At 43.5% G+C, this 57,671-nt stretch carries 47 protein-coding genes (2 of these 47 cut by a window edge); 8 read left to right on the top strand and 39 right to left on the bottom strand.

The features are described from left to right. The 3 genes from D5281_RS06870 to D5281_RS06860 all read right to left on the bottom strand — a co-directional run. Window positions 1-1,166: the 5' portion of a glycoside hydrolase family 2 protein gene (locus D5281_RS06870; protein WP_160559429.1), read on the bottom strand. The gene continues 628 nt to the left of window position 1, outside the view; 1,166 of the gene's 1,794 nt are visible here — the first part of the coding sequence; it begins with the start codon at window positions 1,164-1,166; its stop codon lies off the left edge, out of view. 170 nt (window positions 1,167-1,336) lie between these two features. Beyond that, window positions 1,337-2,629, bottom strand: coding sequence for an O-acetylhomoserine aminocarboxypropyltransferase/cysteine synthase family protein (locus tag D5281_RS06865; RefSeq protein ID WP_160559428.1), 1,293 nt, complete (start codon window positions 2,627-2,629; stop codon window positions 1,337-1,339). A gap of 61 nt (window positions 2,630-2,690) precedes the next feature. Next, window positions 2,691-5,081, bottom strand: coding sequence for a Tex family protein (locus D5281_RS06860; RefSeq protein WP_160559427.1), 2,391 nt, complete (start codon window positions 5,079-5,081; stop codon window positions 2,691-2,693). A 180-nt stretch (window positions 5,082-5,261) separates the two neighbouring features. On the opposite strand from D5281_RS06860, the gene D5281_RS06855 reads away from it, so the two are divergent. The 4 genes from D5281_RS06855 to D5281_RS06840 all read left to right on the top strand — a co-directional run bounded on the left by D5281_RS06855 (window position 5,262) and on the right by D5281_RS06840 (window position 8,400). Then, a complete protein-coding gene (locus D5281_RS06855; RefSeq protein ID WP_160559426.1) occupies window positions 5,262-5,720 on the top strand; it encodes a hypothetical protein in 459 nt (152 codons plus the stop codon). 342 nt (window positions 5,721-6,062) lie between these two features. Beyond that, the gene (locus D5281_RS06850) at window positions 6,063-6,575 is read left to right on the top strand and encodes a hypothetical protein (RefSeq protein WP_330584870.1); all 513 of its coding nucleotides are present in this window, start codon (window positions 6,063-6,065) and stop codon (window positions 6,573-6,575) included. 66 nt (window positions 6,576-6,641) lie between these two features. Further along, window positions 6,642-7,403: a DUF975 family protein gene (locus tag D5281_RS06845; RefSeq protein ID WP_160559425.1), complete on the top strand. Its 762-nt coding sequence runs from the start codon at window positions 6,642-6,644 to the stop codon at window positions 7,401-7,403. A gap of 787 nt (window positions 7,404-8,190) precedes the next feature. Beyond that, window positions 8,191-8,400 (top strand): hypothetical protein, encoded by a 210-nt coding sequence (locus tag D5281_RS06840; RefSeq protein WP_160559424.1) that lies wholly within the window; start codon window positions 8,191-8,193, stop codon window positions 8,398-8,400. A gap of 305 nt (window positions 8,401-8,705) precedes the next feature. Here the strand turns inward: D5281_RS06840 and prfB are convergent. From prfB to D5281_RS06815, 5 genes are all read right to left on the bottom strand, one after another. Next, window positions 8,706-9,825, bottom strand: a protein-coding gene (gene prfB, locus D5281_RS06835; RefSeq protein ID WP_334296609.1) for a peptide chain release factor 2 whose coding sequence is annotated in 2 segments (ribosomal slippage) — window positions 8,706-9,749 and window positions 9,751-9,825 — 1,119 coding nt in all. Because the reading frame shifts where the segments join, the coding sequence is not laid out codon by codon here. 338 nt (window positions 9,826-10,163) lie between these two features. Then, on the bottom strand, window positions 10,164-12,728 hold the full coding sequence (gene secA, locus D5281_RS06830; protein WP_160559423.1) for a preprotein translocase subunit SecA: 2,565 nt from the start codon (window positions 12,726-12,728) through the stop codon (window positions 10,164-10,166). 411 nt (window positions 12,729-13,139) lie between these two features. Further along, a complete protein-coding gene (locus D5281_RS06825; RefSeq protein WP_160559422.1) occupies window positions 13,140-14,141 on the bottom strand; it encodes a dihydroxyacetone kinase subunit DhaK in 1,002 nt (333 codons plus the stop codon). A gap of 168 nt (window positions 14,142-14,309) precedes the next feature. After that, window positions 14,310-15,425 (bottom strand): dihydroxyacetone kinase subunit DhaL, encoded by a 1,116-nt coding sequence (gene dhaL, locus D5281_RS06820; protein WP_160559421.1) that lies wholly within the window; start codon window positions 15,423-15,425, stop codon window positions 14,310-14,312. Between the two features lie 97 nt (window positions 15,426-15,522). Continuing rightward, on the bottom strand, window positions 15,523-16,449 hold the full coding sequence (locus D5281_RS06815) for a sugar-binding transcriptional regulator (RefSeq protein WP_160559420.1): 927 nt from the start codon (window positions 16,447-16,449) through the stop codon (window positions 15,523-15,525). A gap of 271 nt (window positions 16,450-16,720) precedes the next feature. Here D5281_RS06815 and D5281_RS06810 point away from each other — a divergent pair, with 271 nt between their 5' ends. Continuing rightward, window positions 16,721-16,879, top strand: coding sequence for a hypothetical protein (locus D5281_RS06810; protein WP_160559419.1), 159 nt, complete (start codon window positions 16,721-16,723; stop codon window positions 16,877-16,879). A 271-nt stretch (window positions 16,880-17,150) separates the two neighbouring features. Here D5281_RS06810 and D5281_RS06805 read toward each other — a convergent pair whose 3' ends face one another. After that, window positions 17,151-18,104 carry a helix-turn-helix transcriptional regulator gene (locus tag D5281_RS06805; RefSeq protein WP_160559418.1) on the bottom strand — a complete coding sequence of 318 codons (954 nt, stop codon included), beginning with the start codon at window positions 18,102-18,104 and terminating at the stop codon, window positions 17,151-17,153. Window positions 18,105-18,379: 275 nt separating this feature from the next. Between D5281_RS06805 and D5281_RS06800 the strand changes: the two genes are divergently transcribed. Continuing rightward, complete coding sequence (locus D5281_RS06800) at window positions 18,380-18,679, top strand: YciI family protein (RefSeq protein WP_160559417.1); 300 nt, start codon at window positions 18,380-18,382, stop codon at window positions 18,677-18,679. Window positions 18,680-18,907: 228 nt separating this feature from the next. On the opposite strand, the gene D5281_RS06790 is transcribed toward D5281_RS06800, so the two are convergent. The 4 genes from D5281_RS06790 to D5281_RS06775 all read right to left on the bottom strand — a co-directional run bounded on the left by D5281_RS06790 (window position 18,908) and on the right by D5281_RS06775 (window position 24,660). Continuing rightward, window positions 18,908-19,438, bottom strand: a complete 531-nt coding sequence (locus D5281_RS06790; protein ID WP_160559415.1) for a dihydrofolate reductase family protein — start codon at window positions 19,436-19,438, stop codon at window positions 18,908-18,910. 419 nt (window positions 19,439-19,857) lie between these two features. Continuing rightward, on the bottom strand, window positions 19,858-21,240 hold the full coding sequence (locus D5281_RS06785) for a TrpB-like pyridoxal phosphate-dependent enzyme (protein ID WP_160559414.1): 1,383 nt from the start codon (window positions 21,238-21,240) through the stop codon (window positions 19,858-19,860). 51 nt (window positions 21,241-21,291) lie between these two features. After that, window positions 21,292-23,601, bottom strand: a complete 2,310-nt coding sequence (locus D5281_RS06780) for a glycogen/starch/alpha-glucan phosphorylase (protein ID WP_160559413.1) — start codon at window positions 23,599-23,601, stop codon at window positions 21,292-21,294. A gap of 69 nt (window positions 23,602-23,670) precedes the next feature. Continuing rightward, window positions 23,671-24,660, bottom strand: coding sequence for a LacI family DNA-binding transcriptional regulator (locus D5281_RS06775; protein ID WP_160559412.1), 990 nt, complete (start codon window positions 24,658-24,660; stop codon window positions 23,671-23,673). A 313-nt stretch (window positions 24,661-24,973) separates the two neighbouring features. Between D5281_RS06775 and yicI the strand changes: the two genes are divergently transcribed. After that, complete coding sequence (gene yicI, locus D5281_RS06770; RefSeq protein ID WP_160559411.1) at window positions 24,974-27,232, top strand: alpha-xylosidase; 2,259 nt, start codon at window positions 24,974-24,976, stop codon at window positions 27,230-27,232. Between the two features lie 143 nt (window positions 27,233-27,375). Here yicI and D5281_RS06765 read toward each other — a convergent pair whose 3' ends face one another. The 15 genes from D5281_RS06765 to D5281_RS06695 form a co-directional block, all read right to left on the bottom strand. Beyond that, window positions 27,376-28,134: an RloB family protein gene (locus D5281_RS06765; RefSeq protein WP_160559410.1), complete on the bottom strand. Its 759-nt coding sequence runs from the start codon at window positions 28,132-28,134 to the stop codon at window positions 27,376-27,378. Beyond that, window positions 28,106-29,353 carry an AAA family ATPase gene (locus D5281_RS06760; protein ID WP_160559409.1) on the bottom strand — a complete coding sequence of 416 codons (1,248 nt, stop codon included), beginning with the start codon at window positions 29,351-29,353 and terminating at the stop codon, window positions 28,106-28,108. The genes D5281_RS06765 and D5281_RS06760 overlap by 29 nt, the downstream gene beginning before the upstream one ends. Window positions 29,354-29,743: 390 nt before the next feature. Beyond that, window positions 29,744-29,884: a hypothetical protein gene (locus D5281_RS06755; protein WP_160559408.1), complete on the bottom strand. Its 141-nt coding sequence runs from the start codon at window positions 29,882-29,884 to the stop codon at window positions 29,744-29,746. Between the two features lie 152 nt (window positions 29,885-30,036). Next, window positions 30,037-32,082 carry a beta-galactosidase gene (locus tag D5281_RS06750; RefSeq protein ID WP_160559407.1) on the bottom strand — a complete coding sequence of 682 codons (2,046 nt, stop codon included), beginning with the start codon at window positions 32,080-32,082 and terminating at the stop codon, window positions 30,037-30,039. Window positions 32,083-32,151: 69 nt separating this feature from the next. Next, entirely contained in the window at window positions 32,152-33,036 is an 885-nt protein-coding gene (locus tag D5281_RS06745) for a carbohydrate ABC transporter permease (protein WP_160559406.1), read from the bottom strand. 1 nt (window position 33,037) lies between these two features. Beyond that, window positions 33,038-33,979, bottom strand: a complete 942-nt coding sequence (locus D5281_RS06740; RefSeq protein ID WP_160559405.1) for a carbohydrate ABC transporter permease — start codon at window positions 33,977-33,979, stop codon at window positions 33,038-33,040. A gap of 335 nt (window positions 33,980-34,314) precedes the next feature. Continuing rightward, complete coding sequence (locus D5281_RS06735; protein ID WP_160559404.1) at window positions 34,315-35,754, bottom strand: extracellular solute-binding protein; 1,440 nt, start codon at window positions 35,752-35,754, stop codon at window positions 34,315-34,317. Between the two features lie 71 nt (window positions 35,755-35,825). Next, a complete protein-coding gene (locus D5281_RS06730) occupies window positions 35,826-36,890 on the bottom strand; it encodes a LacI family DNA-binding transcriptional regulator (RefSeq protein WP_160559403.1) in 1,065 nt (354 codons plus the stop codon). Window positions 36,891-37,089: 199 nt separating this feature from the next. After that, window positions 37,090-37,404, bottom strand: a complete 315-nt coding sequence (locus tag D5281_RS06725) for a hypothetical protein (protein ID WP_160559402.1) — start codon at window positions 37,402-37,404, stop codon at window positions 37,090-37,092. Between the two features lie 71 nt (window positions 37,405-37,475). Then, window positions 37,476-37,874: a hypothetical protein gene (locus tag D5281_RS06720; RefSeq protein WP_160559401.1), complete on the bottom strand. Its 399-nt coding sequence runs from the start codon at window positions 37,872-37,874 to the stop codon at window positions 37,476-37,478. Between the two features lie 126 nt (window positions 37,875-38,000). Next, entirely contained in the window at window positions 38,001-38,684 is a 684-nt protein-coding gene (locus D5281_RS06715; protein ID WP_277935222.1) for a GH39 family glycosyl hydrolase, read from the bottom strand. A 6-nt stretch (window positions 38,685-38,690) separates the two neighbouring features. Beyond that, window positions 38,691-38,927: a cupin domain-containing protein gene (locus D5281_RS06710; RefSeq protein WP_160559399.1), complete on the bottom strand. Its 237-nt coding sequence runs from the start codon at window positions 38,925-38,927 to the stop codon at window positions 38,691-38,693. An 83-nt stretch (window positions 38,928-39,010) separates the two neighbouring features. Then, window positions 39,011-39,931: a diguanylate cyclase gene (locus D5281_RS06705; protein WP_160559398.1), complete on the bottom strand. Its 921-nt coding sequence runs from the start codon at window positions 39,929-39,931 to the stop codon at window positions 39,011-39,013. Window positions 39,932-40,076: 145 nt separating this feature from the next. Further along, window positions 40,077-42,257, bottom strand: coding sequence for a hypothetical protein (locus tag D5281_RS06700; protein WP_160559397.1), 2,181 nt, complete (start codon window positions 42,255-42,257; stop codon window positions 40,077-40,079). Between the two features lie 249 nt (window positions 42,258-42,506). Continuing rightward, window positions 42,507-43,211: a hypothetical protein gene (locus D5281_RS06695; RefSeq protein ID WP_160559396.1), complete on the bottom strand. Its 705-nt coding sequence runs from the start codon at window positions 43,209-43,211 to the stop codon at window positions 42,507-42,509. 378 nt (window positions 43,212-43,589) lie between these two features. On the opposite strand from D5281_RS06695, the gene D5281_RS06690 reads away from it, so the two are divergent. Further along, on the top strand, window positions 43,590-44,411 hold the full coding sequence (locus tag D5281_RS06690; RefSeq protein WP_160559395.1) for a Nif3-like dinuclear metal center hexameric protein: 822 nt from the start codon (window positions 43,590-43,592) through the stop codon (window positions 44,409-44,411). A 137-nt stretch (window positions 44,412-44,548) separates the two neighbouring features. Here the strand turns inward: D5281_RS06690 and D5281_RS06685 are convergent, their stop codons facing one another. The 11 genes from D5281_RS06685 to D5281_RS06635 form a co-directional block, all read right to left on the bottom strand. Then, complete coding sequence (locus tag D5281_RS06685; RefSeq protein WP_160559394.1) at window positions 44,549-45,946, bottom strand: subtype B tannase; 1,398 nt, start codon at window positions 45,944-45,946, stop codon at window positions 44,549-44,551. Between the two features lie 79 nt (window positions 45,947-46,025). Further along, window positions 46,026-46,403, bottom strand: a complete 378-nt coding sequence (gene lpdD, locus D5281_RS06680) for a prenylated flavin chaperone LpdD (protein ID WP_160559393.1) — start codon at window positions 46,401-46,403, stop codon at window positions 46,026-46,028. After that, the gene (locus tag D5281_RS06675) at window positions 46,388-46,960 is read right to left on the bottom strand and encodes a UbiX family flavin prenyltransferase (protein WP_160559392.1); all 573 of its coding nucleotides are present in this window, start codon (window positions 46,958-46,960) and stop codon (window positions 46,388-46,390) included. The genes lpdD and D5281_RS06675 overlap by 16 nt, the downstream gene beginning before the upstream one ends. Window positions 46,961-47,085: 125 nt before the next feature. Further along, complete coding sequence (locus D5281_RS06670) at window positions 47,086-48,558, bottom strand: UbiD family decarboxylase (RefSeq protein ID WP_160559391.1); 1,473 nt, start codon at window positions 48,556-48,558, stop codon at window positions 47,086-47,088. A gap of 83 nt (window positions 48,559-48,641) precedes the next feature. After that, window positions 48,642-49,625, bottom strand: coding sequence for an ABC transporter permease (locus D5281_RS06665; RefSeq protein ID WP_160559390.1), 984 nt, complete (start codon window positions 49,623-49,625; stop codon window positions 48,642-48,644). 98 nt (window positions 49,626-49,723) lie between these two features. Then, window positions 49,724-51,208: a sugar ABC transporter ATP-binding protein gene (locus D5281_RS06660; RefSeq protein ID WP_160559389.1), complete on the bottom strand. Its 1,485-nt coding sequence runs from the start codon at window positions 51,206-51,208 to the stop codon at window positions 49,724-49,726. A 230-nt stretch (window positions 51,209-51,438) separates the two neighbouring features. Next, window positions 51,439-52,581 carry a sugar ABC transporter substrate-binding protein gene (locus tag D5281_RS06655; RefSeq protein WP_160559388.1) on the bottom strand — a complete coding sequence of 381 codons (1,143 nt, stop codon included), beginning with the start codon at window positions 52,579-52,581 and terminating at the stop codon, window positions 51,439-51,441. Window positions 52,582-52,662: 81 nt separating this feature from the next. Next, on the bottom strand, window positions 52,663-53,994 hold the full coding sequence (locus D5281_RS06650) for a hypothetical protein (protein WP_160559387.1): 1,332 nt from the start codon (window positions 53,992-53,994) through the stop codon (window positions 52,663-52,665). Window positions 53,995-54,016: 22 nt separating this feature from the next. Continuing rightward, window positions 54,017-54,958 (bottom strand): sensor histidine kinase, encoded by a 942-nt coding sequence (locus D5281_RS06645; RefSeq protein ID WP_160559386.1) that lies wholly within the window; start codon window positions 54,956-54,958, stop codon window positions 54,017-54,019. Between the two features lie 105 nt (window positions 54,959-55,063). Next, window positions 55,064-56,683 (bottom strand): response regulator transcription factor, encoded by a 1,620-nt coding sequence (locus D5281_RS06640; protein WP_160559385.1) that lies wholly within the window; start codon window positions 56,681-56,683, stop codon window positions 55,064-55,066. A gap of 75 nt (window positions 56,684-56,758) precedes the next feature. Then, window positions 56,759-57,671, bottom strand: partial view of a lysozyme inhibitor LprI family protein gene (locus tag D5281_RS06635; protein WP_160559384.1) — the 3' portion only. The gene runs 239 nt beyond the window's last position; the window shows 913 of its 1,152 coding nt (coding positions 240-1,152); its start codon lies off the right edge, out of view; it ends in the stop codon at window positions 56,759-56,761.

Genomic DNA, 57,671 nt, shown 5'->3' with positions numbered 1-57,671 from the left:
CATTCTCTGGTAAATTCAAAGACCGCATAATCGGAAAAATCATAAGCGGACGCCATTTCACTCCACACCAGCATACCCTTCACATCACACCAGTACAGGAATCGCTCATCCTCGGTTTTCTGGTGTTTTCTAAGGCCGTTATATCCCAGCTCATGAATTTTATCAATATCCTCTACCAGCGCCTCCTCGCTCGGCGGTGTCAGATGAGAATCTTTCCAATAGCCCTGGTCCAAAATCAATCTCTGATACAAAGGACTTCCATTCAAAAGAATGTTATTCCCATCAATACGTATTTCCCTCATGGCGAAATAGGATTTAATTTCATCCATCACCTCCATATCCCTTATCAGACGGAAGGAAATGTCATACAGGTTTGCCTCCTCAGGGCTCCACGTCTTTACAATCCATGCATAACTACCGTTCTTTTTCGCCACATCCACTTTCACACATGTATGTTCCGAAACAACCGCCGTGTAAACCTTATTGATAAATTCCCCATCAAAGGTGACGGTAGCCTCCACACCAAGGCATCCATCCCACATACTTTCCGGCGCATCCACCTGGTACTCCACTTCCAGGCACGACTCATTCATAACTGGTGTCATTTTAACGCTTTTGAGACTGACTTTTGGCACATATTCGCTCCATACGCTTTTCCAGATCCCGGTGGTCTGTACATACCAGCACTGGTAACTGTCCATCTGCCAACGCTGCTTTCCTCTGGGCTGCTGCATGTCAAAGGAATCCTCCACCTTCACAACAAGCTGGTTTTCTCCATCTTTCACCAGATCCGTGATATCGAAGGAAAATCTTGCATAGCCGCCTCTATGGCTGCCAGCCATCTGTCCGTTTACCCACAAGGTGGTCAAAAAATCACTTCCCTCAAAATGGATCACATAATTTTCTTTTTCTAGCCTGTCACCGTCTACCTGTATCTTTTTTCCATACCAGATATGGTCATGGCGGCTCTCGTCCTGAATGCCGCTCAGCTTAGTTTCATAAGTAAAGGGCACCTGTATTTTATGCTCTCCATCAAAGCCCTCATACCATTTTTCTTTTTCCCCTTTATTGGCATCATCAAACCGAAACTCCCATGTGCCATTTAAGTTTTCCCAGTTATTTCTCACAAACTGTGGGCGCGGATAATCTTTTACATAACATTTCATGTGTTATTTAACTCCTTTTTTTTGATGGCAACCAGCTTTTAACAACTCATTTGGAAAAATCCTCGAACCCAAAAAAATTTGACTCTGCACACATCCGCTTGACTTGTTACTTGTAAAATTCAAATACATCGCAGCCCCTTAGCTCATTGCCGTGGGGATAAACCACATTTTTAAATGGCCGCAAGCGCCTGTGTCAAGTCCGCAATCAAATCTTCCTTATCCTCAAGTCCACAGGAAATACGAATCAGTCCTGCCGGAACGCCTGCGGCAAGGAGCTGCTCCTCTGTCATCTGCCGATGGGTGGAGGTTGCCGGATTTAAGCAGCATGTCCTTGCGTCCGCCACATGGGTTTCAATTGCAGCCAGTTTTAAATGTTTCATAAAGGTTTCCGCCGCGCTGCGTCCGCCCTTTAATTCAAAGGACACCACGCCGCATCCTCCTTTCGGCATATACTTTCTAGCAATCTCGTAATACTTATCTCCCTCAAGTCCCGGATAATTCACATAAGACACCTGGGGCTGCTTACTTAAAAACTCCGCCACCGCCTGTCCGTTTTCTACATGGCGGGGCATTCTCACATGCAGGGATTCCAGTCCAAGGTTTAAGATATAAGCACTTTGAGGGGACTGCACACATCCAAGATCACGCATCAGCTGAGAGGTGCATTTCGTAATAAAGGCCCCTTCCCTCCCGAATTTCTCCGCATAAGTAATCCCATGATAGGATTCATCCGGCGTGCAAAGTCCCGGAAACTTATCCTTATATGCCATCCAATCAAATTTGCCTGCATCCACGATCGCGCCTCCCACAGCCGCCCCATGCCCGTCCATATATTTGGTGGTGGAATGGGTGACAATATCCGCTCCCCACTCAATAGGCCGGCAGTTGACTGGCGTTGGAAAGGTGTTGTCTACAAGTAAGGGCACCCCATGCTTATGCGCCGCTTTCGCAAATTTTTCGATATCCAGCACGGTAAGCGCCGGATTTGCGATGGATTCGCCAAATACAGCCCTTGTATTTTCCTTAAAGGCGTCATCTAGCTCCTCGGGTGTACAATCGGGCGAGACAAAAGTTGTTTCAATCCCCATCTTAGCCATGGTTACGGAAATCAGATTAAAGGTACCGCCATAAATGGAGGAGGAAGACACAATATGACTTCCACACTCACAGATATTAAACAGCGCAAAGAAATTGGCCGCCTGTCCGGAAGATGTAAGCATTGCCGCGCTCCCGCCCTCTAATTGAGCTATTTTCGCCGCCACATAATCGTTGGTGGGATTTTGCAGTCTGGAATAAAAATATCCATTAGCCTCTAAGTCAAAGAGCTTACCCATATCCTCGCTGGTTGCATATTTAAATGTGGTAGACTGAATAATCGGTATCTGGCGCGGTTCCCCGTTTCCCGGCGTATATCCTGCCTGTACGCATTTTGTATCTATTTTATAATCCTTATAGTCGCTCAATCAAATCCTTCCTTTCTATCCGAAGGCTCCTGTTGTAACAGTTCAGCCTTCGGCTTTGCTGTTACGAAATCTGCCCATTTTGATTTATCTTCATGGTAAGCCCGATTCTTTTTTTGGCCACATCCACCGTGAGTACCTGCACGTCCACAATATCCCCTACACGCACAGCCTCTAAAGGATGCTTGATAAAGCGGTCCGTGATTTGGGAAATATGGACCAGCCCGTCCTGGTGAACGCCTATATCTACAAATACACCAAAATCAATGACATTGCGGACAGTTCCCTTCAAAATCATGCCCGGTTTTAAATCCTTCATATCCAGCACATCGCTTCTTAAAATAGGAGCCGGCATATTTTCTCTTGGGTCTCTTGAGGGCTTTTCCAGTTCTTTTAAGATATCGGTAAGCGTAATCTCTCCAATTCCAAGTTCTTCCGCCATCTGTTTTTTATTCTTGATTTTTTTCTCCAATGTGCCTACTGCTGCGGTCCGGGCCGTCTCACCTGCTACTGCCTCCTGCAGCCCCTTTCCATTTTCCCCTGCAGGCTCCGAAGATAGCCTCGTCATATCACCCATGGCTGCTGCCAATGCTTTTCCCATAGCCGTATTGGTATTGCGGATCACAATTCTCTGCTGCTTTCCCTTTGTTTCCTTTCTGGGCACAGGCGCCTCTTTTTTAACGCTGCCCGCACTTTGAGCTGCCTGTTTCTGGGCTTTACGCACATCCTCCATGGTAAGTCCCATTTTCTCTAAAAGCTTAAGGGCCGCCTCATAAGATTCAGGATGGACGCTGGTGGCGTCTAAAGGATTATCCCCATCTAAAATTCTTAAAAACCCGGCGCACTGCTCATAGGCCTTGGGACCTAATTTAGATACCTTAAGTAGCTGGGCCCTGTTGACAAAGCGTCCATTCTGCTCCCTGTAATCCACGATATTTTTGGCAATGGTTTTGGAAATGCCGGAAATATATCCTAACAGGGATGCGGAAGCAGTGTTCAAGTCCACGCCAACCTTATTGACACAGTCTTCCACCACGCCTTCGAGAGTTTCCCCAAGCTTTTTCTGGTTCATATCATGCTGGTACTGCCCTACTCCAATGGACTTAGGGTCAATCTTTACAAGCTCCGCCAAAGGATCCTGCAGTCTTCTTGCAATAGAAGCCGCGCTTCTTTGTCCAACGTCAAAATTAGGGAACTCCTCCGTAGCCAGCTTACTTGCGGAATAAACCGATGCGCCCGCCTCATTTACAATTACATACTGGACAGGGGTATCAAGTTCTTTTAACAGCTCCACAATCACCTGCTCCGACTCTCTGGACGCCGTTCCGTTTCCCACACTAATCAGAGAAACCCCATATTTTTTGATAATCTTCTTTAACTCCGCTTTGGATTCCTCCACTTTATTCTGGGGCGCCGTGGGATAAATCACTTTGGTGTCCAGCACTTTTCCTGTGGCATCCACCACCGCCAGCTTACAGCCTGTCCGGAAAGCCGGATCCCATCCAAGCACCACCTTCCCTGCAATTGGAGGCTGCATCAAAAGCTGCTCTAAGTTCTTTCCAAAAACGGAAATAGCCCCGTCCTCCGCTTTTTCCGTGAGCTCATTTCTGATTTCACGCTCAATCGCCGGTGCAATCAGCCTGTCATAGGCGTCCTGTATCACTTCCTGCAAAACCGGCGTTGTAAATTCATTGTCCTTCGTAATGATCTTTTTCGCTAAGTAGGTCAGGATTCTCTCTGTGGGCGCCGCCACCTTCACTGTCAGGAACTTTTCATTTTCCCCTCTGTTTAGCGCCAGCACACGATGACCTGCCATCTTCTTTAAAGGCTCCTCATAAGTATAATACATTTCATAGACGCTCTGGGCCTTTTCATCCTTTGCCGCGCTGGTGAGCATCCCTTCTTCCATGGTAATGCTGCGGATATACATGCGGTAGTCCGCTTCATCGGAAATCATTTCCGCAATGATGTCCTTTGCTCCCTGCAAAGCCTCCTTCGTATCCTTTACTTCCTTTTCCTCACTGACATATTTTTCCGCTTCCTTCTCAAGAGGCCCATCCGCATCCTGCCTCAAAATATACTCCGCCAGCCCTTCTAAGCCCTTTTCCTTTGCCACACTGGCCCTTGTCTTTCTCTTTGGCCTGTAAGGGCGGTATAAATCTTCAACTACTACAAGGGTTTCTGCTGCCTGAATCTTAAGCTTAAGTTCTTCGGTCAGTTTTCCCTGCTCCTCTATACTTCCGATTACCTGCTCCTTCTTTTCTTCCAGATTCCGTAAATAATTAAGCCTCTCATAAAGATTTCGCAGCACTTCATCGTTCAAAGAACCTGTTGCCTCTTTGCGGTAACGTGAAATAAAGGGAATCGTATTTCCCTCGTCAATCAGCTTTACAGCTGCCTCCACCTGCCACTTTTCAACCTTAAGTTCTTCTTTTAACTTCAGTAAAATATCCATACTTCCCATCCTCACATTTGATTCTGTTATTAAAACCCGGCAGCAGCATCTGCCAGATCAACTCCTGTTTATTATAGTGGATAAGCATATACTTTTTCAAGAAAGATTTGTATTATCACAAAGAAAGTGCTACTATATTACTGTAATAAAACTAAAAAGCATACTTAAAGGTGAAAATCCATGGAATATAATTCAAACAACAATCCATATACCCAGCCGGGAGGCAATTATTACCCGAACGGCCAGATGCAGTCTATCCGTAACCCCGGGAAGGCTATGGCAACTGCCTCCATGATTTTAGGAATCGTCAGTATATTTAGTATGCTGACCGTTTATATTCCCATTATCAGTGGCAGCCTGGCCATCGTTTTGGCCATCCTTTCCAAAGGATATGGGAAAAAGATGCTGCCAAGCGCTAAGGTTGGCGTTGGAACCGGTATCGGCGGAATTGTGCTCATTTTTTCCATTGTTGTTACTTTAGTTGGGATGATTTTATCCTTGAGCAGGGATGACCTTATCACCTTCGGCAGGCAGATGGATCAACAATTTGAACGCCAGACAGGTCAGGAGCTTGAAGATGTTTTCGGGCAGTCTTATGAAGATATTATGGAACAATATGCCGAACTTATGGGTAAATAGTGTGAGAAGTACTTCTAGCCACTCACAGCAGGGGCTGTTTCGTGGAGAAGTACTAAGTCTCACACAGGAGAATGCCTAAAATACGGGCATTCTCCACACCGATTTGAGATTCCGCAAAGCGGAATCATGGAGGTTAGGGTGAAAAGAAGTTCTAAAGCTCATAGCAGAGGCTGTTTCGCTAAGAACTTTTAGGGTGTGTAAGCAAACATCTTCACACTTAAGAGAATGCTCTGGAAAACAGGTATTCTTTAAATAGATTTGAGCGTTGGCAACGCAGATATAATAAAGGTCAGTGTAAAAGTATAAAAGATTTTTATAATATAATAGAAAAGGATAGAAGATATGGTCACAGGCATTTACAACAATATGAATCCATATACAAACGGATACACAATAACTCCTGGTACCCCAGGCCGGTCAAATACTGCCTCCGAGATGGGAAAGATAATTGCCAATCCAGGTGAATCCACCAAGGTTTCCCCTGGCAGGAAATCCTCTCCTGCTGAGTGCGAAACCTGTAAAAACCGTAAATATCAGGACGGCTCCGATGAAATGGTTTCCTTTAAGTCGGCTGCACATATTTCTCCACAGGCTTCTGCCTCCCGTGTCAGGGCCCATGAACAGGAGCACGTAAGCAATGCCTTCCGCGATGCTGCTAAGAAAGATGGTAAAGTACTTGCCGCCAATGTTTCCTTAAAGACGGCCATCTGCCCTGAGTGCGGCCGAAGCTATGTGGCCGGCGGAACCACTGCAACTAAAATACAATATTCCAACGAAGACAATCCTTACACCCAAAACCGCAAGGCCTTGGATTCCCTTTCATTCCTTGGGCGTAATTTGGATATGGCCGTATAGTTCAGCTTATTTATATAAAAATTTGTGTTGTACCTAGCTTAATAGCGTACAAGAACGGGAGAATTTATGAATCAATATTTATCTTCTGCCAGCCTTAAGGCTCTGGCAAAAGGTCAACTGCTTGGAAAATATGGAACTGTTATCGGCGCCTATCTGCTTCATTTTCTCTGCACAATACCAGTCGGCATGGCAATTACTTTATTTACCAGCACCGATACCATTCCAGGCATATTTATTTACTGCGTTGCACTGTTTCTCTTTGGTCTGCTTTCCGGCTATTTCATTGCGGGAGAAACTTATATTTACTTAAAAATCGCCTGCAATCAAACGCCCTTTGTAAGCGACCTGTTTCATTTTTTCCGGGGAGATACTTTCAAGCTGTTTCAAATACAGGCAGTTTTGACCGTCATCAATATCCTTTGCTCACTGCCGTCCCTGCTTGTAAGCAATCATATCAATCAGTCCCTTTTATCCTTTGATATGAATGCGGCTGCCACAGGTGCTTTGCCGGTAAATGCTTCGCTGTTTTTGGTTTATATCATATTATATCTAGCAGGTACTATTATCAATTTTTATGTACAGTCCCTGCTCTTTTCACAGGTATTTTACCTTATGCTGGATTTTCCTGAATATACAGCGCCCGAATTGCTTCAAAGAAGCATGCGCCTTATGAAAGGCAACAAAGGAAGATTGTTATATGTTACCTTGTCCTTTGTACCTTTGATTCTTTTAGGGGCACTCTCCTTTGGTATTGCGTTTCTTTGGCTTCTTCCTTATATGGAAGCTGTGTATGCGAATTTTTATTTGGATTTAATCAGAAAGAAATAAAACTTTGCGAAAGCCATCCATTGATAAATTTCGTAATACCCTTTCGGGTCTTGCGCCTGGCGGGATTGCTGCCAAGCCATGCTGCCATCTTTTTAAGCTCCTGCTCTACGTCTACAGCCTGGTAGGTTTCCTTCCTGAGGGCTATCTTGTCCAGGGGGGGACATCATAAAACGATTTGTCATTCAGTGGCAGCTTTATACCGCTTGGGTCTGGTAGTCGGCTTGTCCGGCTCCGGATAGAAAAACCTGTAAGGATAATAGGCAAAGTGGTGGAGCTAAGAAGAAAATTTTAAAAACAAGATAAGGCGCACCATGACAACATAACATGCCTCACAGGGCAGCCGATAGGGCGGCTATGCACCCGTTCCGAGTCTTGTCGGAAAGGGGGATGCTTATGAGTACATATGAAGAATTTATGGTAATCCTGACCATAGGTCTTTTGATTGTCGCTATTCTGAATTTGAAAAATAAGTAAAGCCGCTCTGTCCTGGTAAGATAAGCGGCTTTACTTTAATACGTTATATCGCCGGAACGGGAAGACTTGACCTTCCTTATCGGCTGTCTTGTTAAACATATTATAACCAATATACAAAAATCTGTCAAACGTAAAAACCACCCTGATGTTGCCAGCACCAGAGCGGCCCAGATGCTATTAACAGAATGTACCTGCTATAGAATCAATCTAACACTGATACTATAGCAATTTCGGTACATCCATGCAATAGAGTGTATTTTTTTTACCCATTTTTAAGGGGCTACCGCCATGCCACGTGGTAGCGCAATGAACCATGATAGCTCTTGCAGAATATAACAGAAATCCTTACAGCATTACAGACTGGAATATAACCTTCTCACAGCTCTATGAGAAGTTCTATAAAAATAAATATGAACTTAGCGGAAAGACCTATTCCCAGAGCTCCATGACCTGTACCAAGTCCGCTTACAGCTATTGCAGTACATTATATAACCTTACTTATCCAAAATACGTGGCTTTGTAGAGTATAGGCTTGCTGCCAACAATGGAATACTGTTTTCTCTAAATGAAAAGCCTATAACTGTTAACAGATATACACAGATATTCAAAAAGGCTCTTAAATCCACATGCTTCTAAGTCCCTGACAACACGTACTTACACCCATAAAAGCATTGAAGAATTAAGACAGGCTATTGAAATGATATAACCCCCTACATTGCTATTTGTAGAGGGTTATATTTTGTCACTAACGTGTCACTAGTGGGGTACAAAACACCATATTTTTATTAAAATACAAACGTGGAAAAACCGCATAAAATAAGGCTTCTTTTAATGATTTTGCTCTTTTAAATTTATCCATTTTAAATAAGCATTAATCAACGGATCAAGCGCTCCATCCATTACAGCGTCCACATTACCTGTCTCTGCGTTCGTCCTATGATCCTTCACCATCGTGTAGGGCTGCATCACATAAGACCGGATTTGATTTCCCCACCCAATATCCTTAACTTCCCCACGGATATCCGAAAGTTTCTCCGCATTGGCCTCCTTCTTTAAAAGATATAATCTGGCCTTCAGCATCTGCATTGCCTTATCCTTATTCTGGAACTGGGAGCGTTCATTTTGGCACTGCACCACGATTCCCGTTGGGATATGGGTGATACGGATAGCGGAAGATGTCTTATTAATATGCTGCCCCCCTGCACCGCTGCTTCGATAAGTGTCAATGCGTAAATCGTCTTCATTGATTTCCACATCCACATCCTCCTCAATATCCGGCATCACATCCAATGATACAAAGGAAGTCTGGCGCTTGCCCTGGGCATTAAAAGGAGAAATACGCACCAACCTGTGCACGCCTTTTTCTGATTTCAGATAGCCGTACGCATTGGTTCCATTTACCTGAAAAGTCACTGATTTGATGCCGGCTTCATCTCCGTCCAGATAATCCAGCACCTCCACGGTAAACCCCTTGCGCTCCGCCCATCTGGTATACATACGGTAAAGCATGGAACACCAGTCGCAGCTCTCCGTTCCTCCTGCACCTGCATTGAGCTTGAGGATGGCATTGTAGCTGTCATATTCTTCCGAGAGCAATGTGCCGATTCGGATATTCTCAAAGGCTTCGATAAACTCATCTAACTCTGCGCGGATATCGGCCGCTAATTGGGCGTCTTCTTCCTCATATCCCATCTCAATCAGTGTTTCAATATCCTCATACTGACCCTCAAGTCCCTGTATGGTTTCTACCGTGTCCTTTAAATTCTTCAGTTCTTTCATTTTCCGGTTGGAACGATCCGGGTCATCCCAAAATCCGGGTGCCTCCATTTCACGTTCCAGTTCTTCAATTTTCTTTGACTTATTTACTAAGTCAAAGTGAATCCCTCACTTCCGCTAAAGGATTCTTGTAAGTTTGCAGCTCAGATTTCATCTGATCTAATTCTACCACCTTGCGTCACCTCTTTCTTTTTATGATTTTATCATCCTGCCTCCAAGCTGCCGCTTTGCGGCAACTAAAATTCGGACGAAGAATGCCTGTTTTACGGCAACATAAATTCATTGGAAGAATATCTATTTTTCAAGGCATCTTCTAAGTATGAAGTTTTGAAAATTCTTAAATAGCATTTTCCCATCTTAGAACTTTTCTTCACCCTAACCTCCATGATTTCGCTTTGCGGAATCTCAAATCAGAATGAAAAATGCCGCCTTTTAGGCATTTTTCCGGGTGAAACTTAGAAGTTCTTAGCGAAACAGCCTCTGCTGTGAGCTTTAGAACTTCTTTTCACCCTACTTTCTTCCGCAGCATTGTTTATATTTTTTGCCGCTGCCACAGGGACAGGGGTCATTGGGATAAATTTTAGCGCTTTCCCGTTTCACCGGCCCTTTTGCCACAGAGTCATCCTTATTGGTGCCAGTCACTTTGGCAACCTGTTCTCTTTCCACTTTCTGTTCTACTCTTACGTGGAACAGGACGCGTATTGTCTCCTCCCGGATGTTCTGCGTCATTTCATCGAACATTTCATAACCGCTGAGCTTATATTCCACAAGCGGGTCTCGCTGTCCATAGGCTTGCAGACCTACTCCCTGGCGAAGCTGCTCCATATCATCAATATGGTCCATCCACTTCCTGTCAATCACCTTAAGCAGAATCACACGCTCTAACTCGCGGATTGCCTCCGGCTCCGGAAATTCTGCTTCCTTTGCCTCATATAGCTTAACAGCCTCCTCTTTCAGCTGGTGCTTTAACGCATTTTTCTTCGGCGTATTGATACGCCCCCGGTTAATAGGCCGCAGTGGTATGGTTGGGAGAAGAAGGGTGTTTAATTCCTCCAAATTCCAGTCATCATAATCCGTATCATCACCAATTACGATATCCACGGCATTTTCCGTGATATCCGTAATCATCTTGTAAATGGCATCCCGCATGCTCTCACCGTCAAGTACACGGCGTCTTTCTTCGTAAATAATTTCTCTCTGCTCGTTCATGACCTGATCATACTCAAGCAGGTTCTTACGGATGCCAAAGTTATTATTCTCTATCTTCTTCTGGGCGGACTCAATGGCGTTGCTTAAAGTCTTATGTTCAATTTCCTGATTTTCAGGAATGCCCAGCGCATTGAACATAGTAATCATCCGCTCGGAGCCGAACAGACGCATCAAATCATCTTCAAGGGAAATATAAAACTTAGACTCACCCGGGTCACCCTGACGGCCTGAACGGCCTCTTAGCTGGTTGTCAATACGTCTGGACTCATGGCGCTCCGTACCTATAATCTTAAGGCCTCCGGCCTCCCTTGCCGCGTCATCTAACTTAATATCCGTACCACGGCCCGCCATGTTGGTTGCGATAGTGACAGCTCCATGGATACCCGCGTCCGCCACAATCTCAGCCTCTAACTCATGGAACTTGGCATTTAAAACCTTGTGCTGAATCCCCTGCTTGGTAAGCAGTCTGCTCAGTTCCTCTGATGCCTCAATGGTAATCGTACCTACCAGCACAGGCTGTCCTTTTGCGCGGGATTCCTTCACTGCCTCTACAATCGCGTGTAGTTTTTCTTTTCTTGTTTTATACACAGCATCCTGCTGATCTTTCCTTGCAACAGGTCTGTTGGTGGGTATTTCGATTACATCCATTCCGTAAATATCACGAAATTCTCGCTCCTCCGTGAGCGCCGTACCTGTCATACCTGCTTTTTTGTCAAATTTATTAAAAAAGTTCTGGAAGGTGATGGTTGCAAGGGTCTTGCTCTCCCGCTTTACCTTCACATGCTCTTTTGCCTCAATAGCCTGATGCAGACCGTCCGAATAACGCCGCCCCGGCATAATACGTCCGGTAAATTCATCTACAATCAGCACCTGGTCATCCTTCACCACATAATCCTGGTCACGGAACATAAGGTTGTTCGCCCGTAGGGCTAATGTGATGTTGTGCTGAATTTCTATATTTTCCGGGTCCGCCAGATTTTCGATCTGGAAGAATTTTTCCACCTTTTCAACGCCCTGGGCGGTCAGGTTAACCACCTTGTCCTTCTCATTGACAATGAAATCGCCTGTCTCCTCCCGCTCCACTCCCATGATAGCGTCCATCTTGCTTAAGTCTTCCATATCCTCGCCACGTTTCATCTGTTTGGCAAGTATATCGCATACCTCATAGAGCTTCGTGGATTTCCCGCTTTGTCCGGATATAATAAGAGGAGTTCTGGCCTCGTCAATCAGCACCGAGTCCACCTCATCAATTATCGCATAATGCAGGCCTCTAAGAACAAGCTGCGCTTTATAAATAACCATATTGTCGCGCAGATAATCAAATCCCAGCTCATTATTGGTCACGTAGGTGATATCACAGCCGTACGCCTCCCGTCTTTCCTCGGCTTTCATGCTGTTTAACACCACCCCGACGGTAAGCCCTAAAAATTTATGAACTTCTCCCATCCATTCCGCATCACGCTTAGCAAGGTAATCATTGACGGTAACAATATGTACCCCTTTTCCCTCCAAAGCGTTCAGATAGGCCGGCAGCGTAGCCACCAGCGTCTTTCCTTCACCGGTTTTCATTTCCGAAATACGGCCCTGGTGGAGAATAATGCCGCCAATCAGCTGAACACGGTAATGCTCCATATTCAACACCCTCTTAGCTGCCTCCCGCACCGCCGCAAAAGCCTCCGGCAAAATGTCGTCTAAGGTTTCTCCTTCCTTAAGGCGCTTTTTAAATTCTTCCGTTTTTCCCGTAAGCTCCGCATCTGATAATGCCTGCATGGAAGGCCGCAGGTTTTCAATCGCCTGCACGGTTTCTTCAATACGCTTTAATTCTCTTTCACTATGGGTGCCAAATACTTTTTGGAATAAATTCATTTTAATCCCCCGTTCTTACCGATAACCTGAAAATTTGGGCGTAAGCACAAACAGTTTATTGACAATTCATAAAAACTGCAACCCCTATTGTAACAGATTTACAGTTTTTATTCAACTATTCAAATATTATCATTTTATAAAAACGTAACCGTTTAGCCTGCGCCATTCGCCAAGGCATCTGCGGCTTCAGTTTACATAAATAATTACAAAAGATAGTGGATATTTTATGTATATTTTTAACGATGTGCCTTTCTTGCCTGATGCACAAAGATGTGTGTCAGAGGAATATAAAAAGAAATTAATTTTCTATCAGTGTTTGGGACTGTCGGAAACCCGACAGTCCCTTGTAGTTTAAAAATCATTTTACAACAGATTCCATTAGAAAGGATGAGAAAAAGGTATTGTAAAAAGTTACAGTTTACACTGGATTCCACAGCAGCAGGGCGCATCCCAAAGAGTCTTACAATCATCGTCAACTTTACATAAAGATACTGATAAGCCGCCTAACTCCTGTGTAGTCAGACAACTGCCACAGAATCCATCATAAACATGGATTTTTTTCGACTCTAAATACTCTGCCGCATCCTTATAAAACAAAGATAATTCCATCATTGTAGTTGAACCCAGTCCATTTATAAACAGTAAAACATCGTCTTCCGGCTTATAAGGAAGATCCTCAATTAAAATATCACAAACAATTCTAGCCAGATCTTTTGACTTTTGCATTGGGATTCGGTTTGCTCCACCCCCTTCGCCATGAACTCCCATGCCAAGTTCAATTTCATCTTCTGGCAAGGAGCTGATATCTAGTCCGGTAAGCGGATGAGTACATTTTGTAAAAGCTACGCTATATGTCCGTGTTGCATCTCTGACTTTTTCAAACAAGGAAACCGCTTCATCGATACTTCCCCCTTTTTCTAAAAAAGCACCTACAATTTTTGTATAAAACAGCATCCCACCCATGCCCCTTCGTTCTTCTTCCATCCCCTTAGGTGCAGAGGCAACATCATCATAAAATAAAACCTTGTGTACATCAATTCCTTTTTCCAGTGCGTCCGTGTATGCCAAATTAGCGTTTAAAGCATCTCCCGCATGGTTTTGAACAGCCAATAAGATTGGACTTCCATCATCGATGTATTCCAGCGCCTCCAAAATTTTATCGCTAGATGGAGCGCTGAAAACTTCCCCGACAACGTTCATGTCTAACATTCCTGGGCCAACCCATCCAATAACAGCCGGCTCGTGCCCTGCACCATTCCCCAAAACAAATTTTACCTTGCCTTTTTCCTTTCTGTTTTTACGGACAATCATATGCGAGTTCGGCACCAGCTCAATAATATTTTTATTCGCCATAGCATATCCCAATAAGGCGTCATTTACCAGATCGTCAGGTCTATTTATTAATTTTTTCATTGTCATAACCTTTCCTTTCTAAATTATTCAGTATTTTCATACATCCTGACATGCCGTCTTGCGGCACAACCAACACATGAACTATTTGAGATGAAAATATTTTCTTAAATGGCGTCTTTTGGCGCCTCAAAAGATATTTTTGTCTTTTTCAAAGTTGAAAGCCTAAAATTACATATTATTTAAAAAGTCACTCATGGATCTAATAATAATCGCCATAGAGGAAGCACCTGCATCCCGATACCCTAAAGACTTTTCTTTTAAAAACCTCGTTCTTCCCTTTTTAGCCATCATGTCCACAGTAGCCTGTGCCCCCCTTTCGGCGCATTCTGCCGCAATCTCAAAAGCTTGTTTTAAATCTATGCCATTTGCGCTGCTTTCTGCCAGTGAATTGACTGCAGGACTTAAAGCATCAACCAGTGTCTTCTGTCCTTCCTTTACATCAGCTGTCATTTTCACCTTCCGAAGCCCTTCATGAAACATCAACGCACTCGTTGCTAAATTCAAAGTCTTCTTTCCTTCCGTTTCTTTCGCGAAAGTCTTAAACAGCATGCCGAAAATTGGTCCGATTGCTCCTCCCATATTGACCATCATTGCCTGTCCCATAGCAGCAAACTTTTCCGAAATCACGCCGTTACAGTCCACCAAAGCCTCTTTAGCCGCACGCCAGCCGCGCGTCATGGTAACACCATGATCTCCATCTCCAACAACGGAATCCAACTCGCATAAATAAGACTCATCCCAGGTCCACTCATCTGTCGGGTATTCAACCCCGGCCTTATCAAACAAATCCTTATTATAATAAAGCAGGAAAGTATCATGTCCATTGATAGTGGCTATGCTTTTTCCTTCATACTTAAAGGAATCATACATATTGGTTGCAAATTTATCTGACATATAAAAATCGCTTTCTGCTTCAAATCGTTCTGATAAATCCATGATCAATCCTTGTTCTGCCCATGCAGCAAAGTAATGTGGATGTCCATAAATAACATCCGGTGCATTTCCGCCTAAAAACATAGTATCAATCTTTTCCCGATATTTTTCAGGGATAAATTCCAGATTAATCTTTGTCCCCGGATATTTTTCTTCAAATGCCCTGATCACTTCTTCATTTACTTTTTTCTCGTCTAAAGACCCCCATGTGGAAAAGGTAATTTCACCTTTTAATTCACCGTTTCCTGAAGCGCCTTCACTTTCAGAAATATTTCCATTTTCGCTTACATCAGGGTCATTTTGAGATTCTTTCTCACAGCCCACGATTGACGCGCACATAAGTCCTGTCAACAAAAGTGCCCATAATTTTTCGTTCTCATAGTATTCCCTCCATTTTTATTATTGTTGTAACGTATATCCAAAACAGGCTTACCTGTTTTTGAATCAGCTAAAGAAGGCCCCGAGCCAATTTTTTACCGGTAATCAGCGTGTTAAAATACTTCTTATTTAAACCCGCCCGTATCACTTTTTCCTTTCCCGCTTCACCTGCAATGCAAAGCGTTGTATAGGCGCTGCCGATCAAATCAAGTGGTACCCCATTGTACAGTTCAGACTTGCTCCATTTAATTGGATCACCCTTATCATCAATAAAGTATCCCGCAATGTCGCCAATAGCATTCATATAGGATAATTCCGCAATGTCATCCGTTGAAACCATTCCCACCCGGAATACTGTGCTCGTTTTTTTAAGAGAGCTTGCTCCAATAATATTAACGGAAGACTTACTCGCCAGTTCATAAACCTTTAAGATACCTTCATCTTTAAGCAGATTATTTTTGGTATCCTGGTTCGGTGAAAAAAATGGAGCATTCAAAAATATTGGTACACCTCCTAATTTTTCACAGGCAATTGTAACAATATGTGCGGGAGTGACCATATAATTTTTTTCAGAGACAAATCCCCCGGATAGCTGAACAATTTTTAAATCCGGAAGCTTGCCGAAGGGCAATTGCTTTACAAATTCATAAATACCTTTTCCCCAGGATACCCCCATAATTGCACCATCCTGTAATAACGAATACACAAATTTTGATGTATATTGTGCAATCTTAATCCCGATTAATCCCTCATCTTCTTCATCTATTACAACGCATTCCCGTAATTTATATTTGTCTTTTATTTTTTTCCCTAAATCAAGATCAACTTCTATTGGCATGGTGATATGAAATTGAATAATGTTATTTTCAATGGCCGACCTCAAAAACCTTGATACCTGTATAGGCGTTATATTAAAAATCTTCGCAATATCTTTTTGCTTAATCTGGTCGATATAGTATAGCTTAGCAATCTCTGCTAATAAAAATTTATCATCCATTTCGTTCACCTCTCCCCCTCTATTTTGTTATAAATATCTTTTTTGTTATTTATAACAAATCATATCATATTATTATGTATTGTCAATACTTTTATATAGCTAAAAGATGGCTATATAAACTATTTATGATAATGTCTAATAAACCACAAATGAAAATGGCTCAAAAAGTAGTAAAATAACCTCCGTAAAGGAGGTAGATATTATCAAAAGGATTGATTTAACTATGGATGAACAAAAAAATATCATGTGATTAAAAGACTGGTTGAAGAAAATGGGAAGGAAGCATTCGTCCACGGGTACAGAGGGCGCAAGCCAATTTCACACACTTTACAGAGCTGGTGAACTGAAGCAGATGGATGCCTCCCCCTATGTGTGGTTTGGAAACTTAAAGACAACTCTCCATATCGCTGTTGATGACGCTGCTGCATGATCACCAGCGCCTGGTTTAATCAGCAGGCCGTTATGCTGCGAAAATTTATTGACAAAAGGTTCACGGATTATCCTGATGCAAAGGAAAAGGGTGTAACATCCCCTTTTCCTGCCCTCCGGCGAGGACGGGTCTGGGCGGAGCCCGGAAACGGATCAATGGACTGGTCCCTTGCAGGTTCTTAGGGCAGCGCCCTAAGCCTCCGGAAGATATTTCGCCCATATAAAATCAGCACCGGAAAACCGATGCTAATGTTTAAATCTTTTCATACTTATTATTCCAAGCTGCAATAATGCTGATGTAATTCATATATTTTTTGCTGTATTAGTTTTATTAGCTCCACTGGTTCTAGCACAGTGGCGTTGTTCCCAAATGGCAATATATAATCAGCAACCCATTCTAAAGCAGCATAGTTTATTTCCATGTCAATTATCCCGCCGCCCATTGGAAATGTTTTTAATCCGCTGGCAAGTAAACACTCACTTTCACAGCGTTTAACGCCTATATCCGTTAGTTGGATTTTCATGTGGTAATCATTCTTAACCTCTGTTTTTTCAAGATATTCTTGAATAGACATAGGAATAGGGTATTTCCCTTTTGGATAGGATTTTTCCTCTATGATTTCTTTGATACGGTCAACTCGGAACACTCTGATTTGATTTGCCGTTGTGCAATAGGCAGGGCAATACCAAAGCCCATTCATGGCATATAAGCCGATAGGTATAATTGTGCGTGTACTTTCAGAATACGTTGACGAATACCGTATTGTTGCAGCATGACGGTTTATGGCAACAAGAAACATTGATTTAAGTAATGGCGAATCGCAATGTCTGTCCGGAATCCAAAATACTACCTTGTTTTGAATCTGCGTGATACTGTTTTGCATATCTAATGGCAGACAATTCAAAAATTTTTTCAAAACGGATATGGTTTCCTGTTCAAACGGCAAGTCACGGTAATATTGCAAGGCTTGACAGGCAAAGAAAACAGCTTTTGCTTCGCTTTCCGAAAAAACAATCGGCGGCAAAATGCGTTCTTTTAAGATATGATATCCACCCGCCGCCCCAACTTCGGAGTAAAGGGGAAAACCAGCTTGCTCCAATTCTTGTAAGTCACGCAATATGGTTCTTTTTGATACGGAAAATTCATTTGCCAATTCACCTACTGTAAAATCTTTTTTTGCATTTATAGTTATCATCATTTCGATAAGCCGTTCTGCTTTTGACATTTTGAACTCCTTTCCGAATAATGACAGCCTTTGTCACTATTCTATGATAAACTATCTATGTTCCCAATGCAATATGGCGCTAAAGCAAAAGCATGCAGCACCACACTTCCCCACACTGTTTTTTCCAGGATTGGAAATCAGCGCAAATTTTTGCAGCCGTGTAGCGCACGGAAAGTAAAAGTTGACAGTCAAGCATTACCAACGTAATTTGCAACTTGCGAAAAAAAACAGAACCTGACAGCCACAAACTCACATAATGTAAAGGAGAAAATCGTATGGAAAAATTGATGTATATGATGATGATTGAGAAAAGCAAGACCTATCATAAAATGACAAAACAGGCAGTTATGGAACACGTTGAGAACATAAGAAAGCTGGACGATGAAGGAAAGCTGGAAATTTGCGGTGTCTTTAAAGGTTATCCGGGAATGGCAGGTATGTATATCCTAAAAACGCAGAGCCGTGAAGAAGCAGAAGAAATTTGCAAGTCAGAACCGCTGGTTATAGGAGGATATGCAGCCTACAAATTAGTCGGTTTACAGATTGCAAACCGGGAAAATAATTATTTGCTGTAATTGCGGAAAGGAACAACACAGAAGAAAGCCCAAAATATCGGCTATTTGTTATGGGGCATGGCAGGCACAGGCAAAAGCTATTTTGCCGGGTGTATTACCACTACCGCCATCGACAAGATGATGAAAGTACTGGAAACGGAAAGCGCAGCCGGATGCAAGCCGCCTTTTATCGTCTAAGCCGGAGAGATGGAAAGGCGGTCATGCCGGGGAGCGTGGCCGCTGAATGGTTTATCGCTTCTGATACACTAATTCTACAATGCCGTTACTGCTTTTTGATGTAATAAGCCGTAAGTCTGCTTTCTGGTCTGTCACATCAAAAAGGCGAATACCATTCCCTAAAATCGTTGGAATGATAGAAATATGGTATTTATCAATCAGATTGTTTTGCATGAGCTGATGAACAATGTCCGCCCCACCGCATATCCAAATATCCTTGCCATTTTTTTGCTTCAAGCAATTGACAAGCGTACATGGGCTTTCTGATACAAAGGTTATATTGTTTTTAGGCGAATAATCCCTATGTGTGATTACATAGCTTTGCAAATTGTCATAGACCCATTCTCCGGGAGACAAGTCTGTCACTATCTGATGATAGGTTGTCCAACCCATGATAACAGTGTCAACGCTGTTTACAAAATCCGTATAGCTATCATCGCCCTCAACATCGTTGTCCTGCCCAGCCAGCCAGTCAACACTGCCGTCTGTATCTGCTATATATCCGTCAAGGCTCATCGCAATAAATAAAACGGTTTTCCGCATATTAATCCTCCATTCTTGCCAAACCCCCACAAATTTGGGCGCAAACACAAATTTGTTGTGTGAAAAATTTATTTTTCACACTAATCTCTCACTCCACATAAAATTTTAATGATATTATACAAACAAAAGACAAGCATTGGGGAAAAAAGGCACATCCCGTAAAATATTTTATTGTGCTATTCGTTTAAACTTATATCATATAGAACATAAGAAAATAGGAAAGGACGGTCACGATATGGAATATATATCAGTTTACGAAGCTGCTAAAAGCGGGGAATTTCAGGCAGATATCATTAAAATATATCCTACAATGATATCTGCCTGTTTTTCTGTTCGTTTTATATCCTGCTTTTTATGGCGCCGAGCCTGTTTCAGCTGCCCGGCCATATTCAAAAAACCGGGTTCTAACTCCTTCTTGCTTAGATCTCATTCCCAGGAAACTGTGGAATCCCCGCAAATCCCTTCGCCAAATCCTCATCTGAAGGAATATAGTCTGTCATTTCCCCATTATGGAAACGCTCATATGCCACCATATCAAAGTATCCGGTTCCCGTAAGGCCAAAGAGGATGGTCTTTTCTTCCCCTGTTTCTTTACACTTTAAGGCCTCATCTATGGCAACCTTGATTGCATGGGAGCTTTCCGGTGCGGGCAAGATACCCTCCACCCTTGCAAACTCCTCTGCCGCCTTAAATACGGCGGTCTGTTCCACGCTCACTGCTTCCATATACCCATCTGCATACAGCTGGGAAAGTACGGAGCTCATGCCGTGGTACCGGAGCCCGCCCGCATGATTAGCAGCCGGGATAAAGCTGCTGCCTAAGGTGTACATCTTTGCAAGAGGACACACCTTGCCGGTATCGCAGAAGTCATATACGTATTTTCCTCTGGTAAGGCTGGGGCAGGATGCAGGTTCAACTGCTATGAAACGGTAATCCACTTCGCCCCGCAGTTTTTCTCCCATAAAGGGTGAAATCAAACCGCCTAAATTGGAGCCGCCGCCCGCACAGCCTATAATCATATCCGGCTTAATTCCATATTTATCCATGGCAATCTTGCTCTCCAGGCCTATCACCGACTGATGCAGCAGAACCTGTGTCAGCACGGAGCCTAATACATAACGGTATCCTTCCTGAGAAACAGCCGCCTCCACCGCTTCTGAAATGGCACAGCCAAGACTGCCTGTGGTACCGGGGAACTCTTCTAAAATCCTGCGTCCTACCTTTGTGGTGTCAGAGGGAGAAGGGGTCACATTGGCCCCGTAAGTGCGCATAACCTCTCTCCGGAAAGGCTTTTGCTCATAAGAGCACTTCACCATATAAACCTGACAGTCAAGCCCAAGGTAAGCGCATGCCATAGAAAGGGCGGTTCCCCACTGTCCGGCCCCTGTTTCCGTGGTAACCCCTTTCAGTCCCTGATTCTTTGCATAATATGCCTGGGCAATGGCGGAATTTAACTTGTGGCTGCCGCTTGTATTATTGCCCTCAAATTTGTAATAGATTTTAGCAGGGGTCTGCAATTTTTCTTCAAGACAGTATGCGCGCACCAATGGCGATGGACGGTACATTCTGTAAAAACTTTTGATTTCATCCGGAATTTTAAAGTAAGGAGTGGTATCATCTAACTCCTGCCTGCACAATTCTTCACAGAAGATGCCGCTCATTTCCTCAAGCGTAAGCGGCTTTAGGGTTCCCGGATTTAAAAGGGGCGCCGGTTTATTTTTCATGTCCGCGCGCACATTGTACCAGCTCTCAGGCATCTCATGTTCTTCCAGATAAATTTTGTAAGGGATTTTTTTGCTCATTGCTTTCATTCTCCATTCCGCGCCTTTGCGCTGTGTCTTTTTCAAGCTGATTTATTTCAATTTCCAGATATCCCTGTTATATTCGGCAATGGTTCTGTCTGATGAGAAGAAACCTGCCTTTGCAATATTTACAAGCATCATCTTTTTCCACTTCTGGCGGTCTTCGTAATCCGCAAAGGCTTTGTCCTTGACCGCAATATATTCTTCTAAATCAAGCAGCGTCATAAACCAGTCTTTGTTTAAAAGCTCCTTGTAAAGGCGCTCCAGATTTTCCTTATGCCCTACCGCCAAAGCCTGTTTTCCAACGATAAAGTCCACCGCTTCTTTTATTACAGGGCTCTTTTCGTAGTAGTCCTTAGACACATAATCCGCCTTCTCATAGTGCGCAATAACCGCTTCGGACTTCTCACCAAAAATATAAATATTGTCATCCCCTACCAGCTCATGGATTTCCACATTTGCGCCGTCCGAGGTTCCCAGTGTCACCGCTCCGTTTAGCATAAACTTCATATTTCCGGTTCCTGAGGCTTCTTTGGATGCCAAAGAAATCTGCTCAGATATATCGCAGGCGGGAATTAATTTTTCCGCATAGCTTACGTTGTAGTTTTCTACCATAACCACTTTCATATAAGGGCTCACATCAGGGTCATTGTTAATGATCTCCTGCAGCACCAAAATCAAATGAATGATATCCTGTGCAATCACATAAGCTGGAGCTGCCTTGGCGCCAAAGATAAAGGTAAGAGGCCTTACAGGCTTTTTGCCATCCTTGATTTCCAGATACTTATGAATGATATAAAGGGCGTTCATCTGCTGGCGTTTGTACTCATGCAGTCTCTTGATTTGAATATCGAATATGGATTCCGGGTCTAAGGTAATCCCCTCCGCTTTTTGGACATATGCCGCCAAATCTTTTTTGCGGTTCATCTTAATTTCTTCCAGGCGGTCAAGGACGCTCTGGTCCTCCTGATGATCTAAAAGTTTCTCAAGCTTATCAGCATCCTTCTTAAATCCGTCCCCAATGGTATCTGCAAGAAAATGGGTAAGCTCACGGTTACAGCTGATCAGCCATCTTCTGAAGGTAATTCCATTGGTCTTATTGTTAAATTTCTCGGGATAAATCTTATAAAAAGCATTTAATTCGGAGTCTTTCAAGATTTCCGTATGAATCGCTGCAACACCGTTTACAGAAAATCCGTAATGGATATCAATATGGGCCATGTGCACCCTGTCATCTTCATCAATAATCTGCACCTTAGGATCTTCATATTCTTTGGCAACTCTCTTATCCAGCTCCTTAATATAAGGAACAAGCTGGGGAACTACCTTTTCCAGATAAGCAAGGGGCCATTTCTCCAGAGCCTCGGCAAGAATCGTGTGATTGGTGTAAGCACAGGTCTTTCTTACCACCTCAATCGCCTCGTCCATGGTAAAGGCTTTTTCCTCAACCAGGATACGAATCAGCTCAGGGATGACCATAGTCGGATGGGTATCATTGATTTGAATCACCGCATGTTCATACATTTTACGCAGGTCATATTTCTTTTCCTTCATTTCACGTAAAATCAGCTGGGCTGCATTGCTTACCATAAAATATTGCTGGTAAATACGCAATAAGCGCCCCGCCTCGTCAGAATCATCAGGATACAAAAACAGGGTAAGATTCTTTTCGATATCTTCCTTATCAAAATCGATTCCATCCTTGACGATACTTTCATCAACAGTCTCAATATCAAATAAATGCAGTTTGTTGACACCACTGTCATAACCCGCAACATCAATATCATAAAGGCGTGAAACCACCTTTTGGTCACCAAAATAAACATCAAAAGTCACATCTGTTTTCGTCAGCCAGGAATTTTCCTCTATCCAGTCGTTCTTTTCCGCATTCTGCAGTCTGTCCTTGAACACCTGCTTAAAAAGGCCAAAGTGGTAATTAAGCCCAATACCATCTCCCAAAAATCCCATTGTTGTAATGGAATCCAAAAAGCAGGCAGCCAGCCGCCCCAGGCCGCCGTTTCCCAGAGACGGCTCCGGTTCAACCTCCTCAATCATGGCAAGATCCTTGCCCTTGCTTTTCAAAAATTCATCCAGCTTCCTGTAAATTTTGAGATTAATCAAATTGTTAGATAACAGTTTTCCAATCAGAAATTCAGCGGAAATATAATAAACCTTCTTTTCTCCTTCGTTTGCGTCCGACACTTCCATAAGCCGTTTTACATACACCAGTATTACATAATAGGTTTCTTGGTCCGACAGCTCCGCCACTGTTTTTCCAAACATCTGCCCTGCAATTTCTTCAAGCTGCTGCTCCAAGTTCAGGACTAACACATCTTTTTGTAAGTTCGTCTGCTTTGTCATAATTTTCCTCCATTTCAAAATGATTTTGCTGAAATTATTGGTTCCACAACCGATTGGTTTTTAGAATACTTAACAAATAATATCCATATATTTCATCCTGGCAAGATTATATGCGGTTTCCACTATCCGGCCCTCTCCCTCATTCATCAGCCTCTGCAGTTCCTCCATTGCAGCAGATGATATCTCTGCAAAGTTCTGTCGCACCGTATTCATCTGCTTTCCCACATATCCCATCAGAATAATTCCGTCAAATCCACAAACCGGCCGGAATATGTCCATCTCTATCAATGCTTTCATTGCACCGATTGCCATCAAATCCGATGCACAGACCACCACATCGTTATCTTTCCCATATTTTAAGGTGATATTACGTGCGCACAGCTCTGAAAATTTCCCATCGCAGACCTGCATTTTAAGCCCCAGCTCTTTTGTCAGCTGCTCCATGCCAAGAAGCCGCGCGTCCGTCACATAGCCGTTCTTTTTGCCAGTAATATATAATACCTGTCTGCAGTTATTTTCCTCAATCGTTTTTCTTGCCACATCATACTGGGCCCGCTGATTATCAATTCCTACGCAGGACGTATCTTCATTTACTATGGGCGCATCTATCACCACACATTTAAACTGTTTACTCTCAACCAGCTCATGCAGTACCACGTCTTCCTTGGTCAGGCCATAAATGATAATGCCTGTTATGCTTTGAGACTTTAAATACCTTGTTATTTCCTCCAAAGTTCTGTTTTGGAACATGGAAAAAAATAAAGTGATTACATCTAAGTTAAGCTCCATTGCCTTATGGATGGCTCCCTGGATATACTGTAAATCTATTTCACCAACCACCTGGGTTTTTTTGCTTAAATTCACAAGCAGCGCCACCCTGCCGGCCTGCTTGGAGGAAAGTGCGGCTGCCACGGAGTTTGGGAGAAAATTCAGCTCCTCCACCGACTTGTTTACTCTCTCTTTCGTCTCCTCGCTGACATTGGGGTAATGATTCAGCACCTTGGAAACAGTGGAAATGGCTACTCCCGCGTGCCTTGCCACATCTTTGATCGATACCATATAACGCCTCCGGTTTTCCTTTGGAAAACGATTTCCTATTTATGATAATGGATTACTACCAAAATTGCAAGAAAAAAATGGCTTAATCTGGCAATCTATATTATAATCATTATAATCTTTAATTTTGCCCATAATCTGCAAATTTAGGGGCAAGCACAAATTTATCTGTGAAAAATTTATCTGTGATAAATTATTTTTAAATTCTTTATTTCTGTAAAACAACGGCAACCGAACACTGGCCGCCAAGCATATTCGGTAAATTTGCCAGTTTCGCAGCTACCTATTTACATCATAAAAGTAAGGAGATGAAATTATGAAATTTACACAAGGATTCTGGCTGGTGAGAAAAGAAATAACGCCTCTCTATGCAGTAGAGTATGCAGACCACCGGATTTCGGGAAGTGAGGTGACTGTTTATGCCCCGGAAAGACATATTACGGGACGCGGAGACTGTCTCAATATAGGGATGCTCACCGTCCGGTTAAGCAGCCCCATGGAAGACGTCATTAAAGTTTCCATCACCCATTTTCTAGGAGAGCCTTATCCGGGCCCTTTTGCACCCTCACAGCAGACCAATCCGAAAGTTACCATCACCGAGACCGATACGGAACTTATCTACCAGAGCGGCCATACCAAGGCAGTTGTGGACAAGAGTCCAAACAGCTGGGGTATCCGCTTCTTTGACGGGGAGCGTCCTCTTACGAACACCGGTTTCCGCAATATGGCTTATATGAAAAACAACGAAACCGGCAAATCCTATATGGTGGAGCAGCTTGCTCTTGATGTGGATGAATATGTCTACGGATTAGGCGAACGTTTCACACCCTTTGTGAAAAACGGCCAGATTGTGGATATGTGGAACGAAGACGGCGGCACTGCCAGCGAAATTGCTTATAAGAATATTCCTTTTTATATTACCAACAAAGGGTACGGCGTTTTGGCAGATAACGTGGGCGATGTCTCCTACGAGATTGCCAGCGAAAAGGTGGAGCGGATACAATTTTCTGCGGAAGGTGAGCGGCTGGATTACTATTTGATAAACGGTTCCACTCCCAAGGGCGCCATTGCCAAATACACCCAGCTGACCGGGAAGCCTGCCCTTCCCCCTGCCTGGTCTTTCGGACTTTGGCTGACTACCTCCTTCACCACCGACTATGATGAAGATACTACCTCCGGTTTTATAGATGGAATGGCAGCCCGGAAGATTCCTCTACATGTTTTCCATTTTGACTGCTATTGGATGGATGCCTATGAATGGTGCAACTTTACCTGGGATCCCAAAACCTTCCCGGATCCTGCGGGGATGCTGAAACGCTGCCATGAAAAAGGTCTTAAAATCTGCGTATGGATCAATCCTTATATTGGCCAGAAATCCCCTCTCTTTGAGGAGGCCATGGCCCGTGGATATCTTTTGAAAAAGACAAACGGAGGCGTATGGCAGACTGACATGTGGCAGGCCGGTATGGGCCTTGTGGATTTCACCAACCCTGACGCGGTTATCTGGTATCAGGAAAAATTAAAGACCCTTCTGGACATGGGTGTGGACTGCTTTAAGACAGACTTTGGCGAGAGGATACCCGTAAAAGATATCGTATATTTTGACGGCTCCGATCCTGTAAAAATGCACAATTACTATACCTTCCTCTATAATCAGTGCGTTTTCCGGCTTTTGGAGCGAGAGCGGGGGAAAAATGAAGCCGTATTGTTCGCCCGTTCCGCCACCACAGGCGGCCAGCAGTTTCCTGCACATTGGGGCGGCGACTGCTCCGCCTCCTATCCTTCCATGGCTGAAACCCTCCGGGGTGGACTCTCTCTTGCCTGTGCAGGCTTTGGTTTCTGGAGCCATGATATGGGCGGTTTTGAGCAGACGGCTCCTGCCGATGTGTACAAACGCTGGTGCCAATTTGGGCTTTTAAGTTCTCACAGCCGTCTTCACGGTTCCTCCTCCTACCGGGTACCCTGGCTTTTTGATGAGGAGGCATGCGATGTGCTGCGCAAATTTGTAAACTTAAAGTGCGCTCTGATGCCTTACCTCTACTATCAGGCCCTCCTATCCCATACGGAAGGTATCCCTATGCTGCGTCCCATGTTTGTAGAGTTTCCACAGGAACGGGCATGCGATACTCTAGACAGACAATATATGCTGGGTGATTCCCTTTTAGCTGCCCCCATTTTCCGTTCAAGCGGCCAGGTGGAATATTATCTGCCTGAAGGAATCTGGTATAATCTTCTCACAGGAAAGCGTATCGAAGGTGGTAAGTGGCAGAAAGAGAGCCATGATTTCTTTACCCTGCCTTTGCTTGTAAAACCGGGGACTATCCTTGCCACAGGTAAGGAAACCACCCGCCCTGACTACGATTTTTCCAATAACCCCCATCTGCTTCTCTACCTGCCGGAGGATGGCATGAGCGCCAGAACCTGCATAACTGACCAGCATGGGGAAATCCAAATCCGGGCTGAAGCGACAAGATGCGGGCAAACTATTGAGCTGAAAATAACCGGGGGAAACACAGATATAACTTTTGAAGTTCTTGGAGAAAAATTAGAGGTGGCTGTTCATCATCTTTTGTAAGATAATGGAGAATCTGCGGGGTATGCGTTCCCCGCAGCTTTCGCCAAATGTCTACTCCGCAGATGCTTGGCCCGTTGCTCGTGGAAATAAAATCATTTTCCGCTGCTCCATGGTAATTTTTTGAATTTAAAACTTCTGAATCACTATGATCTCATTTCTTCCATCAATCTGCCCATCGAAGTGCCTAAATTATCGACTAAACTTTTTATATCTTCACTATAAATTTTTGCCTGTCCAATCGCCCTATCTACAAATGGAAGGAATCTTTCAAATCTTATCTTGCTCCCTTTGGAATATCCTTCTGCATTTTTGGAAACAAGTATCTCCAAATACTTCTTATTTGTCGATGCATCATCAAACAATTGATGGCGCAGGTTCTTTTTATTATCAAGCAGCATTTTAGGTGAATACTGCTCTAAGTTGGGAAAATGCATCAACAGCCATAACTCAAAGTTAGGATTTGACATAATCACTTTAATTCTATGCTGATTACATAAATCAAAAATAGTATCTAAAGATTCCTCCAGTTTCCTGTAGTCCCTGTCAAAAATGACACATACGCAGTCTGCTTGCATATCAAAATCATCCCATTTACAGTTTTCTTTCCATTTATCTTCGGGGATTTGATTTCCCTCCGCATCAATGCGTCCCATTTGAAACAGACAGGCATTTACCAGCTGCATGGGGTGACTTAACGTTTCCTGCCCTTTCTGTTTTTCAATCACTTCAATATAAACATCATTTTTTATATTAAGTTCAACTTTATTATTTCGAACCCCATAAAAATAGGATTCCTCCGTTGCGCCCTCCGAAACACAGTAAAATTTGATTCTTGGCTCCACTGACTCTGATTCATTTTCAAAATTATATGACTTAGGAATTCTTAAGTTCAGCTTTTCCAAAATGTTCCCCCCATACATATTCAAAATCCTTAAATACCGGAACAGCACCATACCTGCCTGCCAGGTAATCTTTGGCTACTACTTTATCGAACCTGATTTTGAATTTTTCTAATGTGTACAAATTCGTATTATTATTTTTCCCTTTTTCCGCAAACCAAATTTCGTCTCTGCGAAGTATATTTAAATCCATTAAATTTGACTCATGTGTTGTAATAATCAGCTGTGTGGTTTTCTCCTCTGAAAACTTCAAAAATGTTTCTACAAATTTAATCGTCATTTGTGGGTGGAGACTGCGATCCAATTCATCAATGACGAACACTTTTTCTTCATCATCATTTAAAATCACGTCCAATAACTCAATCATACGTTTTGTTCCGTCAGATTCTTCGCCATATTCATATTTATTCTCATCCATCCCATGCTGAAACATTAATTTTGCTATTTTTTTCGTGCCTGTTTCATCATATTCTAATTCAAATAAGGTATCGCCAAAATTGAGAATACCTCGGGATTTAGTCCCTTTATCTGCATTTGGATTCCGCAAAAATTTTTCTGCCAGCGATTCATTGGGAAAGTATTCTTTAAATGCCGCTTCGTTCATCACACCCATACTGTAGCCAGTTATGCCCGTATCCAAATACTTTAAAATATTAACGAGCTTTGTATTATCGCTGCCAAACAGAAAATAACTTGCGCCTATTTTAGTTTCGGGGTAAATTACAACCAATTTGTATTGAAACCAATCGTATATTTTATTAAAAAGAATAAAATCATCCTCGTCCATTTTTCTTCTTTTGATTTCATACAAAAGCAATGTGGTACCGATACGATTAGCATCTTTTATAAAAAAATGAAATTGTTCGCAATTTTCCGTGTTACCAAACAAGCCTTCATCAAAATAATATTGGCCGCCTTCTGCTATTCTTTCAAACAGAACATATTCCTCTGCAGCTTTCATTTCATACAGCCATTCCGACAAAGTGACCCTATCCTTTAAATTAACAGAAAAGCCATATGCAAAGCATCTGTCTTCAATTGTAAATTCATATTCAAATAATGTTGGATTACTTGCATTCGCACTACTGGTTCTACAAAATTTATCTTGAAAATCTGTTCCATCCATTGTATTTAATACAATTTGTTTACCGGCATCTATCCCACGGATTAAATTTGTTTTTCCGGATGCATTCGCCCCATATATGGAAGAAAATTTTAACACCTTTCGGTCTTTGTAATGAATAATTCTTTCTTTATGCTGCTCTGTTCTTCCCGCATATAAATAATATTCTGTGGGAACAATTTCCCCGGTTTCATCTGTTCTATATCCAAATGATAAAAAATTAGATATTGAAAATCTCATCAGCATTATAGTTACCTCGCGATTTTTTCACTTATTTTATAATTTTATCTCGTTATAAACATAATTATACTATTATTTCTATATATAACAAGAGATATTTTCACTAAATATGTTTTGTAAAGTAACTATTCAGCCAGGTCTGTGCATTTACTGCACAGACTGTGAGAATATGATTAGGGCGTACGAAATCCCATCGCCGAAGGCGATTTTAAATGGATTTTGCAAGTAACAGTCAGCAAGGCTGAACTGTTACTTTGTAAATAATCGTTCATCCTTCGGCTTCACTGTTACGAAGTCTGTCCCTCTCAAATAGCGGTGCCGAATTTTAATGCCAATTTGCAAGTCATCTTCCTTAAAATCTAATGCTGTTCTCCGCTTGTTATCCATCACAAAAAACGGCCCCGGAAAATGTGAATCATAATCACATTTTCCAAGGGCCGCTTATAATGAACACAAGGATATCCCATAAAACATGGCATCTGCTATTTTGCCGCTGCATCTCCAATCGCAGCAATTAAGAACCGTCAGACTGCCGTCATCAATTATAATTTAACCACCAATGTCTGATACCCCTTAATCTCCATCTGTCCGGAAACCTCCTTTCCTGTATACAGGTCAGTTCCTTTCCTGAGCAGTTCAATCTGAGCAGGGTTCTTATCATAGTTTAATACAAACAGGAATCTGTCGTCTCCCTTTTTCCTTATTGCAATCTCACAGCTCTCCGGCACGCTGACCACATCCCGGTAAGGAGAAATCACATCCAGCTTTTCAAGGAATACCCGGGCGCTTTCCGTATTAAATGCGCTACCATAGTAGTAGGCTTTCCCCTTGCCAACCACATTGCTGACCAAGGCTCCGCTTCCAGCATAATAGTCGGAGGTATAGGAAGCCTCCTGCTTTCCTGCGCCTATTGGCTGTAAAAGATCCGCAAATACACTGGCCTCAAACTCCCTGTCATCCCACTTAACCGTAACCTTTCCCGCATCAGGCGCAATGAAAGAATACTCAGGAATATCCGTGCCGGTCAAATCGGACAATAATCCGGGAAGTTTATCCATCACGCATCTTCCCGTTATGTTCTTGTAGCCGCTGCGGCATCCAATCACTAAAGTACCGCCTGCCTCTACATAAGCTCTCAGCACTGCCTCCCTTTCTTTTGTCATGATGGTCGCATGAGGATAAAACAGTACCTGATATTTCTTCAGTTCCTCCGCATCTGAAGCATCATTTATATAAACATAATCAAAAGGCGTATGGCTCAACTGCAATGCTGCAAATAAAGCCTTCTGGCTGGCATTATCCACTCTGCCATGCCAAACATCCAGCTGGGCATCCCAAACATTATCATAGTCCTTTATGATACCAACCTTTGCCTCATAAATGCTGCCGGCCATTTCCTTCATACCCTGCAGCTTTTCATGAATATCCTTAACTTCGGCAATACGGCGGTTATCCCTGCTGGAATAATCCAAAATTCCATGCCAGTAAATTTCCGTACCCATGGTACAGGTGCGCCAGCGGAAATAGCTTACATAATCAGCTCCGTGAGCAACAGACTGCATGGTCCAGAGGGTCATCTGGCCTGGTCTTGGGGTAGGCGCCTCCATGTGAGTGTTCCAGCCATTGGCGCCGGACTGCTGCTCCATAATCCCAAAAATCGGCGAAAGGGAACGAACCTCCGACAGATTACGGCTCCATTTCCGGTCCTTCATTTCACCCGGTGCATTGGAATAAGCATCCAGACAGTATGCAAAGTTAGGGTAGGAATCGTAAGTCATAAAATCCAGACTTTCCTTAGTCATCTGATGATTATCCAGATTGCCAAAAAGTCCGTTTGTGGTGACGAAATCCCCCGGTTTTAAATACTTGCGAATAATATCGCTCTGCATTTTTGCAAAACATCTTGCACTGTCCGAAATAAAGCGGGTATAGTCAAGCACCTCATGAGGATTGGTGGAATCACTGTAAGTCTTGCGAGGTACATGGATTTCCTCCCAGTCCGTATAAGTCTGATTCCAAAAAGCCGTTCCCCATGCTTCATTTAGCGCCTCAAGGCTCTCATATTTATCCTTTAGAAACACACGGAATGCCTTAGAATCACTCCCAGAGTAAAACACATTCTTCTCGCAGTTTATTTCATTGTCAATCTGCCATCCGATGATGCATGGCCTGGAGGCATAATGAGATGCAAATTTTTCCACAATCCGCTTAGAAAGCTCCTGGTAAACAGGTGAATTATAATTATAATGCCTTCTGGCCCCGTGGCGATAAAGCACGCCGTTGATATCCGCATTTAAAACCTCCGGATACTTTTCTGTAAGCCATGCAGGGGGTGTGGCCGTTGGGGTACAGAAAATCACCTTCATCCCGACTTCCTCGGCCAAATCTAAAAATTCATCAAAAAACGAATAAGTAAAATTGCCCTCCGTAGGCTCCACCTTGCTCCACGCAAACTCCGCAATGCGGACAACCTCAATACCGCTGGCCAGCATACGCTCCAAGTCTTCTCTCCAAAGCTCCTTCGGCCAATGCTCAGGATAATAGCAGGTTCCCAGAACAAATCTGTTCCCATCTAAAATTGCTCCCATAATTTAACATCTTCCTTTCTAATAAAAAAGTTTATTTATTTGTAACAGCTCAGTTAATCTGAACCATTATTATTCTTTTACAGCGCCTGCTGTCAAACCATCCATAAAGAACTTGGATGCGCTTAAGAAACAAATCAGCAATGGTAGCACCGCACAAGTGCTGGCTAACATAACTGCGCCATAATCCGTTCCTCTGTCGGAAACCATAGAACGCAGCATAAGCGGAAGTGTATACAGCTTTTCCTTACGCAGGATAATCAGCGCCTGCATGAACTCGTTCCACATATTAACGAACTGCATGATACCCAAAGAAGCATAAGCGGGCTTTAAGATTGGTGCAATAACACGGAAAAAGATAGTCCATTCACTACATCCGTCAATCCGCGCCGCCTCCATCAGGGATTTCGGCACATTATTCTGACAGTACTGCCGCATCCAGAAGATACCAAAGGCATTGGCACAGCTGGGAATAATAAGAGCCTTAAAGTCATTTACCCATCCGAATTTACTCATCATGATAAACCAGGGGATAATACCTGCTGTTGCAGGAATCATCATGGTAGCCAAAAGAATTGCAAACAGCTTGTTCCTGCCCGGGAAATCATATACGGAAAAAGCATAACCGCCAATAGAGCAGAAGAACAATACCAATATTACATGAGAGCAGGTTACAATCACACTGTTTAAGAAAGACCTCGGGAAGTTTACAGCCGCAACCATATTCTTGAAATTCTCTCCCAGATTGCTTCCAAACCACATAATCGGCGGGAAAGAATAAATCTCATTGGTCTTTAAAGTAGCCATAACAAACATCATGAAAAACGGCAGCAGCATAATTAAGGCAATCAAGCCTAATACTACATACAAAGATACCTTTTTCCCAATTGGACTGAGAAAGGAGATGATAACCAATAGAACTGCAACCACAGTAATCACAAGTAATAATTTTACCATTTTATTTTCCTCCCTTTCTCTTTACTGTGTCCTTTTCTTCCATTACCTTATTAAGTACAACTGAAATGATAATTACCATGAACGTAATTACATAGGCAATCGAAGAAGCGTAGCCATACGCATTACCACCCTGAGGCGCTTTGCTCAGCAGATAAGTCATCAATGTCAAACCACCGTTGTTAGGACCACCGCCCCAGTTACTGTTTGTTAAGATAAACGGCTCGGTAAACAGGTTAAACATACCGATACTGGACTGAATCAGTGTAAACAATATAATGGGTTTTAGCAATGGAATTACAATAGAAAAAACAATTTTACTATGACTGGCGCCGTCAATTTCAGCAGCTTCATAAATATCATTGCTGATTCCCTGCATACCGGCTAAGTAAATTACCATGTTCCATCCCACCCATTTCCAGGCGAACATGACAATAACCGCCACTTTGATCAGCTTACCGTCACCGCCTAACCAGTTAATAGGAGCTTCCCCTAAAAGGCTGACAAAATAATTGATAATACCATAATTAAATCCAAATAAGTTCTGGAAAATAATCGTGATTGCCACCGCACTTGTCACCATAGGCATGAAATAAATTGTCTTAAAAATATTCTGTCCCTTAACAAGCTTGGAGTTCAAAATATAAGCCAGCACCAAACCGCCTAACAAAATCGGAATATGTGCAATGATACCAATCACCAGTGTATTGGAAAGCGCTTTCCAAAATAATGTATCTTTAAATAAATTGATATAGTTTCCAAGTCCAAGAAAATGCATCTGTCCCAGTCCGTCCCACCTAAAGAAGCTCAAAAACAGGCCGGCTATCATAGGAAATAAACCAAAAATCGCGAATAATATGTAAAAAGGGGCAATGTAAACATATGCAACCCGATATTCTTTTAACGTTTGAAGAAATCCTTTTTTGTTACCCTTCACCCTTCTCATTCCTTTCTTTTTAAACTCCTAATAGCTCTCCGTTATCATAACCTCCAACTAATATAACATCGAATCATCAAATGCTGCCACGCTTTTCGGGTCAGCTTATTGACGAAAAGCTATTCGTTTCTGTAACCTGCCCTACCGCCGCAGATATTAAGGAAAATGGCCGGATCCTATGATCTGGCCATATTCCCCGTTTCCTTTTTATTCCCGTGAGCAACAAGCCAAGCATCTGTGCTTATAGAGATGCCAAGCATCTCATAGATATTTGGCGACTGCCGCAAGGGTCAATCCCCCGTTGCTTGCAGCAGGGTTATTGACTTATTTGCACGGTTTATTTATCATTCACCGTCCCAAACACCAGCATCCTTCAAGGTCTGAATCTGCTGTTCTTTCAGCTCTGCACAAGCAGCGTTGATATCGTTAGCTAATCTCTCGCGAATCTGCTCTGGTGTCTCACCTGCTTCAGCTCCTGCATTGAATGAACTGTAGAGATAACCCTCTGCAGTAACATCCATGATTGTGTTGTTTACAACAGGTACATTACCAGCAATCTTTGTTGCGATAGCGTTAGGCACCTGTCCTCCAAAGTAATCATCGCCCTCTGTGTAAAGCTCAGGCGCTGCATCCCATGCCGGTTTGTAAGCCGGGAAGTAGTCGATCGCCTTGAACATAGTATTCTGTGCTTCAGTAGTAGCCATCATGTACTTAACAAATGCCCATGCAGCTTCTTTGTTTTCGCACTGTTCGGGGATAACCAGGAAAGAGCCGCCCCAGTTCGTATCGCTCATGCCGGCAGGAAGGGCGATTGCACCCCAGTGTCCTGCGCCGTCCGGGTCAATATCTGTCTTAAAGAAGCCTGAGAACCAGGAACCTGCCGCTACACAGACACAGGTACCTGCTGCGTATGCCGCATAAGCCTCCGTACTCCACATATCAACGTTCATATCCCAGCCATTCTCACGAATCTTAAGACAATTCTCAAGACATTCAAGATCCCCTTCTCTTTCCAGAATCAGGTTAAGATCTTCATCATAATAATCTCTGTTGATGAAAAGCCACTGATACGGATATGCTGCAGAGGGAAGGAACCATCTTTGTCCTGGAATGGAAACCTTTTCAGCCACTTCCATAACACCGTCCCATGTACTCATAAGTTCAGCCACTTCTTCGGAAGAAGTAGGAAGGCCTACTTCCTCAAATACATCTGTTCTGTAGTAGAACAATGTAGGGCCTAAATCCCAGGGAATACCAACCAGTCTCTGACCATCGGAGGAGGTTGCCTGGTCCCACTTAAATGCAACGAAATCATCCTTTAAGTCAGCAGCGCCCAGTACGTTCAAGTCCGTAAGAGCCGCACTATCCCTGTACTGTGCTATGTAAGCGCCCTCAACCATTGCCACATCCACTGCGCCTGTTCCTGCTGTCAAAGCGGTCTGTAGGGCCTGATGGTGTGCTGTTGTATCTGTAAATACCAGTTCAACTTCAATGTTAGGATAAGCCTCGTTAAAACCTGCCATTGCTGCTTCAAAGCCGTCATCGCCTGACGGCCATCCGCCTACTTCAATTGTTCCTGAAATGGAAGATGGATCTTCATCTACTGCTGCCGCAATATTCTGACCTTCTTCTTCGCTTGTGTTCTCAACACTGGCGCCGCCATCTGATGATGCACCTGCATCTGATGATCCGTCATCTCCGCCGCCACAGCCTGCCAACAAGGATGCTGACATTGCAAATGTCAGGGCAACAGCTACGAATCTGTTCAAATTTTTCTTTTTCATACCCTTTCTCCTTTTTCATTTATTGAATCAGCCTGCCCTCTTTATGAAAAGCAGGGGAATTCCTGTTTTATTTAAAGCCTTAAATCCCTGACCGACTCTCCCTCTAAGATCTGCATTGGCAGATGGGTTACATATTTCGGTTTCTTTCCATCAATTATCTTCAGTAAAACTTCCACACATTTCTCTCCTTGTGCTTTGGGGTTTAGTCTCAGAGAGGTAATCGGCAAATCTGCATACCGTCTGGAATAAACACCGTCTATTCCCATAAGAGAAACATCTTTCGGAACCTCATACCCTAATTGCTTGAGCCGCTTATAAAACCCAAGGGCCACCTCGTCATTAAAACCAAGGACCGCTGTGGCATCTGACCCCCGCTCATGAAAAATATCAGCCGCCAGCACTCCTTTCTCAAAAAAATTTACCAGTACGTGAACACTTTTCGGCCCTCTTTCTTCCGGAAAAGCCAGTAATCTATCATCATCAGGCAGACATTTGCGGTTGATCCCAAAGTAATACTTATCTATCTGATCCCCCAGCTCATATTTCATAAATTCATACCAGGACAATAATCTGGCATCTTTATTATCTTTTTCATACGGAGTGGCAATGGCAATCTTACGATGTCCCTTATCCCAAAGATATTGCAATGCAATCCGCGTGCCTTTCCAGAGATCGCACTCAACCGTTGGAATAGATTTTGGAAAGGAATAAGAACCTCCATAAGTGGCTGTCACCACCGGCAAATGATAATTTTTCCCAATATCGTTTAAATACAGCTCCGCCACCATCTCATTTGGTAAAATCAGCCCGTCCACCATAACATTGCGTATATCACTGAAATCCAGATTGCCGTAGATAAGCACCTTATAATCCCGCTTGCCTGCCGCCTCCAGCATACCTTCATACATTTCAATGTTAAAGGCATTTTTAAGTTCTCTACAATAATATAAAATCTGTTTCGTATGCTGGCTCATCAGCGAAACCGCAACCGGATTTGGGTGATAATCCAATTCCTGCGCAATCTGTAAAATTTTCTTTTTTTTCTCAGCATCCACATACCCACTATTATTGAGTGCCCGGGAAACGACAGAGATCGAAACCCCCGCTCTCTGTGCAATATCCTTTCTGGTGGCCATACTTGCGTCCCCCTTTGCTAAGCAGAAAAAAGTAACGTTTCACAATGCCAACATACACAAAAAAGTGCAAATAATTTATGATTCTCTATTCCTTTTGTACAGTATTTATTTACTTTATAATAATTGATGCCCATTAAAACTTCAATTGTCGATTATGTGGTCGTGCGTCCACAACAGCAAATTGTTAAAACAACCTTCCTTACGCTTTATGAATCCCTTTGATCAATAAATGAAAAAGAAGTGTAAAGGGGTTATCAGAAACCGATTCTACATCCTGCGGCATCCATGCGGACCCCTGGACAAACACAACACATGGGCAAACCATTTCCGGCTGATTGCGAGTTGACGGCAACAGCAGCTGCAAATGAAGCTTTACCCCGTCTATCTCTGCATATTCTACATTAGGGATATATATCACGCCCATTTCATCTCCCGTGGTCACAATCACCTCAGCCCCTTCCACTTCCTGCGTAAACTCCGGAAGTTCCTCATAGGTCCATTCCTTAACTTCCATATTAACCCTCCATTCTTGGCAAGCCTCACAAATTAAGATTCCTTATGATTTCCGCCTTTTTAATGATGTTATTATATAAAAATCAACAAATTCCGCCTATCAGTTGACATGAAAAGGAATATCAAATTAAATCTTTTATAAATTAAAACACGATTTGTTTTACATGAATATAAAACAAATCGTGATAAAAAAACATCAAAATCGTGATTTCTATTTTTTTCAATTAAAATCAATTGAACCTCGTGCTCATCTAACACGGTTGATGCAATCCATTCATCTTCTTCTGTTATATGAAGGGGTTCATAATGAACGTGAAAAGTACTGATATTGCTCAAATAATTAATCTGCTGACTGCCCCGAAAGTCCGGGGCTCCCTGGCTCATCCATACATCATAGCTGCTCCCATGCTCTCTGGAAATAGAGAAGATTCTTTTTAAATAAGTCCCCGCCGGCATGTTTTTTAAATGCACTTGAAAGCTCCTTGTGCCCTTTTGTTCGAAACCGTAATAGCGGTCTATGGTGTGCTGTTCCTCCACAGAAACGGCCTGGCTGATACGGTTTTCCATATCATAATGACAAGAATGGTAAAGTACGATCTAAATCCTTTTATAATCCTTAGAGCGGGTTATCAGGCAGCCGTCCCCCTTAGCTGCAATCACTCCCTTTTCCTGGCCCAGTATAGTCAAAAACTGACAGGCATAATAACCGGATTTGGCAATACCATTGTATGTAAACATTCCATAGCCTCCATGAAACAGGCTGGAATGAATGACCCCGCGCTCCGAATGATCCGTCAGATGGGTATAAGCAATACCGGAAATGCCATGGCAGTTTTCCAGTACATTTTTCATGATGAACGCCGCTTTAAAACAGGTGTCATTCCCCAGATCGTTTTGCCAGATAGTCGAATTCCATTCCGTTACATATACGGGCACATCCTGCAGTCCATATCTTCCTAATATCTCTTTGCATAACGCCATTTCCCGTTTTAAAATATCCGGGTCCCTGCTGACACAGGCAGGCTCATCCGCCATGCCGCTTTCATTCACTGAAATATTGCCCTCTGTCTGTATTCTGGAAACTTTAGAATAATCACAGCTAAAGCACTGAAATCCAAAAGCATCCGGCATACAGTCCTCTCCTCTGCAATAATCCAACAGTTCTTCCAAAAGCCCGCTTCCGTCCAGGGACAAAAAGCCTGTGTCCAGGCCAAATCCAAAAAACTGTGCATCCGGCACAAACTTACGCACACCCCGATAGGTTCTTTCATAATAGGCCAGATATTCTTACGCAGGAAATACGCCGTAAGAAATATAACCGGAAATCGTATGACAACCCATTTCCGCATACAGCTCGTGATGCTCATAAGGGTTCAGTACAATAAAATCTTCCGCCTCAAGCACGTAATTATAGCCCGAACCAATAATGGCTATCCGCCCGGACAAAACATATAAGATTTCCATTTCACTGTGGAAATGCGGGATAGATGTATTACAGTCAGGTTCAAAACGAATTCCTTCCACCTTTAATCCTCCTCGTATCCGCTTCCATTATTTAAAGCAAATGGTGCCAATTCTATTACAAATCAGCACCATTCATTTTAAACTTAATCTTTTTCTCTCATCTGTTTTATATTTTCATCAGCCCACACAACTCTGTTCCGGCCGTATTTTTTTGCATCATACAACATAGCATCTGCAATTTTTAAATAAAAATCATAAGATTTATCCTCTTGGGGAACTATGGTGATGCCACCGATACTGACCGTAACCCACTGCGCCACCTCAGGATCATGTGGAATATGGAGATCTTCTACTGCCTGCCGTATCTTCTTTAGATGTTCAAATGCCTTATTTGAATCATCACCCATCAAAAATCCCACAAATTCCTCTCCTCCATAGCGGGCGAAAAAATCCGTGGTACGCTTTAAATAAGAAGAAATTTCCTTTGCAATAGCAGTAATAACCTTATCTCCCGCCGGGTGTCCAAATGTGTCGTTATATCGTTTAAAATAGTCAATATCAAACATACAAATAGAAAACGGAACCTGAAGCCGGGTAGCCTCGTTCCATTTTGTAGCACTGCACAGGTCATGCTGCCTTCTATTTGCAACACCGGTCAGCTGATCCGTTTGTGACTGATACTCAACTTGCCTGCGATAATTATACAGCTTGATGTGTGTATTCACTCTCGCCTTTATAATCAGTTCATGAAATGGCTTGACAATATAATCAACTGCCCCCAGTACGAGCCCTTTCTGCTCACTCTCCACATCAGAAAGGCTGGTAATCAAAATAACCGGAACACTTCGGGTAATAACCTCCTCCTGCAATTTTTTGAGTAGCGTAAAGCCATCCATTCCCGGCATAACTACATCCAATAAAATTAATGAGTAGCTATCGGAACTTGCCTGGCGCAATCCTTCCTCCGGTGTCTGCGCAATAGTAATATCATACTCATCGCCCAGAATATTCCTTAAATGAGTTGCCTGCAGGAGACTGTCATCAACAATCAATATTTTCTCCATAGTTTTACTCCTTATCCGTCTCTTTTAATCGTTGTTTCTTTCCTTAAGTCAGACTGCCTGATTCACGACCATATATTTACTTTAAAATTATACATTACTCCAATCCCGTTTACAATCACTTTTTCTTGCGAAAAACACAATTTGTTTACGTAATTTCCCGGAGTATCACCTCAGTTTCCAAATGGCAGTCCGTCCGTATCACCTTGCGGCTCTCCTTCCCGGAAATAAAATAACCACAAATATGGAAATCGTAAAGCCCGTCTTCATACAAAATATAAGTGATATTTCCGTATTCTGTTTTATCAACCCACAAACAGAAAGGAATTACTCCGTTCTCATCTGATCCTGTCATATCATAAATCTGCTGAGTCAAGTCTTCCTCTTTCGCAGAAAAAGACAGGTGATCCACCGTATAATAATTTGTAGTCTGCCAAAGAGATACATTATATTCCTCTACCTCTCCATCATTATCGATATCACAGCTTCTTGTATAATCACCATCCGCCTTTTCCTCCTCCGCGCTCCCACAGGGAACTTTATCGCCGCCCTGGTACCTGGCAGCCAATTCCTCCAATGTATTTTTAAGGCTCTCATATTGGCCCTCATCTTCGCAGACGGTTCGGATGTCCCGGGCATTTGCTCCTTCCTTGGTGGTAATGGCAAGCCATACGCCGCCCTGGTATTTACCCTTTTCATAACACTCCAGCGAGATTCCATCCACTTCCTTTTTGGTAAAGTCCCAGGTGGTTTTGACCAGATAATTTTTCCCCTGCCAGTTGATAAAGGCAAATTCCTCCTTTAGCTCCGATTGACAGTCCGTAAGCTCATAGCTGCCGTCTTCTTTTCCGGCGTAAAGGGAATAATACACTGCCCCCAGGCTGCCCCCAAGATATTTGCACAGAAAAATATCCTTAATCCCATCGTTATCCACATCTGCCTCTAGCCATATCCCATCGCCCTGGTAGGTAGTGGCAATTTCCAGCACGTCATTTTTTATGTCAATATTATCATCCGCCAGTTCTACAATTTCCTCCATATTCATTTCCCGGTCCTCCACAAGTGCAAGCATAGCCTCCTTAAGCTGGTCCTTATCTTCAAGCAGATATCCGGAAATATAATCGGTCAGCTCTTTCGGTATCAGGCTGCCTCCCTTCCTGGCTTCTTCCTGCCGCCACGTTTCCCAGAAGGATGGGTATTGCTGCAGCATCTGCTCCCCCGGCACATAGACAAAGGCGCCGCTCTCCTCATCCCACAGATATCCCTCAAACCTTTCCGTCTGCTCAAAATCCAGCGGTTCATTGGAATCAAAAAACCAGCCGCAGCATAAAAAGTCTTCATATCCATCTCCATTAATGTCCGCCCTTTTCAGCTGATTTGGATAAAACGCCGCCTCCTGCACGGACACCGGATTTTCATAATCGTCTATACGGTATACAGACATTTCATTCGAATCAGACTGTACCGTCATAAGCAGAGAATGACTTGATGCTTTACCGTCATCCATATTAAATGGAAAGTAATATTCCATTCCCGTAAAATTATTTTTATAACGCTCTGCAATATAAGTTTCATTGTCTGTCCATACCATTTCTTCATCCAGCATCTTCCAGAAGGATTCCACATCATTGTCATAGGCCGTAACCGTGCTATCGCCCTCCTGCACATAAAACAGCTCCTTGCTCCCAGCTTCATTTTCTGAAAAAAGGAAATATTCTCTTTGCCGGATACGGCTGTTTTCCCCATAAAACCAACAGCCTTTTATGTCGCTTGTTTTTTCGGAACCTTTTACACCATATAGCACCGAATCAGGGAAATGCTCTTTCAGCTGGACTGCCAGCTGCAGCGTTAGCTCCGGCATCTGCTTTATTTCATAAGAGGTAATAAGGATTTCGTGCTCATACATGCTGCTGTGTCCCTTAATTTGCTCCTCCGAAGTACTGCTGCTTTTCCCTTCATACTTTGTATGCATGTCCATAATCACACACTGCGTAACACCTTCCTTAGACACCCTCTGTTCCATCTCCCAGCCCGCTGGAAGGATCAGCATCATGCTCCCGATTACAACAACCCTGTTATTTTCCCATTCCTGCTCATTGATATCTAAATCAATTGGGGTAAGCATAAGACTGCCCGCCGGCACACCATAAGCTGTACTGCCGGTTTCCACTTCCACTTCATTTTGCACCCCTGCAGGTTCTTGCTCCTTGTTTTCATATTGTTCCAAATCTTCTGGTTCTTGCATAGTGCACCCTAATAACATACTGCTGATAATTGCAGCTATGGACATTTTATTTATTTGCCTCGCACCCCATTTTAGAATTTTCATTTTTACACCCCCACATATGGCAAGCTTTGCTTGCCATACTGCTACCAATAGAAAGTTTGGAAGTTTACTTCCAAACTTACACCCCCTGTATACCGCCACAAGCCATCCCCGCCAGCAACCCGCAAATTCAGGTTTGATAAACTTTCTTAACTGTGCTCAGCATTATCATATAAAAATGATGCATCATAATACCATCATTCTTGTATCATTTCTGCATCATTTTTTCAATAGCTTTCTTAAATTTTAATACTACTTCCGGGAAATTTTTTCATTTACAGTTTCCTCTAACACCTTTCTCTGTCTGTGTTCGTGTGCAATTTCCTCCTGAATTTCATCCATTCTCCTAAAGATATCCGCAATTGTCTCCTGTTCATTTTCTGCCCCCGGATGCCCGGACTCCTGCTTCCGTGACTCAATATCCTTACGGAACAACATCTTAAAAATCACACGAACAGCAGGTTGTATAAAAAATAATTGTGTAAAGTATGCAAATGGAAAGTTTAAGCACACCAGCTTTAACCAGTTCGCAAGTAATGTAAAAATATGAAACTCCCCATAATATGGATAATACAACCAGGCTGCAATAAAGCTCATAGCCGGACACATAAGGCCCACTGTAGCGCATATAATCGCCGTCTCAAATATCATTGGATGATTCTTAGCAGGATTAAATACCCTGCACGCTAACTGAAAGGACAATGGGCTTCCCATAAAATTTTCCAGTGCATAGGCCAGACAAAATTCTATTAAGATACATGCCCATATTGGCAAATATGTACCGCACATATACACGCCGCCCTGTTTGTTTAGCGCTGCAATCACGCTGTTTGTTCCATTGATTTGCATCAGCACATTTCCGTTTACCACATATAAACTGTAAAAGACATATGCATGGACCGTAATTACAACTGTAATAAACGCAAATACTAATCTCTGAAATTGATTTCTTGGCATTTTTTCTCCTCCCATTTCTTCACTGCTTTTTGCGCAAAAAAATACACATATTATGCAAACACGCCTAATCAAAAATGTTCCGTCATCAGATTTACGTGCCTAGCACAACATGTGTCATCATTTTGAAATTACCTTGAGAAGAATATCATAAATTTTTTCTTAAAGTCAAGTTATTTTTTCTCACAGACGAATCACAATTTGAATGAAAATCTATCACAAATTGTTGCACATCCTGTTCTGCAAACTATAAAAATTTTAACATAAGGAAGTAAATCATAGGAAAAACGCCCTGTATTTAGAGAAAAAGGTTCTTTTTTATGTTACAATTTTGTTTAAAGTAAATCTTTCAATCTATTAAATTTAGGAAAGGACAGCATTATGGGAAAATGGACAGTTCAACAGGTAATTGACAAAATTCTACTGGATATGTGCGGCGGCCCCAAAGTAAGCCCCACCTGCGACATCATTTCAATCGGAAGCCCTGATGCCCAGGTTACCGGAGTAGCTACTACCTTTATGGCTACCTTTGATGTAATCAAAGAAGCCCTCAGCCAAGGGATAAATTTCATTATCACCCACGAGCCCACATGGTTTAACGGAACGGACCAGACTGATTGGTGTGAAAACGACAGCATCTATCTTGCCAAGAAAAACTATTTAGAACAGCATGGCGTAACCGTCTGGCGCTTACACGACCATATGCATATGGGCTCCGGGACTGATTATATCTATGAAGGATTAATGGAGGAATTAGGATGGCATAACTATTTACAAAAGGATGAACCCCAGCCATGGATTTATGAAATTCCCAAAACCACACTCCGTAGTTTAGCGGATGAATTTAAAAAAATATTTCGTATGAATACCATTCAGATTATCGGTTCACCGGATATGGAGGTACAAAGAGTCGGCATTTTGGTAGGCGGAGGCAGCCTGGGACTTGGGGTTGAAGTGATGCCTATGCAGGTGATAGAACGGAACCGTCTGGATTTAATGGTGGTCGGGGACATTACGGAATGGACCATCTGCGCTTACATAAACGATGCTTACCAGATGGGCTTTCGTAAGGGAATGCTTACACTAGGCCATGAGCGCAGTGAGGAATTTGGTATGAAGTATCTGGAAAAATGGCTGAAGGAAAGGTTTACGGATTTCCCGATTCGCTTTATTGATGCAAAGGAACCTTTTCAATATTTATAAGTATATAAACCTGTCATACAAAAACAGCCTGAAAACGCACCAAAATATCACGCCTTTAAACGTGAGTAGTTTGGTGCGTTTTTTAAATATATTGTCCATTCATTCCATCTTGCAACACCCAAAGAAGGTTTAACAGCTTATTTGCAGATAGCGTCAATCCAGGCAAACAATTCCTCCAAATCGTAATCCCCTGCATGAGGCGTATCCCAAGGAGAATGGTAGTCCACCTCAAAACCGCAGTTTCGCAGTTTCAAAGTAAGCATAGCTGAAATGGCAAGGGAGGTATCCCTGTCCCGTTCCCCGTGTCTGATTCTAAAATGTTTTGCCTTAGCAGCCCCTTGGTCCTCAACATAGTACATAGGATTCATCATCTTAATTGCCATTTCATCTGCCATATCACCGCCGGCAAGGCTGTTTTCCTTGCTGTATTTTGTAAAATGACGGCAATTTGTCGCAGCATCCCCAAACAGGTCGTTTTCCGGGCTGTCCATTGTCAAATCGTCAAACGCCGGCGCAGTTTTCATTCTCGTAATATCCTTAACATACGCAGTAAAATCCATGTCCACAGCCTTTCCATTTTCTATCGCCAGCCATTTCTTTTCCGACAAATCCTTGCCCTCATCCAGCGCTTTTTGTGCGGAATGAAGCACCAGCTCCTTTATGTATTCCTTAAAGGTGCCTTCCCCCTTTTCGTCAAGGGTCAGCATCTTCCCTTCCGCATCTTGGAGTTTTAAGCTGTTTACATAAGCCGGAAAAAGCTCCGCTTCTTCCCTTGAAGCCTTGATTTGTACCTCATTCATTACCCCATCTACCGGTGTAAAGGAAGGCCGGCCTCCCTCACTCATCTGCATATTCATCCTGTGATAATCATTGACTCCCTGGAATTGCCATTCATAAGCCATGTCCGCATGGTCAAGATTGATAATCGGGCAATAGCAGGATGCACCAAAAATATCATCTCTTTCCTTTGCCGCTCCAAGTGCTTCCAGATACGGCTCATAATCAGCATGATTACCGGTTGTCCCCATAAGAGAAGAAAGCGCCCCGCCTGCGCTGGTTCCGTTTGTGATGATTTTGTCTTCATCTCCCGGAAGCTCCTTGGCAAAGTGACGCAGATACCGCACCGCCGCCTTGTAATCCACAATGCAGGCCGGTGCCTTTCCATTATAAAATCCCTTTTCATCCTTCTGCACCCGTCCCCTGATGGCGGGAACCGCTACCACATACCCATGGGCAAGCGCACGGAAAATCGTGTTCACTTTATCCGTTTCAAATTTACTCAGGCCTGGTTGTTCTAAATCTCCCGGCATGTATCCGCCTACCTGATTGGGCATGAAAACAGGAGCGGTCTTAAGCCTATATCCATTCACTTCACCGCCCTCATAATAAATCTCAGGTGCAAAAATATGCATCTGCTGAAAAGCTATGTTTACCGGCTTTTCCACATAAACCAAATTAAAAAACGCCCGGTACCGAATCGTTTCATTTTCCAGTGTCAATTCCTTTACTTCATAGTTGTTTTTATCAAATTTCATTTCTATAACCATGCTCCTTTCTCAACGTGCGGATTTGTGCGCTCAAGCACAAATTTGCGGTTGAAAGAATGCAATTCTTTCAACCTTCTACCTCCTGCATACCGCAAGCCTCAGCCATATCCTTTACCGTGCTAAGCACTTCTTCCATTTGCTCTTTCGTAATATGATCCACATGAACCCCGCCGGTGCAGACCGTCACCGCATTTTTTCTTTTCGCTATTTCCTCCGCCAAATATCTACATATGGTTTCATCCTTATGTCCTGTCAGATTCAGAACAGAAGATGTAACGCTGGTTTTCCCACTACCTGTCAAAGAAGGCCTTGGAACCGCAAGAACTGCGCATCCCACATGAGGCTTTTCCCCTCCTGTTAACAATAAATGCCAATCCTCTCCCACCTCTGTTATTTTCAATGTAAGCTCCCCAAAGGAAAGTGATTTCTTTATAGTCCGTTCCATCTTCGGTACTCCTTAGGCTCAATTCCAAAAGGTTCTAACAGCTTCGCTGCCATATGATAGACCATATCCCCAATCTCCTTCGGATGATGATAAAAGGTCATCATCAGCGGGACAATCCACACCCCGGGCAGCTTAGAAAGCTCATAAAGGTTTCGCAGATGAATGGAGCTCAGCGGTGTTTCCCTTACCCCAAGCACAAGCGTCCTATGCTCCTTAAGCGTAACATCCGCTGCCCGCAAAAGCAAATTGTCCGTATAACCACTGTAAATCCCGGCTGCAGTTTTCATGCTGCAGGGCACAATCAACATTCCTTCCGTCTGAAAGGTTCCGCTGGCAGGCAATGCGCCTATCTCGCCCGGAGAAAAAACATAATCCGCATACCCTTCATACGTCTCCTGCTGCTTTCCCATCTCATGGGCAAGGGTCAGCCCGGCATTGTCGCTCATAATCAGACAGGACGCAAAATCCGTCTCATCAGAAATGATTTTAAGACATGCCTCCAAAACCGGAAATCCGCTGGCCCCCGCAGCTCCCACGATAATCCTTTTTCTTTCCATGATACTCCCTTATCATCTGATGCCTTGCATCCATTTATTTGTTTCTTTCCTACCAATTCCTTATACCTGATGCTTTATTGTAAAGCTTCCGTATCAATTTTTGTAGCATTCAACTTATCCATATTTTACAGAAACTCTGCCCACTTCTCTGCATCCACTTCCATAAACGCAGCCCGCTTAAACCGCTCCTTCTGGTCAAAGGGAACCGTACAGTCGAAGATGGCTTTGCAGGCAACTCCTCTGGCCCTGATATGGCCGGAATATTCCGGCCCATTAGAAGGGTCAAGCGGATGACACTGTACCCCCGGTATCGGAATCATATCAATATCCGCCTGGAATCTCGTGGTCATAGCCCACATCACATCCTTCATATCAAAGCAATCCACATCCTCGTCCACAAGAAAAACATGCTTTAACTCCGCAAATGCGCTAAACGCTAAAAGCGCGGCCTGTCTATGCCTTCCTTCATCTGAGGGAACTGATTTTTTAAACTGCATAACCGCAATATATTTTCCCCCTCCCGAGGATGCGCAGTAAACGTTTAAAAGCTTTCCCGGCATAGCCTTTTCTACCATCCCAAGAATACTTGCCTCCGTGGGAATCCCCGCCATAGACACGTGCTCCTCACTGGGCCCAATGCAGGTTTGCATAATAGGGTTCTTACGCGTTGTCACCGCCTTTACCTTAATTACCGGAAGCTCCTTATTTGCCGGTCCACAGTACCCCGGAAATTCCGGCATCGCCTTCCCTGTGTTAGAATTTTGGTCCTCACGCACCCTTACATTGGGGAGAAGCTCTCCCTCTATCACATACTCCGCATTGGCAATTGCCTTTTCATCAATCGTCAGACACTTAACCAGTTCCACCGGTTTTTTACGGATCGCCCCGGCTATCTGTAATTCATCAAACCCCAGGGGCGTAGTCGGCGGTTCAAAGCAAGAGGCAATCTCAATCGCCGGGTCCACCCCTATGCTAACCGAAATGGGCAGAGCCTTTCCCGCTGCTTCCGCCTTCTGTCTAAAATAATCAATATGACGCACCCCTGGCTGTAAAAAGATAGAAATTTCATCCTTCGACTGCAAACACATCCTGTGAATCGTTACATCCGATTCCCCCGTCTCCGGATTCGATGCGTAGCACATCCCCAGCGTAATATACGGCCCTGCATCCTCCGGCGTATTGGTTGGCGCAGGCAAAAGCTTCCGAATATCAAATCCTTCCTCATCTGCCAAATGCACAACCTCCTGGCACTTTGCCCTCTCGTTTGGAATCACGATTGGCGGAATGGGATTTTTCACACTGTCCTTTAGCAAAAACCCAAGCCTCTTAGGATCGCAGTCAAGCAGCATGCCTACCCTCTCTCTGCTGGCAAGAAGCCCAATGGCCACCTTGGCCTGCGGATGTCCCTTAACATTATGAAAAACCATGGCGGGCCCTTCCTTCGTGGGCCTTACCACTGTGCCTCCGGCTCCCACATGGCGATAAACACCGGAAATCTCAGCCATCGGATCAACCTCAACGGCTGTCTCTATAAGCTGCCCTTCCTTTCCCTTTAAAAATTCCAGGGCACTTCTTAAATCCTCAATCCCATTTTTCATACTATCCTCCATGCTTCCAACAGCCCTTAAATTTGGGCGTAAGCACAAATTTGTTGTGTGCATGATCCCGCTTTGCAGCAGCTTTACTCTGCTCTTGCTTCCTTCCGCTTATTGGCTGCAATCGCCCTGCGTTTAATCTGGAACGCATCAAACCACATCACCAGCAACATAATTGAGCCCTTCGCAATATACTGATAATAAGTATTAAGCCCCGCCAGCTGCATTCCGTTGGCCAAAAGTCCCATAATCAAAACACCCGCAATACAGTTGGCAATCTTTCCATCCCCGCCGCGGACGGACACGCCGCCCACCAGAACGCCTGTCATAATCGTAATTTCCGTTCCGGCCGCCGTGCTTGCCGCAGCCGCTCCAACTCTGGAAGTCAAAATAAGCGCCCCAAGGCCACAGAAAAATCCGGCCACACAGCCAATAACATATTTCATTTTTTTTACATTAATTCCCGCCAGCCGTGCCGCCGCCTCATTTCCGCCAAGTGCAAAGACATAACGCCCAAAGTAAGTACGGCTCATAACAAAGCTCATCACCACGCCAAACACAATCATGATAATCGTAGCCCATGTCAAGCTGGGATGTAAAATTGTCCCCTGCCCCAAAACCTTAAAGGAATCCGGCAGACCGGAAATCGTCTTGGAGTTGGTAATTACGTACGCAATTCCCTGGTAAACAGTACTCAAACCGATGGAAATGAAAATTCTCGGCAGCTGCAGAAGCTGTTCCAATAAAGTTCCAAGTGCACCAAAAAGAACACTAATTGCAATCGTAATCAAGAATGCCAGCAAAATAGGCATGCCCCACTGCGTTACCAAAAGAGCGCAGATAACGCCGCAAATACTCATCTGATACCCCACCGCCATATCCAGGCCGCCGGACATCATAATCAGCGCAATTCCATATGTGCTGATGATAATATAGGCGTTTTGGTTTAAAATATTCAATATATTTGTAACCGTAAAAAAGTTCCTGCTGGTAAAAGAAAAAATGATACAGATAAACACCAGCAGCACCCATGCCAGATTTCTTCTACCAAAATCAATTATTTTTGCCATATAAGTCCTCCATCCTGCCCGCCACCTGCAAACTGTATGCATACGATTGATACAAAATGCATGATGCGTCAGGCACAAATCTGTTAAAATCCTGTAACTTACGCTATTCCGGATGCAAGCTCAAGAACCCTGTTCTGACTAAATGCATCTTTTTCAAGCGTCCCGCTGACTTTCCCCTCATGCAGTACCACAATCCGGTCACTCATCCCAAGCAGCTCCTCCATCTCCGAGGATATCATCAAAATAGATTTTCCTTCCTCCACAAGCCGGTTCATCAGCTTATAGATTTCCTGCTTTGCCCCCACATCAATCCCTCTTGTGGGTTCATCAAAAATCAAAATGTCATTATCTGCCGCCAGCACCTTTGCTACCACCACCTTTTGCTGATTCCCACCGGATAAATTCTTTACCTCCTGTTTTACGCTGGGCGTTTTGATTGCCAGTGTTTCCACATATGTATTAGTAAGCCTGTCAGCCTCCTTAAAGTTCACAATCCCAAACTTGCTGATTCTGCGCATACTCATAATGGGAATATTCCACTCAATGGTGTAGTTTAAGAACACCCCTTCCAGCTTCCGGTCTTCCGGCACAAGTCCAATACCCATTTCCACACCGTCCGCTGCTGAAGCCGCCTTCATCTGTCTTCCCTTAATGATAATCTCGCCGCTCTCCGGCTTCACATCTCCGCAGAGCATTTTAGCAAGCTCCGTCCTTCCTGCGCCTACCAGTCCGGCCAGACCTAAAATTTCTCCTTTTTTCAGGAAAAGATTCACATGGAAATCGCCGTTTCCGGTAAGGTCCTTTACCTTTAGCACCGGTTCTCCAAAGGTCACATTTCGTTCAGGGAATTTCTCTGTCAGTTCCCTGCCAATCATGTATTTAATTAAGTCTTTCTTGGTAATATCCGCAACATTCCTTGTGACAACATACTGCCCGTCCCGAAATACCGTAACCCGATCGCACAGCTCAAACAGCTCCTCCAAGCGATGGCTGATATAGATAACCGACACGCCCTTTTCCTTGAGCCTTCTGACAATGCGGAACATATTCTGAACCTCCGCCATTGGGATAGACGCCGATGGCTCATCCATAATCAGCACCTTACAGTTTTTCACAACTGCCTTTGCAATCTCCACAATCTGCATCTGCGCCGTGGAAAGCATCTGCACCTGTGTATGTACGTCTATTTCCACCCCCAGGTCCGTCATGATTTCTTCGGCCCTTGTTTTCATCTCTTTAAAATCCGGCATTATCTTATTGCCGCCCACCTTATCCCCGAGAAAAATATTTTCCATGATACTTAAGGACGGGACAAGATTCAATTCCTGATATACCACCCCGATACCTGCTTCTTTTGCCACGGAAGGGTTCAGGTTATCATATGCCTTTCCGTCAATGATAATCATGCCGCTGTCTGGCGCAATTGCTCCGGCAATGGTTTTAATTACCGTAGACTTTCCCGCTCCGTTCTCGCCAATCAGCGCAAGGATTTCTCCCTTTTCCACATCAAAAGAAACGTTATCTAAAGCCACCACACCAGGATATGTTTTGGTCACATTTTTTACTTCCAGCACCTTTGCCATAAATACCCTGCCTTTCTGTTATGAAAAGGGCTGTTATAAAATGCAATGATTTTACAACAGTCCCTTTTTAATCCATCAGTGTAATATCTCAATTACATCCTTCCCAACATGCCGCTTCGCGGCACAGGCAACACATATATTATTTCAGAAGAATCGCAAAGCGATTCTTCGAAAGATGACTTAGATTTTCTTAGACGGCGTTTTTTGACGCCTTAGAAAATCTTCATCTTTTATTCTGGGAAATACTCTGAAATGGTTTCCGGCGTAATCATAATACATTCCTCTGAATAAACCTTGTCTTTTACTCTGTCAGACCAGGTTCCGTCCATCAGGTTATAGCATGTCATAGGTGTTCCTTCGCCAAGCATTACTGTACCGCGCAGAACAGAAGTCCCATCTGCAGATTCCTTTACCTTATTCCTGATAAATTCAGCCGTATCTACCGTAAATACCGCGAATTCCTCACTGTTGATAGAAGAATCCTTCATAACAGCCTCATTTGCTCCCTGTCCCTGGTCTGTACCGTAGGTCAGAATAACCTTAAGGTCAGGGTTATTCATCAGCATCATTTCCGCGTAGGTCTGGCCTGCTGCCGCACCTTCCGCCTGTGTTGTCTCATGCTCCTCAACAATCACCGCCTTGGATGTAAAGTTTTCGATTTCACGGAGCCCGTCACATCTTGCGACAGCATCCTCATTTTCAGAGTTGGTCAAAAGGCCTACTTCAATAGAGCCATCCTCCGCATCCGGGAATGTAGCCTCAATCCACTCTGCAGCCATCTTTGCTTCCGTAACACCAGACTCATTCTGGCTGATACTGATACATACGTCATAAGCATCCTGATTGTCTAAAACCGTACCGATTACAATGATAAATGCGCCGTCCTCCCTTGCCTTAATCAGGGAATCACTGATAGAGGATGCATCCACTACGAAGCAGATTATGTAATCCATACCCATAGATACAAAGTTTTCCACTGTCTGAATCTGTGTCTGCGCATTGCCGTTTGCATCCGCTACACTGTATTCCATGCCGTGCTCTGTAAAATATGCTTCCATCTGGTTGGACATATCGGTAAAGAATTCTGATGACATCATGAGTGCAGAAAATCCTACCTTTTTCCCGCTAAGGTCAGCTCCGCCTGCTGCATGCTCTACAGCATCAGCTGCCGCGTCAGCCGCATCTCCAGCTTCACTATCAGCTGGCTCCTGGTCCTGTGCTTCCTGGGCATCTCCTTCGTCTGCCGGTTCCTCGTCCTGGGCCTCATCTGTTCCACTGGAAGCTCCTGCCTGTGTTCCGGCAGAATTACCGCAGGCCATAAGGCTGAGCGTGAGTCCAAAGGCCAACAATACAGCAACTATCTTTCTCGTCATTTTTCTTTCCTCCCTTTCGTTGTTTTAAATGGTATTTAAACTATACCGTTTTTTCGTTTCCATGAAAGGTGGAAAAAAATATCATAAGGTGTCTATTTTTGCACTTCTTCCATCCTGTGTTTGTAGGATGACTTTACAATCCAGCATCATACTTTCCAATGTCTTAGAAAAATAAACTACCTTTATCTTTCTTTTTACAAGACTCGTCAAATAACCGCGCAGCTCCTCTACCTGCGCAAGGCCCACATCATAATAGGGAAATTCAAGAAAAATAATAGAAGGACGCAGTATAACAAATCTTTCAATAGAAAGAATTTTTCTCTGCAATCCTGTTAGATTTCGGATATCTGTCTCCTTTTTAGAAATTTGTTGGGCATCATAATAAACCTCCTCTATTTTCCGCTGTATTCTGCGATTCACAAAGGGACTTTTGCCATAATTAACCCTTTTTAACGCTCCAATCGTCAGATTCTGTCCTATGGTAAGCTCCTCAAAAAGCAGCTCCTGACTGTTTCCCGGAACAACCGCCGTGCCATTAAAATATCCTATCCCTTCCTTCGGCAGCTCTCCTCCCAGCAATTCATCCCATATCTCAGGGTTGTTTTCCCTAAGACAGCACAAATATTCCCAGAAACTATACTGGGTATCCCATTCATAGTCGTAAAGACCTATAAAATTCCGTTCCAGCACTCCCGTCTGCCCCTGCCGTGCAATAAAACTGCCATACTTCAGCTGCTGGAAAACCGCCTCCGGAATTTCCCCGCTCCATTCCTTTACCGCCCGTCCCAGATACAACAGTTGGATACGGCTGGCGTATTCTGCAAGAACAGAATAATTGCAGGACAAAATTAAAACAGCAACCCCTTCCTTGCTCATTTTCCATATCATATCGCCAAGCTCTGCGGCCTGCCTTCCCTCCACAACTTCCCTGTTCAGATTGACTACAACCACCTTTGCTTCCAAAAGCTTTGCCCGAACCAGGCCAAGCTTTCTCCCCTCTATTTTGCTCAGCTCCAAAAGAGAAGCCTCCGCATCTAAAGAAATACCCTCCCCATCAAAAATTTCCTGAATTTGTCTGACCATCTTCTTTTTGGAAAAAAGGTAATAAAAAGGCTTCATGGGAGAAAGGGCCTTTGCTACGGTTCCGTTTCCTTCATAATTGTTTTTCAGCGAAGCCTCATAAATGCCCTGACTGGCGGCATAGGAAGAAGTATAATTTCCAACGCTCTTTTCATTTACGAAAATCAGTCCTGAATCCGGCCTCCTGTTTCCGACTACCACATCGCACAGACAGTCCGGCGATTTGTCATAAACGCACTGTATATATATGATTTCTCCCTGATAAATGCTGAGATTGTAATCCTCCAACCAGTAATCACATTTGATTTTTTCCACCCGAAACAGTTCTTTCATGCCAATTCCCCGCCTTTATTTTTCAAACAATCCGTTCTTCATATCTGGCTCTTGCGAAGTCATCTACAACAGGTATCAAAATCTCCACATCCGTTCCCATATTTTCCATAGAGCGATACCTGATACCATATTCCTCCCCAAAGGTCATTTTGATGCGGGCATTTACATTGGAAACGGCAATCCCACTGTGATTTTTTCTCTTTTTCCCTGAAAGCAGCATCTTATCCATCTGCCGGTTCAGCTTATCCAGCTGCTCCACATCCATTCCAACTCCGTTATCCGACACGGTGAGCACTACCTTCTTTTCTGTGGCAATACACCGGATTTTTAAAAGCCCTTTCCTGTTTACCTTCTCAAGCCCGTGAATCATTGCGTTTTCCACAAGGGGCTGCAGGGTCATTCTTGGAATATAATACTCATAAACCTCCCCGCTTTCTATCTCAATTACCATGTCAAAGCGGTCCTCAAAACGATATTTTTGAATATAATAATAATCTTCAATATGACTGATTTCCTCCCGCAGCTTCACAAGGCTCTCATCACAGCTGATACAGTAACGGAAAAACCTGGAAAGCACCTCTGTCATAGACGCAATCTCGCGATTTCCGTCAAGAAGGGCGCGTCCTCTGATGCTGTCCAGGGTATTGTAAAGAAAATGGGGGTTAATCTGGCTCTGCAAGGTATAAAGCTCCACCCTCTTTTTCATAACTTCCAGTTTCTGATTTTCATCCTCCTCCCAATAAACATTCTTTCGTTTCTCCGTATTTTTCCTTTTGTTTTCCGCTATCAGAAATCGCATGATATTTTTCTGCTGGTATGCCAAAATAAGAATAGCACCCTGCCCTGCCAAAGCTGCCAGGAAAAGGATTTTGGTCAAAAGCAGCTCCGGTGCCAAACATAAGCCAACGCCCCCGCAAAGTATTAATATGACTTCCATACAGGATAAAACAATTACTGCTTTCATGCCAGTCCTCCATTCTTGCCAGCAGCCCTCAAATTTGGGCGTTAAGCACAAATTTGTGATTGATAAAATCAGCTGTCAAGCTGATTTTTCAATCTAGCCCCCAATCTAGCCGTAAATTTTCCTGTATTCCGAAGGCTTAATCCCCTTTATCTTCTTATACAGCCTGGAATAATATTTTTCATCCGGATATCCCACCGCAGCCGCGATTTCTTTAATAGACAGCGCAGTCTCCGACAACAGCTTTTCCGATTCCTCCAGCCGCACTTGCGTAAGGTACTCATTAAAGCCGACTCCAAGCTCCTCTTTAAACAGCCTGCTTAAGTACGTCACCGACACATTTCCGGCCTTCGCCACATCCGACTGTGAAATCGGCTGCGCATAATTTTTCCTGATATAATAAACTGCCTCCTTAATAGGCTTTCCAAGCTTTTCTTTTGATTTTTTCTGCTCCCCCTCCACATATTCGTCCAGCGCACCATAAATCTTTTTGACCAGCTGTGGAAAAGTTCTTGCTTCCAGATAACAGTAATTTACCTTCTCAAGCAGCTGCTCATTTTCATCCGCAATATATTCCCGTACGGCATCTGTTATTCTGAAATAAACATCCGCCATAATACCAGGGTAACAATTCCCATAGAGCCCGCTGCGCTCAGAAAATTTCCGGAATACATATCCCAGTTCCTCTCTTCTTAAATATTTCATACAGTTGATTATTTCATCAAGCTCAGAGGAAGATAAAATTTCCGTGTCACTGACCTTTCTTAAGCCTGCGATCTGAGAATAATCTAAAACCCCGTTCTGCATTGTGATGAGTCTGCCCCACTCGGCGGACTGCGCCTCATAATAAGCTTCCTTCAAATCCCGGATATGCTCCTTTATACTGCTGACTCCAAGATTCAGGTACATCTCCCCATATACCTCGCTTAAATCGCGAACGCTATAGTACAGGGCAGACACACCTTCCCTGACTTCCTTTTTATGCTCCGGCGCAAAATTAAGCGCCACAATACAGCCAAGATAGCTGACATGATAATAATACAGCGCATACGCTCCAAAATACCGGTCAATCCGGCGCTCCATCTCGTCCTCCAAAAAGGAATAATGGCGCGTAAGCAGACTGGCGATATTACTGCACATAAAGACCATCATAAAACAGCCCTCGGAAAATTCCGTATGGTACGCTCCATTGCACAGCTCTACGGAGCGGAGTTTTTCCTGCATTCGTTCCCTCCGCTCCGGATAATTCCAGAAAATGAAATCTTCCCAGAAATGGGCCGTTTTTTCCCGATTCTGCTTTGCCCGTATGATTTCAAGCTGCTCCCGGTTTTCCTTATTTTCCCGGCTTTGGTCAATCTCAACACATGCCTTTTCTAACGTCTTATTCAGCACTTCTTCATCAATCGGCTTTAGCAGATAATCCACTACGTTCAGCGCTACGGCACTTCTGGCATATTCAAAATGACGGTAGCCGCTGATTAAAATAAAGCGGCTTTCAATCTGCTCCTCCCTGGTAATGCGAATCAGCTCAAGCCCGTCTAAATCAGGCATTTTAATATCAGAAAGTACCAAATCGGGCCTGTGCTTTCTGATACTTTCAAGAGCGGAAATCCCATCATGACATTCATCCACAATCTCAATACCAAATTTTTCCCAATTTCCTAAAAGACGTATCAACTGGATAATCTTAGGTTCGTCATCTGCAATAATCGCCTTTTTTACAAACATATTTACCATCCTTTTTGCAGGCTTTACCAAAGCCTGTTGCATCCACCATAAGGCTTTGGCTATTACCATCCGGTCTTATTTCGCATATTTTGCCAGCTCATATACCCGCTCCCTAGTCAGCTCCGCCGCCATTGAGGCTTCTATTAAGGGTTGTATACTTCCGCCCTCACATTCCTTACCGGCTTCTGCTACCTCAGCGTCCTTAGCGGCAATCCAGGCCAGTTCCTCTTTCTTTAGATCTTCTGCCGTTTTCGCATCCAGTTCCGACATCAGCATTCCCCAAACCGTATTTAAGGTATCGTCCCAGTTTTTGAGTATCTCTGCCTCTGCCAGATTCATATCTGTCTGTGTCGCCGCCTCCCTAGCCTTTGCCTCCAGCTCCTCGTCCCGTTCCTCCGCATCATGAATTTCAGCTGCAATTCTTTCGGAAAGGCTTCCGGAAAGACTATCTTCCTCGTATAAATTACTGGAAAAACCATTTTGTTCTTTTATATTATAAAGTCCATAAAAAGACAGCTCTGTTTCTGTAACAGCTTCCAGATTATAATAACCTACCCACTGCCGATATTCTTCCGGAAGGTCAGCCACTTTTGCTCCCGGCAGATACAGATAAAATTCATCCCCGCCATCTACCCCATAAGCGGTAGAATACACATAAAGTATCTCGTCTATGATTTCCTCCTGTTCCGGCTGCCTGTCAAAGTCAAGGTCTGCTAACTGCATTTTGTACGTAAACTCATCTATCTTTTCTAGCTGCTCAAACCTTCCGGTAAAATCACTGTAATACAAAGTACCACCAGGATAACCCTCCCCAGTGTCTCCCATATCTGCATCCTGATAATGTCCTTTAAAGGTACCATCGCCACTTATAGAGAGCTCCGTATACCAGGCTCCCGCACCACTGCTAAAATAAAAAACCCAGCCGGACAACTTTTCAAAGCCAAATTCTGATCCCACACCATCTGCCTTCCCCTGCGTTTCTCCGCCT

The organism is Parablautia muri, from assembly GCF_009917485.1.
Taxonomy (GTDB): Bacteria; Bacillota; Clostridia; order Lachnospirales; family Lachnospiraceae; genus Suilimivivens; species Suilimivivens muri.
This window is presented reverse-complemented; position numbering and strand designations above follow the sequence as displayed.

Excerpts from the sequence above, each read along its gene's own strand:
- D5281_RS06860 (WP_160559427.1), bottom strand. The coding sequence starts at position 5,081 with ATGGATATTTTACTGAAGTTAAAAGAAGAACTTAAGGTTGAAAAGTGG.
- D5281_RS06855 (WP_160559426.1), top strand. The coding sequence starts at position 5,262 with ATGGAATATAATTCAAACAACAATCCATATACCCAGCCGGGAGGCAAT.
- D5281_RS06850 (WP_330584870.1), top strand. The coding sequence starts at position 6,063 with ATGGTCACAGGCATTTACAACAATATGAATCCATATACAAACGGATAC.
- D5281_RS06845 (WP_160559425.1), top strand. The coding sequence starts at position 6,642 with ATGAATCAATATTTATCTTCTGCCAGCCTTAAGGCTCTGGCAAAAGGT.
- D5281_RS06840 (WP_160559424.1), top strand. The coding sequence starts at position 8,191 with ATGATAGCTCTTGCAGAATATAACAGAAATCCTTACAGCATTACAGAC.
- secA (WP_160559423.1), bottom strand. The coding sequence starts at position 12,728 with ATGAATTTATTCCAAAAAGTATTTGGCACCCATAGTGAAAGAGAATTA.
- D5281_RS06825 (WP_160559422.1), bottom strand. The coding sequence starts at position 14,141 with ATGAAAAAATTAATAAATAGACCTGACGATCTGGTAAATGACGCCTTA.
- D5281_RS06815 (WP_160559420.1), bottom strand. The coding sequence starts at position 16,449 with ATGGATGATAAATTTTTATTAGCAGAGATTGCTAAGCTATACTATATC.
- D5281_RS06810 (WP_160559419.1), top strand. The coding sequence starts at position 16,721 with ATGGGAAGGAAGCATTCGTCCACGGGTACAGAGGGCGCAAGCCAATTT.
- D5281_RS06805 (WP_160559418.1), bottom strand. The coding sequence starts at position 18,104 with ATGTCAAAAGCAGAACGGCTTATCGAAATGATGATAACTATAAATGCA.
- D5281_RS06800 (WP_160559417.1), top strand. The coding sequence starts at position 18,380 with ATGGAAAAATTGATGTATATGATGATGATTGAGAAAAGCAAGACCTAT.
- D5281_RS06790 (WP_160559415.1), bottom strand. The coding sequence starts at position 19,438 with ATGCGGAAAACCGTTTTATTTATTGCGATGAGCCTTGACGGATATATA.
- D5281_RS06785 (WP_160559414.1), bottom strand. The coding sequence starts at position 21,240 with ATGAGCAAAAAAATCCCTTACAAAATTTATCTGGAAGAACATGAGATG.
- D5281_RS06780 (WP_160559413.1), bottom strand. The coding sequence starts at position 23,601 with ATGACAAAGCAGACGAACTTACAAAAAGATGTGTTAGTCCTGAACTTG.
- D5281_RS06775 (WP_160559412.1), bottom strand. The coding sequence starts at position 24,660 with ATGGTATCGATCAAAGATGTGGCAAGGCACGCGGGAGTAGCCATTTCC.
- yicI (WP_160559411.1), top strand. The coding sequence starts at position 24,974 with ATGAAATTTACACAAGGATTCTGGCTGGTGAGAAAAGAAATAACGCCT.
- D5281_RS06750 (WP_160559407.1), bottom strand. The coding sequence starts at position 32,082 with ATGGGAGCAATTTTAGATGGGAACAGATTTGTTCTGGGAACCTGCTAT.
- D5281_RS06745 (WP_160559406.1), bottom strand. The coding sequence starts at position 33,036 with ATGGTAAAATTATTACTTGTGATTACTGTGGTTGCAGTTCTATTGGTT.
- D5281_RS06740 (WP_160559405.1), bottom strand. The coding sequence starts at position 33,979 with ATGAGAAGGGTGAAGGGTAACAAAAAAGGATTTCTTCAAACGTTAAAA.
- D5281_RS06735 (WP_160559404.1), bottom strand. The coding sequence starts at position 35,754 with ATGAAAAAGAAAAATTTGAACAGATTCGTAGCTGTTGCCCTGACATTT.
- D5281_RS06730 (WP_160559403.1), bottom strand. The coding sequence starts at position 36,890 with ATGGCCACCAGAAAGGATATTGCACAGAGAGCGGGGGTTTCGATCTCT.
- D5281_RS06725 (WP_160559402.1), bottom strand. The coding sequence starts at position 37,404 with ATGGAAGTTAAGGAATGGACCTATGAGGAACTTCCGGAGTTTACGCAG.
- D5281_RS06705 (WP_160559398.1), bottom strand. The coding sequence starts at position 39,931 with ATGGAGAAAATATTGATTGTTGATGACAGTCTCCTGCAGGCAACTCAT.
- D5281_RS06700 (WP_160559397.1), bottom strand. The coding sequence starts at position 42,257 with ATGAAAATTCTAAAATGGGGTGCGAGGCAAATAAATAAAATGTCCATA.
- D5281_RS06695 (WP_160559396.1), bottom strand. The coding sequence starts at position 43,211 with ATGCCAAGAAATCAATTTCAGAGATTAGTATTTGCGTTTATTACAGTT.
- D5281_RS06690 (WP_160559395.1), top strand. The coding sequence starts at position 43,590 with ATGGGAAAATGGACAGTTCAACAGGTAATTGACAAAATTCTACTGGAT.
- D5281_RS06685 (WP_160559394.1), bottom strand. The coding sequence starts at position 45,946 with ATGAAATTTGATAAAAACAACTATGAAGTAAAGGAATTGACACTGGAA.
- lpdD (WP_160559393.1), bottom strand. The coding sequence starts at position 46,403 with ATGGAACGGACTATAAAGAAATCACTTTCCTTTGGGGAGCTTACATTG.
- D5281_RS06675 (WP_160559392.1), bottom strand. The coding sequence starts at position 46,960 with ATGGAAAGAAAAAGGATTATCGTGGGAGCTGCGGGGGCCAGCGGATTT.
- D5281_RS06670 (WP_160559391.1), bottom strand. The coding sequence starts at position 48,558 with ATGAAAAATGGGATTGAGGATTTAAGAAGTGCCCTGGAATTTTTAAAG.
- D5281_RS06665 (WP_160559390.1), bottom strand. The coding sequence starts at position 49,625 with ATGGCAAAAATAATTGATTTTGGTAGAAGAAATCTGGCATGGGTGCTG.
- D5281_RS06660 (WP_160559389.1), bottom strand. The coding sequence starts at position 51,208 with ATGGCAAAGGTGCTGGAAGTAAAAAATGTGACCAAAACATATCCTGGT.
- D5281_RS06655 (WP_160559388.1), bottom strand. The coding sequence starts at position 52,581 with ATGACGAGAAAGATAGTTGCTGTATTGTTGGCCTTTGGACTCACGCTC.
- D5281_RS06650 (WP_160559387.1), bottom strand. The coding sequence starts at position 53,994 with ATGAAAGAACTGTTTCGGGTGGAAAAAATCAAATGTGATTACTGGTTG.
- D5281_RS06645 (WP_160559386.1), bottom strand. The coding sequence starts at position 54,958 with ATGAAAGCAGTAATTGTTTTATCCTGTATGGAAGTCATATTAATACTT.
- D5281_RS06640 (WP_160559385.1), bottom strand. The coding sequence starts at position 56,683 with ATGTTTGTAAAAAAGGCGATTATTGCAGATGACGAACCTAAGATTATC.